This is a genomic window from Dietzia sp. NPDC055343 (assembly GCF_053645265.1).
Genome location: NZ_JBSHMJ010000002.1, coordinates 168523 through 212366, shown reverse-complemented (window position 1 = coordinate 212366; position 43844 = coordinate 168523). Strand labels below are relative to the sequence as shown.

The 43844-nt window shown below is 70.3% G+C and carries 38 protein-coding genes (1 of these 38 running past the window's edge); 11 read left to right on the top strand and 27 right to left on the bottom strand.

Annotated elements, in window-relative coordinates; all coding sequences use genetic code 11:
- Positions 1-68: 68 nt before the first annotated feature.
- The 5 genes from ACWIE7_RS02020 to ACWIE7_RS02000 form a co-directional block, all read right to left on the bottom strand.
- Positions 69-548 (bottom strand): MarR family winged helix-turn-helix transcriptional regulator, encoded by a 480-nt coding sequence (locus ACWIE7_RS02020; protein WP_452099989.1) that lies wholly within the window; start codon positions 546-548, stop codon positions 69-71.
- A gap of 75 nt (positions 549-623) precedes the next feature.
- Complete coding sequence (locus tag ACWIE7_RS02015) at positions 624-3296, bottom strand: AAA family ATPase (protein WP_454068462.1); 2673 nt, start codon at positions 3294-3296, stop codon at positions 624-626.
- Positions 3293-4480: a metallophosphoesterase family protein gene (locus ACWIE7_RS02010; protein ID WP_454057465.1), complete on the bottom strand. Its 1188-nt coding sequence runs from the start codon at positions 4478-4480 to the stop codon at positions 3293-3295. The genes ACWIE7_RS02015 and ACWIE7_RS02010 overlap by 4 nt, the downstream gene beginning before the upstream one ends.
- 50 nt (positions 4481-4530) lie before the next feature.
- Positions 4531-5289, bottom strand: coding sequence for a hypothetical protein (locus ACWIE7_RS02005; RefSeq protein WP_452099992.1), 759 nt, complete (start codon positions 5287-5289; stop codon positions 4531-4533).
- Entirely contained in the window at positions 5286-8249 is a 2964-nt protein-coding gene (locus ACWIE7_RS02000) for a DEAD/DEAH box helicase (RefSeq protein WP_454068461.1), read from the bottom strand. The genes ACWIE7_RS02005 and ACWIE7_RS02000 overlap by 4 nt, the downstream gene beginning before the upstream one ends.
- Positions 8250-8406: 157 nt before the next feature.
- On the opposite strand from ACWIE7_RS02000, the gene ACWIE7_RS01995 reads away from it, so the two are divergent.
- Complete coding sequence (locus ACWIE7_RS01995; RefSeq protein WP_454068460.1) at positions 8407-9123, top strand: HNH endonuclease family protein; 717 nt, start codon at positions 8407-8409, stop codon at positions 9121-9123.
- 53 nt (positions 9124-9176) lie between these two features.
- Here the strand turns inward: ACWIE7_RS01995 and ACWIE7_RS01990 are convergent, their stop codons facing one another.
- The 5 genes from ACWIE7_RS01990 to ACWIE7_RS01970 are packed head-to-tail and all read right to left on the bottom strand — an operon-like array spanning position 9177 to position 15694.
- Positions 9177-11249, bottom strand: a complete 2073-nt coding sequence (locus tag ACWIE7_RS01990; RefSeq protein WP_454068459.1) for a DEAD/DEAH box helicase — start codon at positions 11247-11249, stop codon at positions 9177-9179.
- A 54-nt stretch (positions 11250-11303) separates the two neighbouring features.
- Positions 11304-12539 (bottom strand): MFS transporter, encoded by a 1236-nt coding sequence (locus ACWIE7_RS01985; RefSeq protein WP_452099996.1) that lies wholly within the window; start codon positions 12537-12539, stop codon positions 11304-11306.
- A complete protein-coding gene (locus tag ACWIE7_RS01980; RefSeq protein WP_452099997.1) occupies positions 12536-13870 on the bottom strand; it encodes a M20/M25/M40 family metallo-hydrolase in 1335 nt (444 codons plus the stop codon). Before ACWIE7_RS01980 ends, ACWIE7_RS01985 begins: the two co-directional genes overlap by 4 nt.
- Positions 13867-15048, bottom strand: coding sequence for an amino acid deaminase/aldolase (locus ACWIE7_RS01975; RefSeq protein WP_454068472.1), 1182 nt, complete (start codon positions 15046-15048; stop codon positions 13867-13869). Before ACWIE7_RS01975 ends, ACWIE7_RS01980 begins: the two co-directional genes overlap by 4 nt.
- Before the next feature lie 7 nt (positions 15049-15055).
- Positions 15056-15694, bottom strand: a complete 639-nt coding sequence (locus ACWIE7_RS01970; RefSeq protein ID WP_452099998.1) for a TetR/AcrR family transcriptional regulator — start codon at positions 15692-15694, stop codon at positions 15056-15058.
- Positions 15695-15836: 142 nt separating this feature from the next.
- Here ACWIE7_RS01970 and ACWIE7_RS01965 point away from each other — a divergent pair, with 142 nt between their 5' ends.
- The 3 genes from ACWIE7_RS01965 (at position 15837) to ACWIE7_RS01955 (ending at position 21878) form a co-directional block, all read left to right on the top strand.
- Positions 15837-17171, top strand: a complete 1335-nt coding sequence (locus ACWIE7_RS01965) for a D-arabinono-1,4-lactone oxidase (protein WP_454068458.1) — start codon at positions 15837-15839, stop codon at positions 17169-17171.
- Between the two features lie 116 nt (positions 17172-17287).
- Positions 17288-17983: a hypothetical protein gene (locus ACWIE7_RS01960; protein ID WP_454068457.1), complete on the top strand. Its 696-nt coding sequence runs from the start codon at positions 17288-17290 to the stop codon at positions 17981-17983.
- A 127-nt stretch (positions 17984-18110) separates the two neighbouring features.
- Entirely contained in the window at positions 18111-21878 is a 3768-nt protein-coding gene (locus ACWIE7_RS01955; protein WP_454068471.1) for a multifunctional oxoglutarate decarboxylase/oxoglutarate dehydrogenase thiamine pyrophosphate-binding subunit/dihydrolipoyllysine-residue succinyltransferase subunit, read from the top strand.
- 115 nt (positions 21879-21993) lie between these two features.
- Here the strand turns inward: ACWIE7_RS01955 and ACWIE7_RS01950 are convergent, their stop codons facing one another.
- Complete coding sequence (locus ACWIE7_RS01950; RefSeq protein ID WP_452100001.1) at positions 21994-22842, bottom strand: glycine betaine ABC transporter substrate-binding protein; 849 nt, start codon at positions 22840-22842, stop codon at positions 21994-21996.
- A 208-nt stretch (positions 22843-23050) separates the two neighbouring features.
- Between ACWIE7_RS01950 and ACWIE7_RS01945 the strand changes: the two genes are divergently transcribed.
- A complete protein-coding gene (locus ACWIE7_RS01945) occupies positions 23051-24124 on the top strand; it encodes a magnesium and cobalt transport protein CorA (protein ID WP_454068456.1) in 1074 nt (357 codons plus the stop codon).
- 15 nt (positions 24125-24139) lie between these two features.
- Here the strand turns inward: ACWIE7_RS01945 and ACWIE7_RS01940 are convergent, their stop codons facing one another.
- Genes ACWIE7_RS01940 through ACWIE7_RS01930 form a run of 3 tightly spaced genes read right to left on the bottom strand, consistent with a single transcriptional unit; the run spans position 24140 to position 26281 of the window.
- Positions 24140-24745 (bottom strand): suppressor of fused domain protein, encoded by a 606-nt coding sequence (locus ACWIE7_RS01940; protein WP_452100003.1) that lies wholly within the window; start codon positions 24743-24745, stop codon positions 24140-24142.
- Positions 24745-25251, bottom strand: a complete 507-nt coding sequence (locus ACWIE7_RS01935) for a general stress protein (RefSeq protein ID WP_454068455.1) — start codon at positions 25249-25251, stop codon at positions 24745-24747. Before ACWIE7_RS01935 ends, ACWIE7_RS01940 begins: the two co-directional genes overlap by 1 nt.
- 19 nt (positions 25252-25270) lie before the next feature.
- Positions 25271-26281: an HpcH/HpaI aldolase/citrate lyase family protein gene (locus tag ACWIE7_RS01930; RefSeq protein ID WP_454068454.1), complete on the bottom strand. Its 1011-nt coding sequence runs from the start codon at positions 26279-26281 to the stop codon at positions 25271-25273.
- Between the two features lie 69 nt (positions 26282-26350).
- Here ACWIE7_RS01930 and ACWIE7_RS01925 point away from each other — a divergent pair, with 69 nt between their 5' ends.
- The 4 genes from ACWIE7_RS01925 (at position 26351) to ACWIE7_RS01910 (ending at position 30610) form a co-directional block, all read left to right on the top strand.
- Entirely contained in the window at positions 26351-27667 is a 1317-nt protein-coding gene (locus ACWIE7_RS01925; protein WP_344993332.1) for a magnesium transporter MgtE N-terminal domain-containing protein, read from the top strand.
- The gene (locus tag ACWIE7_RS01920) at positions 27664-28215 is read left to right on the top strand and encodes a DUF1003 domain-containing protein (protein WP_454068453.1); all 552 of its coding nucleotides are present in this window, start codon (positions 27664-27666) and stop codon (positions 28213-28215) included. The genes ACWIE7_RS01925 and ACWIE7_RS01920 overlap by 4 nt, the downstream gene beginning before the upstream one ends.
- Positions 28216-28303: 88 nt before the next feature.
- Positions 28304-29431 carry a lytic transglycosylase domain-containing protein gene (locus ACWIE7_RS01915; protein WP_454068452.1) on the top strand — a complete coding sequence of 376 codons (1128 nt, stop codon included), beginning with the start codon at positions 28304-28306 and terminating at the stop codon, positions 29429-29431.
- Positions 29432-29470: 39 nt separating this feature from the next.
- On the top strand, positions 29471-30610 hold the full coding sequence (locus tag ACWIE7_RS01910; protein WP_230930408.1) for an Mrp/NBP35 family ATP-binding protein: 1140 nt from the start codon (positions 29471-29473) through the stop codon (positions 30608-30610).
- A gap of 76 nt (positions 30611-30686) precedes the next feature.
- On the opposite strand, the gene tatB is transcribed toward ACWIE7_RS01910, so the two are convergent.
- The 4 genes from tatB to sigE all read right to left on the bottom strand — a co-directional run bounded on the left by tatB (position 30687) and on the right by sigE (position 34024).
- Entirely contained in the window at positions 30687-31181 is a 495-nt protein-coding gene (tatB, locus tag ACWIE7_RS01905; RefSeq protein WP_452100008.1) for a Sec-independent protein translocase protein TatB, read from the bottom strand.
- 66 nt (positions 31182-31247) lie between these two features.
- Positions 31248-32798 (bottom strand): S1C family serine protease, encoded by a 1551-nt coding sequence (locus tag ACWIE7_RS01900; RefSeq protein WP_454068451.1) that lies wholly within the window; start codon positions 32796-32798, stop codon positions 31248-31250.
- A gap of 10 nt (positions 32799-32808) precedes the next feature.
- Positions 32809-33279 carry an anti-sigma factor family protein gene (locus ACWIE7_RS01895; protein WP_454068450.1) on the bottom strand — a complete coding sequence of 157 codons (471 nt, stop codon included), beginning with the start codon at positions 33277-33279 and terminating at the stop codon, positions 32809-32811.
- Positions 33280-33400: 121 nt separating this feature from the next.
- Complete coding sequence (gene sigE, locus ACWIE7_RS01890; protein ID WP_344993352.1) at positions 33401-34024, bottom strand: RNA polymerase sigma factor SigE; 624 nt, start codon at positions 34022-34024, stop codon at positions 33401-33403.
- 196 nt (positions 34025-34220) lie between these two features.
- On the opposite strand from sigE, the gene ACWIE7_RS01885 reads away from it, so the two are divergent.
- Positions 34221-34826, top strand: coding sequence for an O-methyltransferase (locus tag ACWIE7_RS01885; RefSeq protein ID WP_454068449.1), 606 nt, complete (start codon positions 34221-34223; stop codon positions 34824-34826).
- A gap of 40 nt (positions 34827-34866) precedes the next feature.
- Here ACWIE7_RS01885 and glgC read toward each other — a convergent pair whose 3' ends face one another.
- A complete protein-coding gene (glgC, locus tag ACWIE7_RS01880; RefSeq protein WP_452100011.1) occupies positions 34867-36093 on the bottom strand; it encodes a glucose-1-phosphate adenylyltransferase in 1227 nt (408 codons plus the stop codon).
- 143 nt (positions 36094-36236) lie between these two features.
- Here glgC and glgA point away from each other — a divergent pair, with 143 nt between their 5' ends.
- Positions 36237-37406 (top strand): glycogen synthase, encoded by a 1170-nt coding sequence (gene glgA, locus ACWIE7_RS01875; protein ID WP_452100012.1) that lies wholly within the window; start codon positions 36237-36239, stop codon positions 37404-37406.
- Here glgA and ACWIE7_RS01870 read toward each other — a convergent pair.
- The 8 genes from ACWIE7_RS01870 to dapE form a co-directional block, all read right to left on the bottom strand.
- A complete protein-coding gene (locus ACWIE7_RS01870; RefSeq protein WP_454057478.1) occupies positions 37395-38390 on the bottom strand; it encodes a methyltransferase type 11 in 996 nt (331 codons plus the stop codon). The genes glgA and ACWIE7_RS01870 overlap by 12 nt on opposite strands.
- Positions 38387-39970: a leucyl aminopeptidase family protein gene (locus tag ACWIE7_RS01865; protein ID WP_454068448.1), complete on the bottom strand. Its 1584-nt coding sequence runs from the start codon at positions 39968-39970 to the stop codon at positions 38387-38389. The genes ACWIE7_RS01870 and ACWIE7_RS01865 overlap by 4 nt, the downstream gene beginning before the upstream one ends.
- Positions 39971-40045: 75 nt before the next feature.
- On the bottom strand, positions 40046-40213 hold the full coding sequence (locus ACWIE7_RS01860; RefSeq protein WP_230930417.1) for a DUF3117 domain-containing protein: 168 nt from the start codon (positions 40211-40213) through the stop codon (positions 40046-40048).
- 105 nt (positions 40214-40318) lie between these two features.
- Positions 40319-40654 (bottom strand): DivIVA domain-containing protein, encoded by a 336-nt coding sequence (locus tag ACWIE7_RS01855; RefSeq protein ID WP_454068447.1) that lies wholly within the window; start codon positions 40652-40654, stop codon positions 40319-40321.
- A 78-nt stretch (positions 40655-40732) separates the two neighbouring features.
- Positions 40733-41545: a dihydropteroate synthase gene (gene folP, locus ACWIE7_RS01850; RefSeq protein WP_454068470.1), complete on the bottom strand. Its 813-nt coding sequence runs from the start codon at positions 41543-41545 to the stop codon at positions 40733-40735.
- A 68-nt stretch (positions 41546-41613) separates the two neighbouring features.
- Positions 41614-42168 carry an LOG family protein gene (locus ACWIE7_RS01845; protein ID WP_452100016.1) on the bottom strand — a complete coding sequence of 185 codons (555 nt, stop codon included), beginning with the start codon at positions 42166-42168 and terminating at the stop codon, positions 41614-41616.
- On the bottom strand, positions 42168-42968 hold the full coding sequence (locus ACWIE7_RS01840; RefSeq protein WP_452100017.1) for an LOG family protein: 801 nt from the start codon (positions 42966-42968) through the stop codon (positions 42168-42170). Before ACWIE7_RS01840 ends, ACWIE7_RS01845 begins: the two co-directional genes overlap by 1 nt.
- Positions 42969-43035: 67 nt before the next feature.
- Positions 43036-43844 carry the 3' portion of a succinyl-diaminopimelate desuccinylase gene (gene dapE / locus ACWIE7_RS01835; RefSeq protein ID WP_454068446.1) on the bottom strand. 361 nt of this gene lie beyond the right edge of the window, so 809 of the gene's 1170 nt are visible here — the last part of the coding sequence; the start codon falls outside the window, past its right edge — the gene reads right to left on this strand; its stop codon occupies positions 43036-43038.

Below are 43844 nucleotides of genomic sequence, written 5' to 3'. Positions count from 1 at the left end.
GGGCCCGGGCAGATGCCCGGGCCCTTCCGCTGTCCACCGCCGGGCCCATCGGGTCCACTCGGGTGGTATCAGCCGGGCAGCGTGATCCCGTCGACCTGGTCGATACGCGCGACGACCCGCTCATAGATGTCGGTCAGCATCCGCACCTCGTCGTCGCTGATCACGTCGACGAACAGTTCCCGGACCTTCTCCACGTGCTTGGGCGCGACGGAACCGATCGCCTCGGCCCCCTGTTCGGTCAGCGTGACGATGGTTCCGCGCCCGTCCTCGGCGCACTCGTTCTTGGCGACCAGTCCGCGACCCTCCATGCGCCGGACCTGATGGGACACGCGGCTACGGTCCCAGCCGAGGGCCGCGCCCAGGTCACGGGCGCGGAGTCCACCGCGTTCGGACTCGCTGAGGCTCACCAGCACGGCGTAATCCGACTGCGACATCGCAGCATCCCGCTGTAGCTGGCGCTCGACTGCGAGGTCGAGCAGCTGATTCATGTCTCGGTACCTACGCCACATGCGCTGCTCTTCATCGTTCAACCAGCGTGTCTCGCTCATACGACCATTCAAGCACGGGCAGGGGCCGGTACCGGCGTCAGGCACCGCCGCGCGGACGGGGTCAGATAGCGGTGTTCACTCCGTAGTCTGACCGGATCGACGCATCACATGGGTACGCGCGCCACCGATCCCTGCGAACCTCGCCCGGTCACAGGTGAGCACGATGACCTGGGAGGTCGTCGCAGCCGCGGCGATAACGGCCCCCATGGTCAGCCTGCGTGTGGGGTCGGTGTAACCCATCGTGTCGTCCAGGAACACCGGAACCCCGTCCGTGCCGACGAGGCGGGCACAGGCGATCCGGACGATGACCGCCAACTGTTCCCTGGCGCCGCCGGACAGCGAGTCGTAGTTCACGGTGACGCCGCCGATCCTGCGCGAGAGGATCGTCAGATCGTCGCCGAGCCGCACGTCGAACTCCCGGCCGTACACCAGAGCACCGAGCTCTACGACCGCTCGATGAAAGGGCTCCTGGTAGGCGCGCAACGCCTCGGAACGGCGCGCGGTCAGGGTGCGGTGCAGCAGATCTGCTGCGCGGGCGCGACGCCACAGGGCGCCATTCTCCCGCTCCGCCTCGTCCAGCTCCCTCTCGGCGGCCGACACATCGCCCAGACGTCCCTGATCACCGATCGCGTTCACCCGCCCCAGCGCGGTGGCCACCGCGCCGGCGGACTCGCGCTCCTCGTTCCGCAGTGTCGCAAGCGACGCCCGGGCGTTCTCCAGCAACTCCGGAGGAGCGTCGGACAGCGCCTCATCGAGAGATGCGCGAGCCGCCCGCGCGGATTCCCGGGCCTCCTCGAGCCTGGCGCGGGTCAGCTCCTCGGCTCCGGCCAGCTCCGCGTCCGCCGTGACCGCGCGGGCCGCGTCGAGGACCCGGGCCCGTTCCTCGAGCCGCGACTCCCCCTCCTCGGCCAGCGCGGTTCGCGTGGCGTACACCGTGCGGATGGTCTCCGCCTCGGTCGCCGCTGCGCGATCCTCCGCCCGCCGCGAGGACAGGGTCTCTTCCGCCTGAGCCGCCACGACCACGGGGTCGGACTCCGGGCCTTCGTCCGCAGACGCGCCGGATCCGATGTCCGGCGACGTCCCCTCCGCCGCCCGGTCCTCCACCCCTTCGGGGTCTTCCGCGGCCTCGTCCGCGCCGAGCCGTTCTCGTAGAGCGTCCCTGCGGGCACAGAGATCGTCGAGAGTCTCCCCGCTGAGCAGGTCCGCCCGCCTCCGGCGCAGTGCCTCGACCTGGGCGCGGAGTGCGTCGGCGCGTCGAGCGCGGTCCTCCGCCTCCTCCCGATCCGCCACCCCGAGCTTCCCGAGTAGCGCGGCCAGACGCGCTCGCGCCGAGGTCTCGTCGCGGCGCACGGTGTCCGTATCGCCGGCCGGCACCACGGTCAGCGAGACATCTCCCACCTCGAACACGGTGTCCTCGACGATGCGTTGGGACCATCCGGGATCGGCGTCCCGCGCCTCGCCGGAGACGACGACCTCGCCACTGCCCGCGACTTCGACAGTCGGAGCACTTGCATTGCTGCGCACGACGGCTTCTCGCAGCGTCTCATCAGCAGACCGGATCTCGTCGACCGCGTCGGCCGAGATCTCCACCTCGGAAAGCTGCGTCCCGGTGACCGCCAGGTCGTCGCCGACGGACGTGGCGGTCTCGATGAGCTGCTCGAGTCGCGTGAGCTCGCTACGGCGGTGCTCGCGGTCCCGGGCCTCGCGGGCCTCGTCGAGGTGCGCCCGCGCTCGTGTGAGATCCGCCTCGGCCGCCTCCAATGCCGACCGTGCCGCCTCGGCACGCTCCTCGGCCGGTGCCAGGCGCTCGCCCTCGGTGTCGACGGCGGCGCGAGCATCTGCGGCCCTGCGGCGTTCCCGCTCGACATCCTCCACAAGCGTCGCTCGTTCCCGGGTGCCGCGCACGGCCGCATCGTGTTCGGCGGCCGCCCGATCGACCTCGGTGTCCGCGGCGGAACTGATCTGCCTCCGATCGGCCACCACCAGCCCGGCTGCCTCCAGCCGTGACACCTCCGCCTCCACGGTCCTCAAGGACTCGGTGTGGGCCCGGTGCACCGCCGCCTGCGCGGCATGATCGTCAACAGCGGCGTCCAGCTCGGCATGGCCGGCCCGGGCGGCGAACAGCGCTGTGCGTGCCTCAACCAGCCGGGCCTCCGACCTGGCCAGCTCGCCGGTCGGCTCGCCTCGCCGCGTGGTGAGATAGCGATTGCGTTCCTCCGCGACCCGCGAGATCAGGTTGTCGTCCCCCGTCGGGTCCTCACCACCGGCCGCCGCATCGAGAGCCCGACGCAAGGAGTCCATTCCCCTGGCCGCGTCGACCTGCCCGATCGGCTCGTCCTGGGCGATGCGCAGCGCCCGCCAGAGCGAGCGGTCGACTCGTCGTTCCAGCAGGTCACGTACGTGATCGTGCGCGTCGTCCCCGGACATCGCCTGCCGGGCCGACCCGGGGAACTCCAGGGACGTCCGCTTACCCCGGACGAACTCCTTGCGGTACAGCATCCGTTGGTCGTCGATCGTGAACTCGGCCTCGACCACCACCGGGACATCCCTGCCCACCGGACTGGACGCCTTGACGTCCGCGCGACCGGACGACGCTTTGTGCTCGAGAAGCATGTCGAGCGCATCCATGAGGCTGGTCTTGCCCGACTCGTTGGGCCCCTCGACCACGAGGACCCCACGGTGCGGGACCTCGACCTCCTCACGGGTCACGCCCCGGAAGTCCTCGAGCATCAATCGGTGCAGGATCATCGTGTCCCCCCGTCCACGAATCGGTACAGCAGACTGAGTGCATGTCCGGCGTCCTCGGCCTCCGGACCACCGGCCGAGGCCATCTCCATCAGGTCCGCCACCGCCCGCCCCGCGTACCCGTCGACGAGGTCGGTGAGATCGGTGTCGTCCGCACGCACGACCAGATGGGTGCGCGTCTCGCGCAGATAGGCGCACGCGAACAGCGCCGACCACCGGTCCACCTCCTCGTCGATCCGCGCACGCAGGGCGACCCCGACGGTTCCGGTCAGCCCCAGCTTCAACACCGTGCGGGGCTTGTCCTCGATCGCCTCGATCCGCGTGGCGAGCGCATCCAGGTCCGCGTCCGTGTCGATCTGTGCATTGAGCGCGAGGAATGACCAACGACCGGTCCGCAGGGGTGTCACCGTGGATCCCCCGCGCCGGCCACCGGGGAGCGCGCGCTCGAGCTCGACGAGCAGGGCGTGACCGGAATCCTTCTCCACATCGTCGAAGTCCGTCGTCTCGGGGCTTCCCGAGAACCAGACCCGCTCCCCCGAGCCCACGCGGGTGACCGAATGGCGATCACCGAGAGCCACATAGTCGAGCCGCCCGGAGTCGACGGCCTGCTCGAGCGCGGAGACGGCGATCGCCTCCACCGAGGGCGAGTGCCCGCCGAAGACCTCGTCGGTTCCACCGTGTGCCACCAGGACGCGCAGCGCCGCGGACGGCTCGAGGGATTCCAGCAACGTGGGCAGGCGGGAGGGGTCAGGCCGCTTGGAGGTCCACGGGATACCGACCACCTCGACTCCGGGGAGAACCTCGACCGGGCCGGATCCGTCGAGAACGACGACGGCGCCGCCCTCGACCGCCGACGAGAAGTCCCGACACCGCAGAACCGACGACACATCCAGCGGGTCGTGATTACCCGGCAGCACGAGGACGGGGACGGGGAACGACGCCAACACCTCGGCCGCGCGGAGCACCACGGACCTGGGGACCGCGTTGTCCTCGAACGCGTCACCGGCCACGACGATGAACTGCGCACCGTGCTCCGTGGCGAGATCACCGAGCGATTCCACCGCGGCCAGCCGGTCCGCGGTGTAGACGGCCTGCGACTCGTCACCCAGGAACCTCCTGGTCATGCCGAGCTGCCAGTCGGCCGAGTGGAGGAATCGAACGGTGTCGCCGTCCCGTGGGGTGGTCATGGTCGCATCGTAGGTCGCGGGTACGACAGCGGTCCCGGACGGCTCTGCCGTCAGCGCGATCGGTAGTCGCCGAACGCGTCGAGGAAGTCCTCGAGATCGGCGACCACGCGCAACTGCTCGAGCGGGTCGTTGGTCGCGGCGGCCGCCATCCTTCTGGTGACCGGGGCGTCCAGCAGATCCTCGAGCCCGGCCGGTGCGGGCGAGGGCACCGTCGGCAGTAGCGGGTCACTGCCCCACAGACTCTCCTCCACATCGACACCCACCGTGTCGCCCTCGCCGCCGGGGCCCCTCAGTACAGCGCCCAACTGGTCGGCGCCCAGGCCACGCAACTCGAACATCACCTGAGGCGAGGCATCCCACCACTCGACCATGACGTACGCCGCCGCCAGGACGTGACGACAGGGCCCGGTCTGCACAGGGCAGTGGCACGAGTAGGAGGTCGCGCCGTGGACCGCGGGCAGCAGCAGGAAACCGATCGTGTCCGAAAAATCCCCGGCCAACGCGCCGAGCACCCCGTTCTCCTCCTGCCGAAGGGCCGTGCGGAGTGCGTCCGAGTCCGTCTCGTCCAGTGGCGCGAACGTGAACTCGACCGTGAAGGGCCGGGGTCTGGTGCTCTCGACGTCGCAGCGGACCGTCCGGCCCGAGTGTCCCAGGGACAGGACCTTGTCATTGCGCGCGTCGGTCCGGGCCAGGTGCGCTGCCCCGCGGGAGACCCCGGATTCGAGATCGCTGACCCACCGCCTGGCCCACATGTGCGCGCCGAACGGCCCGGCACGGGAGCGTGCCTCGATTCCCCGTCCGCTCTTCACGGTTCTTCCACCCCCTCATCGGTCAGGGCGACCAGCGCGCCCAGCTCCGCGTCGTCCAGCTCGGTCAACGCTCCGGCCATCGGCCCCAGGGTCAGCTCCGCCAGATCCCGCTTGGCCTCCAGGAGTTCGTCGATGCGATCCTCCACCGTGCCGGGGGCGACCAACGTCCGTACCTGGACCACCCGGGACTGGCCGATGCGGTGGACCCGGTCCGTGGCCTGGTTCTCAACCGCCGGGTTCCACCACCGGTCCAGGTGCACGACGTGGTTGGCCTCGGTCAGGGTCAGACCTGTGCCGCCGGCGCGCAGGGACGCGAGCATCACCGGGGGGCCACCAGGACTCTGGAACCCGCGGACCATCTCGGTCCGGGCCGCGGCGGTGACGCCGCCGTGCAGAAACGGCACCGCCGCGGCGGCCCGACGCTCCAGCATCGGGAGGATGAGGTCCCCGAAAGCCCGGTACTGGGTGAAGAGCAGGACCTTCTCGTCGCTGGCGAGGATCTCGGTCAGCACCTCGTCGAGCGCGGCGAGTTTGCCCGACCTGTGGCGCCCTCCGCGAAGGAGGGCCGAACCGTCGCCGAGATAGTGGGCGGGGTGATTGCAGACCTGCTTGAGTGCCGTGAGCCCGGACAGGATGGCACCCTTCCGAGCGGCGCCCTCCGACTCCTTGACCTGTTCCAGCATGTCCTCGACCACCGCGCGGTACAGGGTCGCCTGCTCGCGCGTCAGAGGAGCGTCCACCCGGATGTGCTGCTTCTCCGGCAGATCGGAGACCACCCGCGGATCCGATTTGAGCCTGCGTAGGACGAACGGCCCCGCGAGCGCCCGGAGCCGGGACGCCGCGGCCTCGTCGCGATGGGACTCGATCGGCACCGCGAACCGCGCGCGGAAGGTACTCGCCGATCCCAGGGCCCCGGGGTTGGCGAACTCCAGGACCGCGCGGAGCTCATCGAGTCGGTTCTCGACCGGCGTGCCGGTGAGCGCGATCCGGTGCTCGGCGGGGATCGCCATGAGCGCCCGTGACACGCCGGTCGACGGATTCTTGATGGTCTGCGCCTCGTCCGCCACGAGTCGGCGCCACGGTACCTCGGACAGCATGTCGACATCCCGGGCAGCGGTGCCGTACGAGGTCAGCACCAGATCGGCTGCTGCGAGCCGCTCGGCCGCCCCCTCGTCACGATCCCGCTCGGGTCCGTGATGGGTCATCACCGACAACTCCGGCGCGAACGTCGACGCCTCTCTGGCCCAGGTGGACAGCAGGGTCAGTGGCGCGACGACCAGGGTCGGGCCGACCCGACCGATCGGCTCGCCGGTCGGGCCCACGGCGCCGACCTCGGAGGCGGTGAGGGCGAGCACCTGCATCGTCTTGCCCAACCCCATGTCGTCCGCGAGGACCGCGCCGGTATCGGCGCGCGAGAGCGCGGTGAGCCAGCGCAACCCCTCGAGTTGGTACGGGCGTAGAGTCGCCCGGAACCAGTCGGGAAGATCGACCACGATCGACGACGACGAGGGGATCCAGTCCAGGGTCGGGGGCGCGTTCACCTCGACGCCCTCGGCCTCCTCGGACATCAGCGCCGCCGCGAGCGCGGGGGCGGTCACCCGGCCGCCCCTGCGCGCGGCGAGGAAACGGGCCGCACGACGCAGTGCTCCGGAATCCGCCCGGACCCACTGCCCGCGAAGTCTGACCAGATCCGACGCGTTGTCCAGGAGCATCTGCACCTCGGTGGCGTCCAGCGGCTCGTCGTCGACGATCATCTCCCAGTTGACATCGCTGAGCTGGTCCACACCGAGCCGCCTACCCGAGTCGACGGTCTCCGTCCCCGGCTCCGACACCACGACACGCACCGCGGTGCGGACCCGCGTCCATGCCCGCGGGAGCAGAACCTCGACGCCCCGGCCTCGCAGGGCCTCCACCCCCTCGTCGACCAGCTCCACCACGAGCTCGGTGGGAAGGAGCAGATCCGGTCCGCCCCGCGCGGGGATCGCCCGTCCCAGCGGGGGCCACGACCGGACGGCCCTCTCGGCGACGTCGCCCACCGCATCCGTGACCACCGAGGGATCCGGCAGCTCGGCGTAGGGGCGGAGCGAATCGGTGCCGGTCCGCACGAGGACCTCGAGGCGCCACAGGACCTCACCCCCGCCCTCGCCCGTGGACGAATCGTCGGAGGTCTCCCCCGCATCGTCGCCGAACTGGGGCTCGACGATGCGGAACACCACTTCCACGTCCCAGGCCGCGGCCGCCCGACCGAACTCCGCCACGGCGCCGGCCAGCGCCTGGCCGCCGGAGGGCACATCCGCTCCGATAATCAGTGCCGTGCCCAGCGCACTGCGGCGATCCCTGGCAAGTGGCGCGAGCGCCGTGCGCGCATGCTGGTCCGTGAGCGCGTCGAGCAGACGATCCAGCTCTTCGCGGCTCGTGACCAGTCCATGACACCGGGACAGGCTCTCCGCGGCCCACGCACTCACGACCGGTGACGCCGCCAGAGACCACCCGGCCACCCAGCCCCCCTCGAAACGACTGAGTTCCGGAACGAGATGCCCCGACCGGACGAAGGCGCCGACACCGGCCGACAACGCGGCCAGGGCCCGTAGCGCCGCGCCCGCCCAGAGCGCTCCGCCCTCTCCGACCCCGGCACCACCGGGACGCCCGGCGCCCACGGGGGGTTCACCGGCCTCGAGGAGCCGACACAGATCGATGGCGGCGCCGACCGAGATGCGGATGCCCGGGACCCGCGCCTCGCGGACCCTGCCCTCGACGGGAACGCGCACGGCGAGCTTGTGGGTGAGCGAATACCGCTCGAGGAACTCGACGACCGCCGCGGGCGCCCCGGCCCGTCCCACCGCCGTCACCGATCCGGCCGGCGCAACGGACCCCGGCCGCCGCAATCCCGTCTCACACCACAGACCGACGGCCCCCGACTGCCACACGGCGTGCAGGCGCGGTTCGGGTGTCTGGGTCACGCCCACATGTAAGCACGCAGGTCCGACATCGGGTCGGCGATGACCCCGGCGACCCCTCGTAGTCCTCCTTTCCACAGGCCCGGCCACCTCCACAGGTCCCGCCCTCTCCGCCCCTCGACGCGCAGGTCGGGCGCGACCGCGCACGGATACTCATCCCGTGGCAGGAAAGCTCCCTCCGATCCCCCGACGAGCACTGGCGTTGTTCGTGCTCACGGCAGCTGTGCTCGCGCTCGTCGTGGTGCTCGGTCAGCCCCGCGGATCCGCCCCCGGGAGCCCGACGCGGGACCGTGTCGCCCCGCTCCTCGACGCGGTCTCCGTGGTCCCTGAACGACCCGCGATACCCGGGTACGAACGGGACTGTTCCGGCGACTCCGCCTGCGTGTTCGGGCCCGCCTGGAGTGACGTGACCGGGGCGCCCGGCGGCGGCAACGGGTGTCCCACCAGGCAGGACGTCCTCGCCCGTGACATCCACACCGGCGCCGGCGCCACGACGGGCGCGTGCGCGGCCCCCTCCGGGGTGTTGGTCGACCCGTACACCGGTCGCACGGTCGACGTGGGCGGGTCAGGCGTGAGGGGAATCCATATCGACCACGTCTTCCCGCTATCGGCCGCCTGGGACCTCGGCGCGTGGGAATGGACCGCACGACGCCGCGCGGAGTTCGCGAACGACATCGACCACAACCTCGTGGCCGTCACCGGGGACGTCAACACCCGCAAGAGCGACTCCACCCCCGCCGACTGGCTGCCACCCGATCCCGCGCGACATTGCTTCTACGCCGCCCGCTACCTCACGGCCGCGATCGCCTACGGGCTGCCCGTGACCGATGCAGACCATGACGCGCTCTCGCGCGCGGTCAGCAGATGCCCGGGGTAACGCCGACGCCCCGGCCCGTGAACGGGCCGGGGCGTCACCGGGGGTCGGAGCTGTCAGTAGCGGTCGCGGCTGCCACCAGAGCGGCCGCGGAATCCGCCGCCACCACCACGGCGGTCGTCGTCCCGGCGCGGACCGCCCCCGCGGCGGTCATCGCCACCCCGGTATCCACCACGGTCGTCGCGTCGGTCATCGAACCTGCCGCCACGGCTGTCACCGCCCCGGTCGTCGCGGTCCCCACGCTGGCCGCGGTATCCGCCACCACCACGCGGCTTACCGCCCCGGTCATCCCGGTACGAGCCCGGTCGGCCCGACGGCGGACCGGAGTCCGGACGGATGTCGATCTCGGCACCGCCGACGACGATCCCCTTCATCGACTCGATCTGATCGGCCGGCAGATCCGCCGGGAGTTCGACGACGGAGTGATCGAAACGGATGGAGATGCGACCGATGTCACCGCCGCGGAGTCCCGCCTCGTTCGCGAGCGCACCCATGATCGAACCGGGCTTGACGTTGTTCCGCTTGCCCACGGCGATCCGGTACTGCGCCATGTCCTTGCCCGACCGCGACGGACGCGGGCCGTCGGAGAAGTCCCGCGCCGGACGATCCCGACGATCATCGCGACGTCCGTCCCGGTGATCATCGTGACGCTCACGGCGCTGCGGCCGCTCGGGCTCACGCATGAGGAACTCGTCGGAGTTGCGGGACTGGGTGGCGAGCGCCGCCGCGATATCCGCCATCGACACCGAATGCTCGGACGCGTAGTCCTCGACGAGTCGACGGAAGAGCGCGAGATTGGAGTCGTCCAGGCTCTCGGTGATCGACTGGGCGAACTTGGCCATCCGCATCTCGTTGACGTCGTCCACGCTCGGCAGCTGGATCTCGGTCAACGGCTGGCGGGTCGCGCGCTCGATCTGCGAGAGCAGACGCCGTTCGCGCGGGGTGACGAACAGCAACGCGTGACCGCTGCGGCCCGCGCGGCCGGTCCGGCCGATCCGGTGGACGTACGACTCGGTGTCGTGCGGGATGTCGTAGTTGACGACGTGGCTGATCCGCGGCACGTCGAGGCCGCGAGCGGCGACGTCGGTGGCCACGAGGATGTCCGTGCGGCCGTCCTTGAGCGCCTCGATCGTCCGCTCACGCAGGTTCTGGGGGATGTCGCCGTTGATCGGGGCGGCGGAGAAGCCACGCGCCCGCAGTCGCTCGGCGAGCTCCTCGGTGGCGGACTTGGTGCGCACGAACATGATCATCGCGTCGAAGTCCTCGACCTCGAGGATCCGGGTCAGCGCATCGAGCTTGTCGCGGTGGTGGACCAGCACATAGCGCTGCTGGATGTTCGGCGCGGTCGAGGTCTTGGACGCGACCTTCACCTCGGCCGGGTTGGTGAGGTAGCGCTGCGAGATCCGTCGGATCGCGGCCGGCATGGTGGCGGAGAAGAGCGCGACCTGCGTCGACTCAGGCGTATCGGAGAGGATCCGCTCGACGTCCTCCTGGAAGCCCATCGCGAGCATCTCGTCCGCCTCGTCCAGGACGAGGTGACGCAGGCCCGACAGATCGAGCGTGCCCTTCTTGAGGTGATCGATGACACGGCCGGGGGTGCCGACGATGATCTGCGCGCCTCGCCGCAGCCCCGAGAGCTGGATGCCGTACGCCTGCCCACCGTAGATCGGCAGCACGTTGACCTGCGGCATGTTCGCCGAATAGGTGACACAGGCCTCGGCGACCTGCAGGGCCAGCTCACGCGTCGGGGCGAGGACGAGTGCCTGCGGGCTCTTCACCGCCGGGTCGATGAGCGAGAGGATCGGCAGCGCGAAGGCCGCGGTCTTGCCCGTGCCGGTCTGGGCCAGTCCGACGACGTCCCGCCCCTCGAGGACCAGTGGAATCGTCGCTTCCTGGATGGCCGAGGGAACCTCGTACCCCACATCCTGGACAGCCTTGGCCACGGCGGGCGCGAGGCCCATGTCGGCGAAGGTGACGCCGGGGGCGTCGTCGCCACCGGCTGGGCTTGCTTCGGTGGACTCGGCCTCGGGGGACCCGGCCGGGGCTGACTCGGAAGATTCGGGCGTGCTGGCGTCGGTGTCGACCTCGTCGCCGGCAGTGGCGGTACGGTCCTCGTCGTTGTTGTTCATGAGGCCTTCCATGCTACGGCGTCGGTGGTCCGATAAGCGAGACGACAGCGCAGGTCACTCCCCCGTCGCGGCAGTGGCCGGGGCTCGGGGCGCCCCTCTCGCGAACAGCCAGGGTATGACCGCGGCCAACAACAGGGCGCCTGATACGGCGAAACCGGTCGTGTACCCCAGAGCGTCGACCACGAGCCCCACCACGATCGGTCCGAGGATCGCTCCGGAGTCGCTGGCCATCTGGAACGTGGCCAGAACCTTGCCGCCTGCCCGGTCCGAGCCGATCACGTCGGCGACAGAGGCCTGCTGCGAGGGGTTGAGGATGCCCGCGCCGATCCCGGCGATCACCGACGCCGCCACCAGGAGGGGCACCGTGTCGCACCACCCCATCACCGCGGTCGAGCCGCCGGAGATCACCAGGCCGGCGATCACCAGCGGCCGACGGCCGTAGCGGTCCGACAGCCAGCCCGCCACGGAGATCACCGACGCGGTGCCGACGGCGAACGACGCCAGTGCGGTTCCCGCGATGCCCGGGCCCGCGTCGAAGTTCGCCGCCGCGAACAGCGGGACGATCGCGACGCGCACACCGAACGACGCCCATCCGTTCACGAAGCTCGAGATGAGCGCGGCACGGTAGCGAGCGTCCGTCAGAGCTTCCCTGACCGGCAACGGCTTCTGTTCCGGGGTCTGGTCGTCGGCGGAACGCCGCCGCCCACCCCGGAGGAAGACCGCCACCACGCCCGTGGCCACGAGCAGAGAGGCGGCGTAGACGAAGAACGGGACGCGCATGCCGAACTCCGCCAGCAGACCACCGAGGACGGGGCCGCCGATATTGCCGATCAGGAAGGCGGTGGCGTAGAGCCCCATGATCCGGCCCCGTGCGCCCGGCGGGGCGAGACGGGTCAGCAGCGCCATGGCCGAGATCGTGAACATCGTCGAACCGAGCCCGCCCAGGCCGCGGAACACCAGGAGCTGCACGTACGACTGGGCGAGCCCGGTAGCGAGGGTCGATACCGCCACGATGAGCAGGCCCGTCATGTACACGCGGCGTTCCCCCAGCCGGTCCACGAGGAGGCCGCCGGCGGGGGCGAAGACGAGACGGAAGAAGGCGAAGGCGCTCACCACGACCGACGCGGCGGTCACCGAGACGTTGAAGCTCGTCGCGAACTGCGGGAGAACCGGAGCGACGAGGCCGTATCCGAGTGCCACCGCGAACGCGGCGGCCACGAGGACCCAGACGTCCGCCGGCAGCCTCGTGCGCTGAGCCTGGTCCGAATCGCTGCCGGGAGTGCCCCTCACGCCGATCGGAGGACGGTGGCCAGCACATCCGCCCCGAAGTGCAACGCGTCGACCGGCACCCGCTCGTCGACGGCGTGGAAGTGTCCGAACACGTCGAAATCGTCCGGTACGCGCAACGGGACGAAGCCGTACCCGGAGATTCCCAGCCGCGCGAGATGCTTGTTGTCCGTACTCGCCGGCAGGAGATACGGCACCACCAGGGCCTCCGGATCCGCCCCGCGGACTGCCTCACGGATCACCTCGACGATCCCGGCGTCCGCGGGCGCGGCGATCGGCGGCTCCCAGATCCACTCGACCTCGACGTCCGGGCCGAGTTCGGTCTCGATCTCGTCGCGGAACGTGTCCTCGCCACCCGGCAACACGCGGCAGTCGATCTCCGCATACGCCTCGGTGGGGATGACGTTGGTCTTGTAGCCCGCGGACAACACCGTCGGCGACGCGGTGTGCGCGAGCGAGGCCGCGACGAGGGGACCGAAGTGCCCGAGTACGTCGAGCCGCTCCGGGAGCTCCGCGACCTCTCCGCTGCCTCCGGCCAACTGTCCGACGGCCGCGGCGAGCGCGGTATTGGCTTCGGTCGGCTCGACCGGGAACTCGCGGGAGGCGACGCGGCTCACCGCGCCGGCGACCGCGGCGACGGCGTTATCGGCCGTCGGACGGGAGGCATGTGCGGCGGTCCCGTGTGCGGTGACCCTGGCCCACGCGACGCCCTTCTCGGCGACGGCGATCGGGTACAGCCGGCGCCCCTGGACAGGAACAGACCAACCGCCGACCTCACTCAGGGCCTCGGTCATGCCGTCGAAGATCTCCGGACGTTCCCGGACGACCCATTTGGCCCCCATGATCCCGGCGGCCTCCTCGTCGGCGAAGAAGGCCAGCAGCAGCGTCCGTCGGGGGACTATGCCCTCACGACGGTAGTGCCGGATCACGGCGAGGGTCATACCGAGCATGTTCTTCATGTCGACGGTCCCCCGGCCGTAGAGCCAGCCGTCCCGGATCTCACCGGCGAACGGCGGTACGGTCCAGTCCTCGGCGACCGCGGGAACGACGTCGACGTGTCCGTGCACGACCAGGCCCCCGGCTTCCGGGTCGGAGCCCTCGACCCGTGCGAACAGACTTCCGCGGCCGGGCACGGATTCCACCAGCTCACTGGTGATCCCGACCTCGTCGAGGTATTCGGCGATCCGACGGCACACGCGCGTCTCACCGTCGCCGATCGTGGCGGGATCGCCGGTGTTCGTCGAATCGATCGAGACCAGGTCCGCGGTGATGGACACCGCCTCGGAGTACAGCCGCTCGCGGGCCTCCTCGGACATCGACTGGCCGACGCTCATCCGAAACACTTCCCTTCGCCACGGTAGGTGGGCCAGCTCTCCACCACGGCTGGCCCCTCAGCAGTGTCGTCCACGACGTGCAGTGTGTCGAACCGCTCGCACAGTTCACCCGCCTTCGCGTGCCGCCACCACGCCCGCTCGCCGATGGCCACCTCGCCCCGCATCGGGGTCTGGACCTCGCCGGCCCCCTCGCGACCGAGGAAACGGAGCCCGCTCGGCGCCGCGGGCACCGGGAGTCGATCCCACCCGGGCACCCCGGAGGCCACGTATCCGCCGTAGAGGAAGGTGGTGAGACCCCGCGCCGGGGTCCGCACCGCCGGCAGCGCGAAGAACAGCGAGGGGCGGGGCGTGAAGGTCCGGTAGTGGTCGAACAGACCCGGGACGTACAGACCGGAACCCGCCGTGACCTCGGTGACCGCGGGGGCCGCGGCGCTCTGCGCGACGGAACCGGAGCCCCCGGAGTTGATGATCTCGGGCGTCGAGCCGGTGAGTCTCTCGATCGTCTCCGCCACGGCCTCGCGGATCGCCACCAGGCGGCGCATCGACAGCCGCTTGACCGGGCCGATCCCACGAACGTTGTCCGGCACCCCGGCGACCTGCGCCTCGTAGAACATCGCGCCCACGACGCGGAAGCCCATGCCCACAGCCTGCCGGACCAATGACTCTACGTCCGTGGAGTCCCGCAACGGCGACCGGCGCACGCCGAGGTGGACGGGGCCCAGGCGGAGCGAACAGTCCACGTCAACGCACACGCGAGCACCGGTCGCGCCGGCGTCACGGGCGATATCGAGTTGTCGGACGTCGTCCACCATCAGCGTGACCGCCGCCAGCGCCCCCTCGTCGCCCGCCAACGCGGTGAGCGCCGCGCGGTCCACAGTCGGATAGCCCAGAAGGACGTCGTCACAGCCGGATTCGACCAGCCACAACGCCTCGGACAGCGAATAAGCCATGATCCCGCTCACCGCGCCGTCGCCCCGGAGGCCCTGTCCGAGCGCCTCTCGCAACACCCCCCGCGACCGCACCGACTTGCTCGCGATCCGGATTCGGGTCCCTGCGGCCCGTCGACGGAGATCCTCGAGGTTCGCCCGCAGGCTCGGCAGATGTAGTGCCGCCAGCGGCGCGTCGAGCTCCGAGGTGGCCGCCTCGAGCGCGGCCGTCACGTCCGACACCGGCGTCATCCCCGGATCACGCGGCGTCCAGGGCCTGCGCGTCGCGCACGACCAGGTCGACGGCATGGTGCAGGAGGGTGTTCGCCTCGTCGTCGTCGCGATAGATCTGCCACCTCTGACCGATACCGACGACGATCGCCAGCACCACCCGGGTGATCTCGTCCAGGCCCATCCCCCACCGCATGCCCGCGGAGGCGGCAGTGCGTTCGAGCACCGAACGGACGATCGCCTCGTTGGATTCCTGCTGATCACGCGCCAGCCCCACCTCGGGCAACCCGTAGGTACGCAGGGAATAGGACACGATCTCGTAGGTGAGGAGCTGCCGGTCCGGCGAGGCGGTGATGACCGCCCAGACCAGGTCGATGGCCTCGTACAGACGCTGCCGCAGCCCGTTCACGCCGCTGACCCCGGAATCGAAGTCCACGCTGACGAACGCGGTGGCCGCCTGGTGGACTTCGGAGTTCACCGCCCCGATCAGTTCGCGCAGAAGTTCTTCCTTATCGGTGTAGCAGTAGTGGACCACGCCGAGCGACACGCCTGCGCGCTCGGCGACGCCCCGGACGGTCACAGCCCCCAGCCCGTCGTGTTCGGCGATCTCCAGGGCGGCCCGGAGAAGTTGCGCACGGCGCTGATCGGCAGGAAGTCGTCTGGTCACCCGTTCATCGTACGACGCCGACGACGACGCTGACAGTGTTAACCGGGACGTCGGACCTTTCCGTCACCACCGTATAGCCGCGGGTCAGGTCCGACGTTCGGTATCACCTACGGCCGCCCGCCGGCGGGTAACCTCAGCATCCATGACGACCCCGGCAGCCCCTTGGACGAACTGGACCGGCAACGTGGTGGCCGACCCGATTCGGCGCACCGCCCCCACGACCGTCGCCGAGGTCACCGCCGCGGTGATCTCCGCGGCGGAATCGGGAACCCGCGTCAAGTGTGTCGGAGCCGGACACTCGTTCACCCCGGCCGCGGCGACGGACGGGGTCCTCATCTCCCTCGACGACCTCACCGGGATCGAGTCCATCGTCCCCACCCGGGGCGCCGACGGCCGGGTGAACGGCGCGGACGTCACCGTCTGGGCCGGGACGCGGCTGCATCGCCTCGGCCCGCTGCTGTGGGACCTCGGGCTCGCACAGCCCAATCTCGGAGACTTCGCCGAGCAGTCCCTCGCGGGCGCGGTCTCGACCGGGACCCACGGCACCGGGTGCCGGGCCCCCGGCCTCCCGGCCACCGTGGTGGGGCTCCAACTCGTCACCGCCGACGGGACCGTGATGTCCTGCTCGCGCGATTCCCACCCCGACGTGTTCGCGGCGGCCCGGCTCGGGATCGGCGCCCTGGGGATCATCACCAAGATGACGATCCGGTGTGTGCCGGCGTTCGCCCTGCACGCCGACGAACGTCCGTGGACGCTCTCCGCCGTCCTGCAGGACATGGAGGGGTTCGCACGCTCGGCCGACCACGCCGAGTTCTACTGGTTCCCCCACACCGACGCGATCAACGTCAAACGCAACACCCGCCTGCCGGGGGACGCGGACCTCAGACCGGTGGGCCGGCTGCAGTCGGCGATCAGCGACGAGTTCCTCTCCAACGAGGGTTTCGAGGCGGTCTGCCGGGCGGCGACGCGGCGTCCCTCGATCACCCCGCGACTGAACCGCTTCACCGCGCGCGCACTCTCCGCACGCACCTTCACGGATCGCAGCTACCGTGTGTTCGCCTCGCCGCGTCGCGTGCGCTTCCGCGAGATGGAGTACGCGGTGCCGATCGCCGCGGCCGGCGCGGTGCTCGGCGACATCCGCGACATGATCGACCGCTCGGGCGTGCTGACCCCGTTCCCGATGGAGGTGCGCTTCGCCGCCGCCGACGACGTGTGGCTCTCGACTGCCCACGGCCGCGAGGTCTGCTACATCGCGGTGCATCAGTACCACCGCATGGACCACACGGAACTGTTCCGGCTCGCCGAGGAGATCTTCCTCGCCGCGGACGGCCGCCCGCACTGGGGGAAGATGCACACCCGCGGCGCCGACGACCTCTCCTCGATGGTCGAACACTTCGACGATTTCGTCGCCGTGCGTGACCGCCTCGACCCGGACCGCGTGTTCGGCAACACCTACACCGAGCGCGTCCTGCCCTGACCACCTGCCCGCACGATTATCGTGCGGGTACGTAGCCTGGTTTCCGTAGCGGGACCCGAACCCGGGACCCGCGGCGCCACCCGCCAGCTCGTACCTCGAGGGAAGAAGGTGAGCCCGTGTCCGACGACGACACTTCCCGGCCCGACGTCTCCGGCCCCGCCGCGGGGGTGGTCACCGCAGCGCTCCGACGAGCGATCAGACTCCAGTCCGGCGCCGCACGCCGGTACGTGCACAAGCTACGCCAGGACCACCCGGACGAGAGTCCGGCACAGATCCGTTCGCGGCTCGATTCGTTGTTCCTCGGCGCCGTCACCGCCTCGGGCGCGGCCGTGGGCGGAACCGCCGCCGTCCCCGGGATCGGCACCATCATCGCCTTCGGCGCGATCGGTGCCGAATCGCTCGTCTTCCTCGAGGCGGCCGCGTTCTACACCCTTGCCGTCGCCGAGGTGCATGGCGTGGACGTCCGCGAAGGCGAGCACGAGGAACTGCTGGTCATGACCGTCATGCTCGGCGCCTCCGGCACCGCCGTCCTGGCCAACGCCGTCGGCTCCGGGGCGGGCTCGGCCTCCCGGGCGTCGCTGGCGAGCAGGGTGCTGCGCGTACCCGGCCTCAAGGAGATCAACTCGAGGATGATGCATCGTTTCGTCCGCAAGTTCGCGGTGAAGCGGGCGGGGTTGGCATTGGGCAAACTCGCCCCGGCCGGCCTGGGCGCGGCCATCGGCGGCTGGGGCAACCGCAAGCTCGGACGGACCGTGGTGGACACCGCCGACGCCACGTTCGGCACTCCCCCACTTTCCTGGTTGGCCGGGTGAACCCCGGGTGACCGAGGCGTGGCATCCCCCTGTCAGGTGAGATCGGAAGGCCCGCTGCGGGCAGAACGTCTAGCCTGAGTGTCATCGCCGTGTGAAACCCACCACAGAACCAGAGAGGCACCACAAGATCGTGAGCAACACCGTCTCACAATTCGGACAGAATCAGTGGCTCGTAGACGAGATGTACGAGCGCTTCGCCAAGGACCCCTCCTCTGTGGATGAGTCCTGGCACGAGTTCTTCAAGGCCAACCCGCAGGCCGCCTCCGCCTCCGGCAGGAACTCGTCCAACGGCACCGCCGCGGCGGGGGGTGACGCGAAGAAGGCGGCTGAGAAGAGCTCGGACCTGACAGTCGACGACGTCACCCCGACCGCCTCCGCCAAGGACGTGGCCGCCAAGCCCGATTCGGACGCCGCTCCGGCCCGCAAGGCCCGCGGCGAGGGCGTACCGGCGCCGGTACGCACCCCGGAGACACGGAACAAGCCCGACGTCCCGGCCCCCTCCAAGTCGACGACCCCCGAGTATTCGCCGCCGGAGGAGCCCGAGACCAAGGTGCTGCGCGGTCCGGCGGGCGCGATCGTCAAGAACATGAACGCCTCGCTGACGCTGCCCACGGCGACATCTGTCCGCGCCGTGCCGGCCAAGCTGATGATCGACAACCGGGTGGTCATCAACAACCACCTCAAGCGCACCCGCGGCGGCAAGATCTCGTTCACCCACCTCATCGGGTACGCCATGGTGCAGGCCATCAAGGCCTACCCGAACATGAACAACCATTTCGAGGAGATCGACGGTAAGCCGAACACCGTCACCCCGACCGGGATCAACCTCGGTCTGGCGATCGACATGAAGACCAAGAACGGCCGCAGCCTCGTCGTGGCCGCGATCAAGAACTGCGAGAAGCTCGACTTCCGTGAATTCCTCGACGCCTACGAGGACATCGTCTCGCGGGCCCGCGTCGGCAAGCTGACGATGGACGACTTCTCCGGTGTCACCATCTCGCTGACCAACCCGGGAGGCATCGGCACCGTGCACTCGGTGCCGCGTCTGACCGTCGGTCAGGGCGCCATCCTCGGCGTGGGTGCGATGGAGTACCCGGCCGAGTTCCAGGGCGCCAGCGAGGAGCAGCTCGCGAACTCCGCGATCGGCAAGATCACCACGCTCACCTCGACCTACGACCACCGCGTCATCCAGGGCGCCGAATCGGGCGAGTTCCTCCGTGAGATCCACCGCCTGCTCATCGACGACGGTTTCTACGACGAGATCTTCGGCGCCCTCGGCATCCCCTACGAGCCGGTCCGCTGGCGCAAGGACATCACCGATCCGCGCGTGGACAAGGACGCCCGCGTCCTCGAGCTGATCGCCGCCTACCGCAACCGCGGTCACCTCATGGCGGACATCGACCCGCTGGACGGCATGCACGCCCAGCGTCGTCGCACGTTCCACCCCGACCTAGACGTGAACTCGCACGAGCTCACCCTGTGGGACCTGGACCGCAAGTTCTCGGTCGGCGGGTTCGTCGGCAAGGACCGGATGCGGCTGCGCGACGTGCTGTCCGCGCTCCGGGCCGCCTACTGCCGCAAGATCGGTATCGAGTACACCCACATCCTGGAGAACGAACAGCGCGGCTGGCTCCAGGACCGCATCGAGGGTGTCGACGACAAGCCGACGGTCGCCGAGCAGAAGTACATCCTGTCCAAGGTCAACGCCGCCGAGGCGTTCGAGACCTTCCTGCAGACCAAGTACGTCGGCCAGAAGCGCTTCTCCCTCGAGGGCGCCGAGTCCGTCATCCCGATGATGGACGCGGTCATCGACGAGGCCGCCGAGTTCGGTCTGGACGAGGTCGTCATCGGCATGCCGCACCGCGGTCGTCTCAACGTGCTGGCCAACATCGTGGGCAAGCCGTACCGGCAGATCTTCACCGAGTTCGAGGGCAACATGGACCCCTCGGCCGCCCACGGCTCGGGCGACGTGAAGTACCACCTCGGCGCCGAGGGCATCCAGTACCAGATGTTCGGCGACAACGAGATCAAGGTCTCGCTGACCGCCAACCCGTCCCATCTCGAGGCCGTCGACCCGGTCCTCGAGGGCATCGTCCGCGCCAAGCACGACCTCATCGAGGACGCCGAGCGGCGTGCCGAGTACCCCGTCGTGCCGCTGATGCTGCACGGCGATGCCGCGTTCGCCGGCCAGGGTGTGGTCGCCGAGACCCTCAACCTCTCGCTCATCGAGGGGTACCGGACCGGCGGCACGATCCACATCGTGGTGAACAACCAGATCGGCTTCACGACCGCCCCCGGGGCCGGTCGCTCCAGCCAGTACTGCACCGACGTGGCCAAGATGGTCGGCGCGCCGATCTTCCACGTCAACGGTGACGATCCGGAGGCGTGTGTCCGCGTCGCCCGCCTGGCGATGGACTTCCGTCAGGAGTTCAAGAAGGACGTCGTCATCGACCTCGTCTGCTACCGCCGTCGCGGCCACAACGAGGCCGACGACCCGTCGATGACGCAGCCGCGGATGTACGAGGTGATCGACGGCAAGAAGAGCGTCCGTCAGTCGTACACCGAGGATCTCGTCGGACGTGGTGACATCACCGAGAAGGAGGCGGAGAACGCTCTCCGCGACTTCCAGGGACAGCTCGAGCGGGTCTTCAACGAGGTCCGCGAGCTCGAGAAGCACCCCGTGACGGCGTCGCAGTCCATCGAGCCCGACCAGCCGCTCCCGCGCGTGGTCACCGCGATCGACGAGTCCGTCGTGCACGCCATCGGTGACTCCTTCGGCAACCTGCCGGAGGGCTTCCACATCCACCCGCGCGTCAAGCCCGTCTACGAGGCCCGCCAGAAGATGGCCTACAACGGCAACATCGACTGGGCGTTCGCGGAGCTGCTCGCCATCGGCTCCCTCACGCTGGAGGGCCGCACGGTCCGTCTCGCCGGCCAGGACTCGCAGCGCGGTACCTTCACCCAGCGGCACGTCATGATCGTCGACAAGACGACCGCCGAGACGTACTCCCCCCTCCAGCATCTGGACGGGGCCGAGGGCCGCTTCGAGGTGTGGAACTCCGCCCTCACCGAGTACGCGGGTCTCGGATTCGAGTACGGCTACTCGGTGGGTGACCCCGAGGCGCTCGTCATGTGGGAGGCCCAGTTCGGCGACTTCGTCAACGGCGCCCAGACCATCATCGACGAGTACATCTCCTCGGGCGAGGCCAAGTGGGGCCAGAAGTCCTCGGTCACGCTGCTGCTGCCGCACGGCCACGAGGGCATGGGCCCGGACCACACGTCCGGACGCATCGAGCGGTTCCTGCAGCTGTGTGCTGAGGGCTCCATGACGGTGGCACAGCCCTCGACCCCGGCGAACTACTTCCACCTCATGCGCCGCCATGCCACCGGCATCAAGCGCCCGCAGGTCGTGTTCACGCCCAAGTCGATGCTGCGCAACAAGAAGGCCGTCAGCGCGGTCGAGGACTTCACCACGGGCAAGTTCCGCTCGGTGCTGGACGACCCCGCGTTCATCGACGGCAACGCCGACGCGAGCAAGGTCACCACGATGCTGCTGGTGTCCGGAAAGCTCTACTACGAGCTGGCCGCGCGTCGCGACAAGGACGAGCGTGACGACGTCGCGATCGTTCGCCTCGAGCAGCTCCACCCGATCCCGCACCGTCGCCTGCGGGAGGCTCTGGACCGCTACCCGAACCTCTCCGAGGTCCGGTGGGTCCAAGAGGAGCCGGCCAACCAGGGTGCCTGGAGCTTCCTCGCCCTCGAGCTGCCGGAGCGGATCGAGAACTTCCCGCGCCTCAAGCGGGTCTCGCGTCGACCCATGGCCGCCACCTCGACCGGACTGAGCAAGGTCCACGCCGTCGAGCAGAAGGCTCTGGTCGACGAAGCATTCGAGTGACCCGTCGCTGAACACCACGAAGGGCCCGTCCGGTGCGGACGGGCCCTTTGTGGTCTCGCGGGGTGAGCGGGACGGCGGAGCCGGCCCCGGCCGGCTCACCCGGAATCGACCCGGGTCAGTAGCCGTGTTCGTTCAGCCAGAAGTCGGCCAGCGCGACCGCCGAAGCCGACCCGAACTCGATCCCCAGTAGGAGTTCACGCACATCGTCTGTCGTCAGCTCACCGCTGATCCGGTTCACCAGAGCGAGTTGGTCCTCCGTGAGCGAGCCCTTGCGGAACACCGGAACCAGATGTTGCGCGGTGATGGCGTTGTCGTCGTCGTCCAACATCACCATGTCCCCCTCGTGGAGGACCGGATCCGACGAGCGCATCCCACCGACCCCGATCTGACCGGAGCGCAGGGCATCGAGCACGACCCGCGGGTTCGGACCGAGCGCCACCTGGCGGGCGAACACGCAATCGTAGATCTGCGAGATCTCCGTGAACAGCTCGCGGTCGGCGAGCATCTCCGCCCGGGCCCCCATCGTGAACTCACCGCACCGCCCCGCCAGATCCGACATCGTGCTGAGCCCGTGCGTCTCGGAGGTGTTGCGCGAGACCACCAGAGCGGGCTTGTCCTCCGCCGGCGCCGGATCGCCCGCGGTGACGCCCTCCGGGAGGGCCGCCATCATCGCCGGGTAGACCTCATCGGCCGCCACCGCCGGCGAGCCGGGGGCGAACTGACGCAGCAGACTCCCGGTGAACCCCACCGTGAACGTGGCCTCGCCGTTCGCCACGGACTCCACGACCTCAGCCCCGGTGCCGGATTGCGGGCGGGGCTGCACACGCCAGCCCTCGCGAATGAGCGCGTTGCCGTAGATGTATCCGATGACCTCGGCCTCGGCGAACGACGCGGTCTCGATCACCACCACCGGGGCGTCCTCGTGCGCCGGGACGATCGACGACTGCGCCTGGCATCCGGACACCGCGACACCCGCGACAACCGCCAGCGCAGCCGTCCGCCACCCGGCTCGTCCCCACGTCCGCCGCATCCGACCACGCCCTTCCTCGCGCCGCCCCCGCGTCGGTGCGGGGCGCCTTCGACAGTCCAGTCTCCCAGCCCAAACTCGGCCACGTCACGCCGAGTCCCCGGCGTGCCGATAATGTCGAGGTCGACCAGCAGAAGGAGGGCCGGTGCCCGCACTCCCCCGTCGTCGCCGTCGCGCGTCCGTTTCCCGCGTGGCGTCATCACAGCTCCACACTCGCACCGATCACGCCGTTGTCGACTGCGGGGTCTACGTGGACGGGGCCCGCACTCCCGGCGAGGTCACCTACCTGGATGCGATCCGCCGGGTCCGGTCCGAGGGCCGGGGGTTCGTCTGGCTCGGTCTGCTCGCGCCGGACGCCCACCAGATGGCCTCCCTGGCGAGCGAGTTCGGAATTCACGAGCTCATCACCGAAGACGCCACCAACGGTGCGCAACGCCCGAAACTGGAGGCCTACGAGGACACTCTCGTCCTCAATCTCGCGGCTGTGAAGTACCTGGCGCACGACACGCTGAACGACGTCAGTGCCATCGTCTCCACCGGCGAGGCGATGGTGATCCTGGGCCGCGATTTCGTGGTGACCGTCCGACACGGCGAGTTCGCGGAGCTGGCCGGGATCCGGAGCGAACTGGAGAAGTCGCCGGACAGGCTCGCCCAGGGACCCGCGAGCGTCATGCATGCCGTCGCCGACCGGATGATCGACAGCTACCTCGAGGTCGCGGACGAGATCCGACAGGATGTCGACGAGCTCGAGACCGCGCTCTTCCAACCCCGGGCCGACGTCGACATCGAACAGATCTATCTACTCAAACGCGAGCTACTGGAGCTCAAGCACAACATCTCCCCGCTGACGCGCCCGCTGCAGAGGCTCTCGCTGGATCATCTGGACCTCGTCCCGCGGGACATCCGGCACTACTTCCGCGATGCGCAGGACCACCACGCGCGGGCGGTGGCCGAGGTGGCGGTCCTCGACGAGCAGATGACCTCGCTGGTGGGTGCCGCGGTGGCCATGGTCGGGGTACGCCAGAACACCGATATGCGCCGGATCTCGGCGTGGGTGGCGATCGCCGCCGTGCCAACCATGATCGCCGGCGTCTATGGCATGAACTTCGAGAACATGCCGGAGCTGAACATCAGCTACGCCTATTTCCTGGTCCTGGCGATCATGGCCGGGATCTGCGTCGGACTGTTCTGGATATTCCGGAAGAACGACTGGCTCTGATCCCGCGCCGGAGGGTCAGCGGGACATCCCCGGGTTCACCGCCGCGCGTGCCGGATCGGTGACGTCGATCCCGGCCTCCGCCCAGGCCTCCTCCAGTTCGGCCGCGCCCTTCATCCGGACCCAGGCAGCCTCCGTATGGGTGACGGGGACCGCGCGGAACACGGAGACCGACGCCGTCTCACCGGGCAACTCGACGTCCGGGATCTCGGGGGCACGGAGGATCACCGCCGTGAATGCGGCTCCCGGCCAGAGGGGCTCCCCGAGATCGATGAGCGCGCCCTCCGACAGCACCAGCCCCTCGACCGCGGGCGCCGCTGCGAGCACGGACAGCGCCCGGACCAGCCCGTCGACTCCGCCCTGCAGGACCAGACTCAGTTCCGCGCGGGGCGCGGTCGGGTCCGGCACCAGCGCCGAGGGGTCACCCATCGGCTCGGCGGAGCACCCGAGCGAGACGTAGCGGACCAGCCCTGTCTCCACCTCCACGAACCGCAGGACGCGGATCGGGGGCGCGCCGAGGAACGTCACCGACGCCTCCTGCGGCTGTGGGCCGTAGTGCTTCTCGAGATGCGCGCGGACCGACTCCAGTACGCCCGGGGAACCGGGCGGGAAACCACCCGTCATCACTTCATCCCGAACCGCGCGAGTTCATCGCGCACCCGCTCTGCGTTGGCGGGCTCGCACAGAACGTCGTACCGGCCGGCGACCAGTTGCTGCGTCGACGCGAAATCCCGCTTACCCCTGGTCGCCGCATACGACAGGGAGGCCGAGACGATACCGAACACCGACCCGCCCACGAGACCGGTCAGCACGACCCCCCACATCGGCTGGGTGAATATCCCGAGCAGCAGGCCCACGAAGAGTCCGAGCCATGCACCGGTGGCCAGGCCGCCCAGCAGGACCTTGGGCCACGTCAGACGACCGGTCACCCGCTCGACCTGCATCAGATCGACACCGACGATGGTGACCTCGTGGACCGGGAACTCCTCGTCCGCCAGATGGTCGACGGCAGCCTGGGCCTGCTCGTAGGTCGAGTACGAGCCGACCACCCAGCCGGTCGGCGGGGTGGGCAGCCCCGGGGTCCGCCCGCCCCGCGTACCGCCGGTCGTCATGTTCACGCGAGAGGTCATCAATCTCTCCTTCCGGGGGTCACCCGTTCGAGGTGGCCTCGTCCGAGACGGTCATCCCGGCCGCGCGGCCGCGCGCGGAGACCACCAGTGCCATCTTACGGCTGGCCTCATCGAGCATCTCGTCGCCGAACATCACCGCGCCGCGGGCGCCCCCCTCTTCGGACGTCGAATGCGCATAGGCCGCGAGGATCCCCTCGGCCTTGTCGAACTCCGCCTGGCGCGGGCTGAAGACCTCGTTGCCCGCGTCCACCTGTGCCGGGTGGAGCACCCACTTGCCGTCGAAACCCAGGGCCGCGGTCCGGGCGGCCGCGCGACGGAATCCCTCCTCGTCGCGCACCTTGAGGAACGGGCCGTCGATCGCCTGCAGCCCGTGTGCCCGCGCCGCGACGAGAATCGACATCAATACATGGTGGTAGGCGTCGCCCGGGGCATAGCCGTCCGGCTGCTCGCCGACCGTCAGGGTCCGCATCCCGACCGACGCCATGAAGTCCGCCGGGCCGAACACCAACGTCAGCACCCGAGGGCTGGCCGTGGCGATCTCGTTGATGTTGGTCAGACCCAGTGCGTCCTCGATCTGGGGCTCGATCCCGATGTGACCGACCGGCAGGCCCGCCGCCTTCTCCACCTGCGAGAGCACCAGGTCGAGGGCGACCACCTCTGACGCGGTACGGACCTTCGGCAGCAGGAGCGCATCGACGTGCGCGCCGGCCCGCCCCACCACCTCGGTGACATCGCGCACCGTGTACTCGGTGTCCCAGGCGTTCACCCGGACCACGACGGTGGGTGCCGCGAACCCTCCCGCCAGCAGCGCCTCCACGACGTTGCCGCGGGCCTCCTCCTTGGCTGGCCCGGCGACGGCGTCCTCGAGATCCAAGAACACCTCGTCCACCTGCAGACCCCTGGCCTTGCCGATCATCTTGACGCTGCTACCCGGGACGGCCAGGACGGTCCGTCGCGGCCGCGAGCGGAGGTCGGCGATCGCGGCCGCCGGATCAGAGGGAACTGGCGTCCTGTGCGAGGCGTCTCTCATCGTGGGTGGCTCTCCCTCAGGTCAGGTTCGGCGTACGGCTGCCGCCGTTCGATGACTAGCCTGGTCCGCATGGCGAACCTCAACAAGGCCTTCGTCGCCAGGCTAGCCGGGCTTCCGGTGATCGGACCTGACGGGGATGACATCGGACGCATTCGTGACGTCGTGGTGACGATGCGATCCGGGCCCAGACCTCCCAGGGTCATCGGACTCGTGGTCGAGCTGCCGACCCGGCGCAGGATCTTCGTCCCCATGCTCCGGGTCGCCTCCATCGATCCCCGGTCCGTGTCGCTGGTGTCCGGAACCATCAACCTGCACCGCTTCCAGTCCCGCCCGGGCGAGAACGTCGTACTGGGTTCCCTCGTCGACTCGATCATCAACGTGGAGACCGACCAGGCGGGTCCGGGGTCGGCCGACGGTTCCGCAGGGTCCGTACGGCACCAGGTCGTCGATGTGGAGATCGAGCGTCAACGCTCGAGGGACTGGCTGGTCTCCCGGGTGGCCGCCCGGGTCCGCCGAGGTCGCACACCACTGAGCCGTCGGGGCCCCGTGTCGATCTATCCGTGGAACCGGATCAGCGGGATGGACGACACGGCAATCGGTGCTCCCGGCCATGGCGCCGAGAGCCTGGTCGAGCAGTTCGCCGACATGCGTCCGGCCGACGTGGCCAACGCACTACGCGAACTGCCGGAGGTCCGACGGCTCGAGGTCGCCCGCACACTCGATGACGAGCGGCTGGCCGACATCCTCCAGGAGCTGCCCCACGACGAGCAGACCGAGATCGTGACCCGTCTCGAACTCGAGCGCGCGGCGGACGTTCTCGAGGCCATGGATCCGGAGGACGCCGCGGACCTCCTCGGCGAGCTCCCCGAGAAGGACGCGGAATCCTTCCTCGAACGGATGAACCCCGAGGACTCCGCACCGGTCCGGATGCTGTTGACGTACGACGCCGACACGGCCGGTGGCCTGATGACGCCGGAGCCGATCGTCCTCACGCCGCAAACGACCGTGGCCGAGGCACTCGCACACTGCCGCAATCCCGATCTCAGTCCGGCGGTGGCCAGTCTCGTCTTTGTCGTCCGACCACCCACCGCCACGCCGACGGGAAAGTACCTGGGCTGTGTGCACATCCAGGCGCTGCTGCGGGAACTGCCGTCGACGATGGTCGCGGAAACCGTCGACACGAGCCTGTCCTCGCTGCGCCCCACGGATTCGGTGGACGCGGTGACCCGCTTCTTCGCCACCTACAACCTCGTGTGCGGGCCCGTCGTGGACGACGAGGGGCATCTCCTCGGCGCCGTGGCAGTGGACGACCTGCTGGATCACCTCCTGCCCGAGGACTGGCGCGATATGGACCTCCACGACGACGGGGAGAAGGATCAGAAGTGACCGAACCATCATCGCGCTCTCCGCTGTCCACGCCGGTCACCTCCCGCCGCCCCCGCATCAGCTTCGATTCCGATGCGGTGGGGCGTTACAGCGAGGCCGTCGCCCGGTTCTTCGGCACCGGCACGTACCTGCTCATCCAGACCGTGGTGGTGATCGTGTGGATCATCATCAACGTCGCCGTGGTGGCGCTTCGTTTCGACCCCTACCCGTTCATCCTGCTCAACCTGGCGTTCTCGACGCAGGCCGCGTACGCCGCCCCGCTCATCCTGCTCGCGCAGAACCGTCAGGAGGACCGGGACAAGTCGGCACTCAAGGAGGACCGGCTCCGGGCCACCCAGACCAAAGCCGACACCGAATTCCTCGCCCGCGAGCTGGCGTCGGTCCGATTGTCGGTCGGCGAGAACGTGACCCGTGACTATCTCCGCCGTGAAATCGACGATCTGCGCGATTCGGTCGAGAGGATCGAGACTCTGCTCGCCGGACTAAACAGTGGCGCAGGTAACACTGTTGACGGTAAAAACGATCCTGATACCAGGGGCCGGGAGTAACGTCGGCCCGGCCGGATGCGCCCGAGGGGGCGAGCATCGTGGGGCGTACAAGTCGCTTGCCGCATCCGCTGAGCAGTAGGGGGAAGTCTTGCGCAAAGTCGCGCAGAACGCTGATCGCAAGGTGCTGACCAGTGCCGCGGTGACCGCGACGGCGATCGCGGTCCTGGCCTCCGTCGGACTGTCGATGGACAACAGCCCACCGGAGGCCCCGGACATCACCCCCCTCGCGGAGTCCGCCCCGCACTCCCCCGTCGTCACGGAGAGCCCGGTCACCTCGGAGAACGAGCCGGCCCCCTCCGATGAGCCCGCTCCCGCCCCGGACGACCCCGGCGCCGCACACATCCAGCCGGCGACGATCCCGGACGGCCCCCTCGGCATCCCGGGGATCGCGCTCGACGCCTACCACCGCGCGACCGACCGGTTGAGCGCCGAGCAGCCCGCGTGCGAGATGGATTGGACGGTCCTCGCCGGCATCGGCCAGGTCGAATCCAACCAGGGCCGCGGAAAGTTCGACGTCCACGGGAACACGATCGGCCGCATCGTCGGACCCCGCCTCGACGGTTCCATTCCGGGCACAGCCGTCATCACGGACACCGACGGCGGCCGTTTCGACGGTGACGCCGACTTCGATCGGGCTGTCGGCCCGGTGCAGTTCATCCCGTCGACCTGGGCGCTCCTGGGCCGCGATGGGAACGACGACGGGGTGGCCGACCCCAACAACATCTATGACGGGGCCCTGGCCGCGGCCACCCTGCTGTGCAATCAGGGCGGCTCCATGGCGGACCCGGCAGCACGGACCCGGGCCATCCTGGCCTACAACAACTCGCTGGCCTACGTCGCCAACGTCAACGCCTGGGCCCACGGTTACGCCGTCAACGCGTTCCCGCTCCCGTCCGACCTACCGCCGATCCACCAGCCCAAGCCGACGCACGAGGAGCCAAAACCCCCGGAGAAGTGCCCCGAGGGCTGGGAAGGCACCCCGACCGCAGCCCCCGAGCCGGCCGAGCCGGGCCAGCCGGAGGGTCCGGTCCCCGGATGCACCGAGGTGCCGGAGTCGTCCACTCCTCCGCCGCCGGAGCCGCCGCCGTCGACCCCGGAGCCGTCTGCTCCGCCCGTCGTCGAGGTGCCGGCTCCTCCGGCACCGCCCGCGCCGTTCGCACTTCCCGAGATCGAGTTGCCCTGTATCGCACCGTTCTGCCCTCCTCCCCCGGCCTGAATCGTCACGGCGTGCCATGACGCCTAGACTCGGGTCATCATGAGTGCACCCAGCGAAGAATCGATCCGCGCCGCGCTGGCCAAGGTCGATGATCCGGAGATCCGTAAGCCGCTCACCGAGCTCGGCATGGTCAAGGGCGTGGAGGTGGATCCCGCCACCGGCAGAGTCGACGTCGGGATCTACCTGACCGTCGCGACGTGTCCCATGCGGGACACCATCACCGACCGCGTCCGGGCCGCGGTGTCCGACGTCCCCGGTGTGGGCGAAGTGGGCGTCGAGCTCGACGTGATGAGCGACGAACAGCGAACGGAGCTGCGTAAGCACCTTCGCGGTGACGCCGCCGAGCCCGTCATCCCGTTCGCCCAGCCCGGCAACCTCACCCGCGTCTACGCGGTCGCCTCCGGCAAGGGCGGCGTGGGCAAGTCCACCGCGACGGTCAACCTCGCCACGGCCCTCGCCGAGCGTGGACTGTCGGTCGGCGTCCTCGACGCGGACATCTACGGCCACTCGATCCCCCGGATGCTGGGGACGGACGCCCGCCCGACCCAGGTCGAGCAGATGATCCTGCCGCCGGTCGCGCACGACGTGAAGGTGATCTCGATCGCCCAGTTCACCAAGGGCAACACCCCGGTGGTCTGGCGCGGCCCCATGCTCCACCGCGCGCTCCAGCAGTTCCTGGCCGACGTCTACTGGGGAGACCTGGACGTCCTGCTCATGGACCTGCCGCCCGGCACCGGTGACGTGGCGATCTCCATCGCGCAGCTCATCCCGTCCGCGGAGATCCTCGTCGTGACGACCCCGCAGCAGGCGGCCGCCGAGGTCGCCGAGCGGGCCGGGTCGATCGCGCTGCAGACCCGTCAGCGAATCGCCGGCGTCATCGAGAACATGTCCTGGCTCGAACTCCCGGACGGGACCCGGATGGACGTCTTCGGCAGTGGTGGCGGAGCGGAGGTGGCGGCCAATCTGTCCCGCTCCGTCGGCGCGACGGTCAAGCTGCTCGGCCAGGTCCCCCTGGAACAGGCCGTGCGCGAGCACGGCGACGAGGGCACCCCGATCGTTCTCGCCGCGCCGGACTCCCCCGCCGGCAAGGCCTACCTGGAGATCGCCGACGGCCTCGCGGTGCGCCCCCGCGGCCTCGCCGGCATGAACCTCGGGATCGACACCACCCGCCACCTCTGACATCCGAGGCCGGGGCGGGCCGCCGAGAGCGGCCCGCCCCGGGCGGACCGCAGCAGAGTCAGTGCGACACCTGGGTTCAGGTCGCGTCGTCCCAGTTCGTCGCGCCGCTCGGCGATGACGGAGCGGGTGCCGCCGTGGAACTCGTACCGGAAGCCGACTGCGGCTTGGTGGGCCGCGGCGCGGTTCCCGAGGTCGAGCCGGTGGCCGAAGGGCCGGTGGTGGCCGGGCCGGTGACCGCGGGGCCGGCCGCCACCGCGCCCCCGGCGGGCGCCGCGGCGTCGAAGTTGCCGGAGAACAACGAATCGTCGCCATCGAGCAGATGCTTGGTGACCATCGCCCGCGGGCTCAGTCCACGCAGTTCGTTGAGCTGCTGGAGTGGCTCCTTGAACTCATCGAAATCCGCTCCGTAGTCGTCCTTGAGCTGCTGCTGGGCGTTGCCCGCGAACTCCTTGACCTTGCGGATCGCGGAGGCGAGCCACCGGGCGGCCTCCGGCAACCGTTCAGGCCCCAGGACCACCAGCGCGACAACGCCGAGCACCAGTAGCTCGGACCACCCCACGTTCGTGAACATATCGCTGTCGAGGATACGTCGTCCGGCGCGTCCACGGGAGTGAGACGTCGCCCACGGGGGCGGCGGTCAGCCCAGCACCGGACGAACGGTCAGTTCGACGCGGCTCCCGTCACGGACGACCTCGACCGGGACGTCGTCGTCCGCCCCGGCGCGCCGCACCGCGACCACCAGCTCGTCGGACGATCGCACCGGGCGGTCACCGACCTTGGTCACCACGTCGCCCTCCCTGAGTCCGCCCTCCTGGGCGGCCGAGCCGTCGCGGACGTTCACGATCTCGGCGCCCTCGACCGATCCGTTGTCGGCCTTACGCGCGTTGACCCCGATCGTGGCGTGCTGGACGGCGCCCTCCGTCATCAAGGAGGTCGCGATGTCACGGACGTCGTTGACGGGAATGGCGAAGCCGAGCCCGATGGATCCGCCCGATTGCGTGAAGATCGAGGTGTTGATGCCGATGACGGCGCCGGTGCCGTCGATGAGCGGACCGCCGGAGTTGCCCGGGTTGATGGCCGCGTCGGTCTGGATGGCGTCGATCACCACGTCGCCGTCCGAGGTGGACTCGCCGAGAGCGATCGGTCGCTGGGTGGCCGAGACGATGCCCTCGGTGACCGTCCGCACCAATCCGAGCGGGGAGCCGATCGCGATCACCTGTTCGCCCACCTCGACGCTGTCCGAATCGCCCAGTGCCGCGACGGTGAGGTTCTCCACCCCCTCGACCTTGAGGACGGCCAGGTCGGTGGCGGGGTCGCGTCCCACCATCTCGGCGGGGGCGCGGGAGCCGTCGGAGAACACGACGTCGATGTCCGCGCGGTCGGTCGCCCCGTCCATGGTCACGACGTGGTTGTTGGTGACGATGTAGCCCTGAGGGTCGATCACGATGCCGGATCCCTCGCCGCGCGCGGACGGGGAGGAGACCTGGATGTTCACCACCGCGGGCTGAACCCGCTGGGCCACCTCGCCGACGGTGTTACCGGGCCCGGCCACGGTGTCCGGGGCGTCGGCGATGCGCACCGTCGAGGTGGTGAGGACGCGCGCGGAATCCGCGACGACGGCGCCGATGGCACCGCCGACAAGGGCGACGACGGCGACGAGGGCAGCCGCTCCGGCCAGTGCCTGCCGGCTCAGTCGACGCTGGAAAAGCGCCTCGGACAGGGTGAGACGGGGAGCCGGGGCGGTGTCCGTACGGGTGAGGTCCACGGGCGCGGGGTCCCGTTCCTCCTGCACGGCCGGCGCGCCGAAGCCCACCGGTGCGTTCGGATCCCTCCACGGGTCCGGCTGCGGGGGCGGCGGCGAGGCGACCTCGTCCTGCCAGGACGGGTGACGTTCGATGCCCCGCCCGGCCCCGGGCCTCGGGCCGAAAGCCTGGGCCAGTGCCGGATCCTCCACGCGCTGTGCGGCGGCCTCTGTCGGCACCTCCGGGCCGGACCCGGCGCCGGATCCGGCCGCCCCGCTGCTCGGACGCCCGGGGGCGAACCCTCCGGTGACGCCGGCGGGGCGGGAAAAACGCGCGGCGACGTCGTCGTCGACTCTCGGACGATCGATAGGGGCGGGCTCGCGCAGGGGACGGTCGGGGTCCTCGCCTCGTCCCGCGCTCCCGGGCACGCCAGTCAGATCCTCCACCCGGCCCACCCTAGTGGCCGGGGCGGCGGAGTCGGCGCAGCAGCCTCGCCCACGGCCCGCCGCGATCGGGCTCGACTGACGCCGCCTCCGGGTGCCCCGGCGCCCGCTGCGGTGTCATCTCGCCCCGGCGGTCGGCCTCCGCCCGGCGGCCCGCCTCCTCCAGGGACCTGAGGCGGTCACGGAGGTCGCTGGGCATGCGGATGGGCCCGGATCCGCGCAGGGCGCGACGGGCCTCACGCTGATCGTCGACCTCGCGCCGGCACTGGTCGCACAGCGCGAGATGGGCGTCGGCACGGTTCTGGCCGGCCTGCGGCAGCCGGCCGTCGACGTACGCGGCGGCGGCCTCCGTGGACAGATGGTCGGTGGACAGGAAGGTCCGGCGGGGCCGCGGCGGGCCGGTGCGGTCGGCCACCCGCCGGGCTGCCTCCTGGGAGAGCGTGAACTCGGGAGCGGGCTTGCGTCCGGAATGCCGTTCGTCCACCGGTCACCCTCCTGCCACGTGGTCACTCCGGGGCCGCCGTGACCCCGTCGGAGAGACCAACGTCCGGGGTCCTCTCGGGGTTCCCCGGACAGCCCGCTTCGCCGGCGTCCCGGCCGCGACCTCAGTCGATCCGGCTGTGTACTCCGGTGACCCCGGCCGCCTCGAGTTCGGCGCGGAGCGCGGCTCGACCACGGTGGATCCGGCTGCGCACGGTCCCCATCTTCACGCCGAGGATCCTGCCGACCTCCTCGTAGCTGAGATCCTCGATGTCGCTGAGGACGACCGCGGCGCGGAACTCGGGCGACAGATTCGCCAACGCCGTCTGCAGGACCGGATCGAACGACTCCTCCGACAGGACCTGCTCCGGACTGCGTTCCCGGCCCGGCACCCGCTCCGCGTCCTCGGGCAGCGCCTCGAAACGGATCCGACCGCGCCGCCGCGCGAGGTCCAGGAACAGGTTGGTGACGATCCGGTGCATCCAGCCCTCGAACGTGCCGGGCTTGTACTTGTCCAGCGACCGGAAGACCCGGATGAACGCCTCCTGGGTGATGTCCTCGGCGTCGTGCGCGTTGCCACACAGACGGAAGGCGAGGCGGTACACGCGGTCACCGTGCTGCGCCACGAGCTCGGACCAGGACGGCATATCTGCCGCGTCGCCGGTGCTGTCGAACCGTGCCGTACCCACGATCGCGTCTCGATCCGCCTCGGGGGCGATCGCTGTCCCGTGGACGGTTCGTGAGTACATTCGGCCACCTTCCGGCGCAGACCCGGTGCATCCTGCGCGGTGTTCGACGCACCCTCGTGGTGCGACGGTGCCCACCCTCCCTCATAGAGCTGTCCTGACGGTATACCCGCACTGAGATGTGGCTGAGAGTCTCATACCGATCCGATCACCGCGCGTTGCACGCCGTTCGTCACTGCTCGCCGGATACGCTGCTCGAGTGTCCGATTCAGCTGATGTCCCCGCCGACCGTTCCGGACTCGACGGAATCGCGCGCCGCGGCGCCGATCTCGTCGACGACTCCCTCTACGCCCCCGCCCGTGCCGAGGCGGACGAACTGGGAGCTGCGTCACCGGACGCGTTGACGGCCGAGGCCATCCGGCTCGTGGCCCGTCTGACCGGCGCCCGTGCCGCGGTGTGCCTCTCCCCCGCGCCCGGCGTACCCGCACTGGCGATCCTCGCCGCGGCGGGCCCCCGCGGCGGCACGGTGGTCACGTGCATCACCGACGACCCCCATCACCTAGACGCCGCCCGGTCGGCGGTCCGTTCGGCGGGCCACCCGTCGTCCGCGGCGAGGTATATCGCGGCCCGCCCGCTCGAGGTCGCCGACAAACTGGCCGACGGCGCCTACGACCTGGTCGTCGCGGATGTCCCCCAGCACTCGGTGTCGCGTGTGGTCTCGCGCTCCCATCAGCTCCTACGCGCGGGCGGCGCGCTGGTGTTGATCGGTGAGCACGCGCCACTCCCCGAGGACGCCGAGCTGCCGGAGCACGCCCACGTCACGGTCCTGCCGGTGGGCACCGGGCTGACTGTCGTCACGCTCTGATCGGACCCGCGGGGCGACACAGCGCCTATCGTCGGTACAGCTAGTCCTCCAGCGACGTGGTGGTGTTCTTGGCGACGCTCACGACGCCGCCCGCGCTGACCGGGAAGCGGCGACGATCGCGCTCGCGGTCCACACCGATGAGGTCGCCGTCACCGATGTGACAGTTCTTGTCGACGATCGCCTTGCGGACCACGGCGCCGCGGCCGATCCTCGCCCCCGGCAGCAGGACGCTCCCCTCGACCACCGCGCCGTCCTCGACGATGACGTTGTTCGACACCACCGAGTTCCGCACCGTCGCGGCCGAGATGATGGTGCCCGAACCCACCATCGATTCCTGGGACATCCCCCCGTTGACGAACTTCGCCGGCGGGAGATTGTCCTGCTGGGTACGGATTGGCCACAGGTAGTTGTAGAGATTGAAGACCGGATGGACGGACACCAGGTCCCTGTGCGCGTCGTAGAACGCGTCGATCGTTCCCACGTCCCGCCAGTAGCCGCGGTCCCTGTCGGTCTCCCCCGGGACCCGGTTCCTGGCGAAGTCGTACACGTAGGCCCGCTCCTGCTCGACGAGCGCGGGGATGATGTCGCCGCCCATGTCGTGCGAGGAATCCGGCTTCTCCGCGTCCGCCCTGAGCGCCTCGATGAGCGCCTCGGTGGTGAAGATGTAGTTGCCCATCGACGCGAACGTCGCGTCCGGGTCGTCCGGGGTCCCCGGCGGATCGGCGGGCTTCTCCACCCAGCCCCGGATCAGGTCGTCCTCGCCCGCGTCGATGCAGCCGAACGCGAAGGCCTCGCTGCGCGGTACCCGGATCCCCGCCACGGTCACCGCGGCGCCGGTGGCGACGTGCTGATCGAGCATCTGGCGTGGGTCCATCCGGTACACGTGATCGGCGCCGAAAACCATGATGTGATCCGGCCGCTCGTCATACACGAGGTTCAGGGACTGCAGGATCGCGTCGGCCGAGCCCGTGTACCACCGGGGCCCGAGTCGCTGCTGCGCGGGGACCGGGGTGATGTACTCGCCACCCATACCGCTCATGTGCCACACCTGCGAGATGTGGCGATCGAGTGAATGCGACTTGTACTGGGTCAGCACGCAGATCCGCATGAATCCGGCGTTGACGAGGTTGCTCAGCACGAAATCGATCAGTCGGTACGACCCACCGAACGGCACGGCTGGCTTCGCCCGGTCCGCGGTGAGCGGGAAGAGGCGCTTGCCCTCGCCGCCGGCGAGGACGATTGCTAGGACGTGCGGCTGGTTCCTCACGCCTCTACCGTAACCGTGTCGGGCGGATCAACGCGGGGCATCGAGGGCATTGCCCCCTCCTCGCAACGGCTGGCCACCGCGGTGTCGGACGGTGTTCACCGGGGCCGGGACGGGAAGGCTCCCCAGCGGCTAGGTTGGCGTCTGTGCGAGTAGCGATGATGACGAGGGAATATCCGCCGGAGGTCTACGGTGGAGCCGGCGTCCATGTGACCGAGCTGGTGTCCACGCTGCGGCCTCTCTGCGAGGTCGACGTGCTGTGCATGGGCGCGGACCGGGCCACGGCGCGCGCGTTCCGGCCGGACCCCGAGCTCGGTCCGGACGCCAACCCCGCGATCCGGACCCTGTCCGCGGGACTGCGGATGTGCGTCGGCGCCGAGGGCGCGGACATCGTGCACTCCCACACGTGGTACACCGGCCTGGCCGGGCACCTGGCCGGTGAGCTGTACGGGATCCCCCACGTGGTCTCGGCACATTCGCTCGAGCCCAGCCGCCCCTGGAAGGCGGAGCAGCTGGGTGGCGGATACCGGGTGTCGTCGTGGTCCGAGCGCACCGCCTTCGCAGGCGCGGACGCGGTGGTGGCCGTGAGCGCCCGGATGAAGGACGAGATCCTCCGCGTCTACCCGGAGATCGACCCGGATCGTATCCACGTGATCCTCAACGGCATCGACACCACGGAATGGGCCCCGGTCGAGCCCTTCACCGGCCCCGATTCGGTGCTGCGCCGCCATGGGGTGGACCCGGACCGCCCGATCGTCGCGTTCGTCGGCCGCATCACCCGCCAGAAGGGCGTGCCCCACCTGGTGCGGGCCGCCCGGGACTTCCACCCGGATGCCCAGTTGGTGCTGTGCGCCGGCGCGCCGGACACCCCGGAGATCGCCGCCGAGATGGAAAGTCTGGTCGCCGAGCTCCAGTCCGGCCGCGACGGGATCTTCTGGCTGCGGGACATGCTGCCGCGGAACGAGGTGATCGAGATCCTCTCGGCGGCGACGGTCTTCGCCTGCCCGTCCGTGTACGAACCGCTGGGCATCGTCAACCTGGAGGCGATGGCCTGCCGGGCCGCGGTCGTGGCGTCCGACGTCGGCGGGATCCCCGAGGTCGTGGTGGACGGTGAGACCGGCACCCTCGTGCACTACGACGACACCGAGCCCGAGGCGTTCGAAGCCGGGTTCGCCGCAGCCGTCAACGACCTGATAGCGGACCGGGACAAGGCGACCCGCTTCGGACTGGCGGGGCAGGAGCGCGCCCGCACCAGATTCTCCTGGCAGGCGATCGCGGAACAGACGCACCAGCTCTACGCGTCTCTACTGCGCTGATCGCACCGGGTGGAAGGTCCTGACCTCGACGTGCACACGCACCTCGCGGTCGCCGCCGCCGAGGCGTTGCTCGAGTCCGCCGCGGTCCAGGTGCACGCCGCTGGGCCCCATGAGCGCGAGATCCACGGCCACGGAGCCGGGCACCTGCGCGGTGAAGTCCACGACATGAGCCGCACCGGGTGCGAAATAGCCGGCCAGTCCGGCTTCGAGCCGGTCCGCCTTGCCCGCCTCCGGCGTGAGCATCCCGGCGTGCGAACGAAGCGGCTCCAGGTGCCCCGGGCCGGGGCCCGCCACGACCAGGACCCCGCCGGGGGCGAGCACCCGCGCGAACTCCGCGGCGTTCCTCGGCGCGAACACGACCTGCACCACGTCCACGGAATCGTCGGCCACGGGCAGCCCGTCCCATGTGTCCGCGACCAGGGCGGCGATGTCCGCGTCGGCTCTGGCGAGCCGTCGCGCGGCGGCGACGGAGATCTCGGTGCCGATGCCCAATGGTGCGGCGGCGTCGCCCTCCCCGCCACGGCCAGCGCCACCGCTGTGATCGCCCCCGCTGTCATCGCCACCGCGATCGCCGCGGAGCGTCGACAGGACCTGCTCGAGGTAGAAGCCGGTCCCCGCGCCGGCCTCGAGGACCACGGGCCCGGCGCCGCGGTCCTCTCGATCCGCCCGGCCGATCGCCTCGCCTGCGACCCGGCCGAGCAGCGTGGCCAGCGGATCGAGGACACCGGAAACCAGCACCCGCTCCCGGGACAGGACCTGATCGGCGGTGTCCCCGACGAACCGTCTTCCGCGGAGGCCGAAGAGCGTGAGCTGGCCCTGGCGGGCCCGATCGAACGCATGCCCGGAATCGCAGCGCACCCCGGTGACCGGGCCGGGCGTCCCGGGACCGGCCGACTCAACCTCGACCGCCGTGAGCGGCTCCCCGCACAGCGGGCACCGCAACAGCGGGATCGCTCGCCGGAGCGCCCGAGACGCCGGGCTCACGCGCGTGGCCGGTCCGCGAGATCCCGCAGGAAGCCGATCAACGTCCGGGTGGCGAACCCCGTCGCGACCGGCCCGACCTCGTCGATCTCCTCCGGGGACCGCGCGGGGCCGGCGATGTCCAGGTGCACCCAGGGTCGCCCGTCCACGAATCCCTCGAGGAACAGCGCCGCGGTGATCGCGCCCGGCCCCCTGGGCGCCTGGCGACGGTCGGCGATCTCCGAGCGGACCGCCGGGCGCAGATCGTCCGGCAGCGGCAGCCGCCACCACCGCTCCCCCGCCCCCGCGCCGGCGTCGGCGATGCGCTCGGCGAGGTCGTCATCCGTTGCCATCACGGCTCCCGTGCGCATTCCCAGCGCGACCTTCATCGCCCCGGTCAGCGTGGCGACATCCACCACGACATCCGGATCGGATTCCGAGATCCCGTAGGCGAGGCCGTCGGCGAGGACCATGCGGCCCTCGGCGTCGGTGTTGGTGACCTCGGAGGTGATCCCCCCGACGTGGGTGACCACATCGCCGGGCCGGTATGCCGACCCCGAGAGCATGTTCTCCGCGGACGGCACCACCACGGTCAGGTCCAGATCCGCGCGCACGGGGTCGGAGCCGGCCGCGCAGAACGCCTCGGCGGCCGCGACGACCGCCGCTGATCCGGCCATATCGGTGCGCATGAGATGCATGCCCTCGGCGGGTTTGACCGAGATCCCGCCGGTGTCGAAGGTGATGCCCTTGCCCACGAGCAGGACCCTGGGCCCGGGGCCGGGGCGACGTGCGACGAGCACCCGAGGCGCCGCGTCGGATCCGCCACCTACCGCGAGTACTCCCCCGAAGCCGCCGGCCTCGAGGGCCGCGCCCTCGAGGACCCTGGTCTGCATCCCCGCCGCCTCGAGCAACTCCGACATCCGGGTCACGAGCCACTCGGGGGTCTTCAGGTCCGAGGGTGCGCCGGCGAGATCTCGGGCCAGCGCGGTGGCGCGGGCCGCCTCGCGAGCAGCCGCGACGGCCCGGTGGACGTGGTTGGCGGTGGCGGCGGTGTCGTCGTCGTGGCCACTACCGGCCCCACGGTCTGATCGGCCGGCCGCCACCCGGGCGGTGTCCACCCGCACCACCAACTCCGGCGCCACCGGCGCCGGATCCGCGGCGAAGGTGTCCTGACCGCGCGCGCCGAGCAGATACCCCAGGACCAGGTCGCCGACACGATCGGGCGACACCTCGTCCGGCACGTCCACCACCACCGGGGCCGCGGCCCGCGCATCCCGCAGATGTCGCGCCACCGCCGCACCGGCACGGCGGTGGCCGAGCCCGTGATCGACCGTGCCGGCCCAGCCCGCCCGCGGCGGCTCGTCGGCGAGCTCGACCGCGATCACCGCGCGCCCCTCGCGCACCTCCACACGAACCTCGTCCGTGCGCCCGCGCGGCGCGCGGCCCCGATCAGCGAAACGGGTGATCACAGGCGTGGCGCCCTCGGGCGCGGCGCCGGAGACCACGCGTACCGCGGGCAGCCGGCGGCCCGGGACAGGACGGTCGATCGCGCCTCGGCCGGACGCGGGGCGGCCGGGGTGGCAGCGACTGGGATCAGCGGACATCAGGGAACCCTCCGGACATATGAGTCGGCGCATCCGCCACGAGGGTCGGATGCGCCGGGATCGGTGGACGTGCGATTACGAGGTGGCCTCCGCCAGCTCCACGCTCAGCGACTTGGCCTCATCGGGGGTCAGCTCGACGACAAGTCGTCCGCCGCCCTCGAGCGGGACGCGCATGATGATCGCACGGCCCTCCTTGGCCGCCTCGATCGGTCCGTCACCCGTCCTGGGCTTCATAGCCGCCATCAGGTCGATTCCCTTCGTCCTTGTCCGCGAGGCGACACTGCGAGGCAGTGCCTGACCCACGATCGGTACCGCTAGTGGATACCGACGATTCTAGCGTGTTCCGCGTTACCCGGATGCCGGAGTCGGTCGACCGTCCGACCGCCGGGACGCGGCGTCGGTCACGCCGGCCTGCCCGAGACGGACCCGCAGCTCATCGATCTCACGCGCCGCCTGTTCAAGAGCCCAGTCGACTTCCGCCATCGTGTAGCCCCGGGCGGACATCCCGAAACGCACCGAGCGCAGATCGTCACCGGCGATCGGTCCTTCGGGCAACGAGGTGATCGTGTGCCCCTTCTCCACCGCCGGGAGCACCTCGGATCGGCCGAACAACACCACGGACAACGCGAACAGGGCCGCCGCGATGATGAGGGTGACCACCACGTAGATGACGACGGTGAGCATGGTCTGAGTTCCCCTTCTCCGGCGGGCGCGCCTCGTCAGGTGGCGGGCCCGGTTCGACTGCGAGTCTGGCACACCGGCTCAGGCCAGCCCGCGCACCGTCCGGGCCGGTGGGCGGGTGCCGACGATCGAGGCGACCATCTCGAGCGTGCGCAGGGTGCCGGGCACGTCGTGGGTGCGGAACACCCGGGCACCGCCGTACGCCGCCACCGCCGTGGCCGCGAGGGTACCCTCGCCGCGGTTGTCGACGTCCGTGTCGAGGGTCTCGCCGATGAAATCCTTGTTGCTCAGCGCCATCAGCACGGGGTGGCCCACGGCGACGATCTCGTCGAGGCGACGCAGCAGTTCGAGACCGTGGAAGGTGTTCTTCCCGAAGTCGTGCGTGGGGTCGATGAGCACCCCGTCCGCGGGGACCCCGGCCGCGAGCGCCCGATCGGCGGCCGCGGTGAGCTCCCCCACCACGTCCCGGACCACATCCTCGTACCCGACCCGGAACGGACGCGTCCGCGGCAGCGCCCCGCCGGTGTGCGAGCACACGAATCCCGCCCCCGCCTCGCCCGCGGCGGTGAGGACACCGGGATCGTGCCCGGCCCAGGTGTCGTTCACCAGATCCGCGCCCGACGCGACCGCACGACGGGCGACCGCACCGCGCCACGTGTCGACCGAGATGAGCACGTCCGGATGCCGCCGCCGCACCTGTTCGAGGAACGGGACGACCCTGCGGGTCTCCTCCTCGGCGTCGACCATGTCGCCGGGCCCGGCTTTGACCCCACCGATGTCGAGGATGTCCGCCCCGGCGGCCACCACCTCGTCGACCCGCCGCATCGCCGCCGTGTCGGTGAACGTGGCGCCGCGGTCGTAGAACGAGTCGGGTGTGCGGTTGACGATCGCCATCACCAGCGGGCGCTCGATCGGCACCGCGCGACCGCAGAGGGTCGGTAGCGGAGCCGGGACGGGACGCGTCACCGACGACCCCCGCAGGCGTCGAGGGCGGCGTCCAGGTCGTCGCGGACCACGAGACAGTCGAAGGCCTCCTCGTGGACCAGACCCTGCTCGGCCAGGTTTGCGACCCAGTCCAGCAGCGGTGTGTAGAAGCCGATCGGGTCGTAGAGGACCACCGGCTTGTAGTGGAAGCCGAGGGAGGCCGAGGTCCACATCTCGAACATCTCCTCCATGGTGCCGATGCCGCCGGGGAGGGTGAGGAACGCGTCGGAGCGCTCCTCCATCTCGCGCTTGCGTTCCCGCATGGAAGTGACGACGACGAGCTCGTCGGCCGACGTGTCCGCCACCTCGCGGACCCGCAGCCCCTCGGGGATCACCCCGACCGTGCGCGCGCCGCCGGCGCGGGCCGCCTCGGCGAGCGCACCCATCATCGAGACGTTGCCGCCGCCGGAGACCAGCGACCAGCCACGGCGGGCGATCGCGTCGCCCACGTCGGTGGCGATCTCCAGGAGCTTCGGATCGTAGGACGACGAGGCGCAGTAGACGCAGACCCTCCGGCCCGGGACGGGTGACATCAGCGCTCGGTCCCCCGGTGCTCCTCGCCGTACAGGTCCTCCCGCTGTTCCGCGGTCACCGCCGCGCGCTCGTGCGCGTCCCGGATGTACTCGACGGTCTCGGACACCGAGTCTGTCACCAGGAACAGGTCCGCGTCCGGGGCGGAGATCATGCCGTGCTCGACGAGCGTGCCCCGGATCCAGTCGACTAGTGGGGTCCAGAAGTCCACGCCCAGCAACACGATCGGGAACCGGGTGATCTTGTCGGTCTGGACCAGCGTGATGGCCTCGAAGAACTCATCGAGGGTCCCGAAGCCCCCGGGGGTGCAGACGAACGCCTGCGTGTACTTGACGAACATCGTCTTGCGGATGAAGAAATACCGGAAGTGCAGGCCGAGGTCCACCCACCTGTTGAGTCCCTGCTCCATCGGTAGCTCGATCCCCAGGCCCACGGACCGGCCGTTGGCCTCCCAGGCGCCCTTGTTCGCGGCCTCCATCTGCCCGGGACCGCCGCCGGTGACCACGGCGTACCCGGCCTCGGTGAGCGCCCTGCCCAGCTCGACCGCCTGCTCGTACACGGGATCGCCCGGGCGGGTACGGGCCGAGCCGAACACGCTGACGGCGTCCGGCAGCTCGGCCAGCGCGCCGAATCCGTTGACGAACTCACTCTGGATCCGCAACACCCGCCACGGGTCCGTATGCAGCCAGTCGGTGTCCTGGTTCTGGTCGAGCAGGCGCTGATCCGTGGTCGTCCGCTCGTCACCCTTCTGGCGGCGGACGAGCACGGGGCCGCGCAGGTGCACGGGGTCGGTGGGGGCCATGAGTCTTGAAACTCCTTCAGGTGTGTGGGGCGCGCCCGGCGTCCCGGTGTGCAGGGTGGGCGCGGGTTCAGCCGGTCATGGTGAGGTAGGCGCGGAGAGTGGCGGCCACCTCGGTGATCTGCTCGGCAGGACAGTGTTCGTCCCGTGTGTGGGCCAGGCCCGGATCGCCCGGACCGAGGTTGACGGCGGGGATGCCCAGGGCTGCGAAGCGGGACACGTCCGTCCAGCCGTACTTGGCGCGCACCCTACCGCCCGCCGCCTTCACGAGATCCGCGGCCGCGGGCGCGGACAGTCCCGGCAGCGCACCCGGCGAGAGGTCGGTCAGCTCCCAGGACAGGCCGGGCCCGGTGAGCGGCTCCTGCCCGTCCGGCACCCGGGGAAGGCCGGTGAGGCCGAGCGCGTCGAGAGCATGGGCCAGGGCGGCGTCCGCGCCGCGATCGGGGGCCGAACGGAAATTGACGTCGAGCCACGCCTCGTCCGGCACGGTGTTCCCGGCGACGCCCGCCGACATCCGAACCGCCTGGAGCCCCTCCCGGTAGACGCAGCCGTCGATGTCCACCGAGCGCGCCGCGTAGCTCGACACCGCGTCGAGCACGGGCGCCAGACGGTGCACGGCGTTGTCCCCCAACCAACTACGGGCGGAATGCGCCCGCACCCCGCGGGCGTGGACCCGGATCCGTAGCGTGCCCTGACAGCCGGCCTCGATCAGGCCACCCGTCGGTTCCCCGAGGATCGCCACGTCGCCGGCCAGCCACTCGCGGTGAGTGCGTTCGAGGAACCCCAGCCCGTTGGCCGTGGCCTCGATCTCCTCGCAGTCGTACATCACCAGCGTGAGGTCGTGCGCGAGTGCGGGTGAATCGGCGAGCGTGGCGAACA

What these genes read in the sequence shown, in the direction of transcription:
- ACWIE7_RS01965 (WP_454068458.1), top strand. Translation starts at nt 15,837, where the DNA reads ATGACGACCCCGGCAGCCCCTTGGACGAACTGGACCGGCAACGTGGTG.
- ACWIE7_RS01940 (WP_452100003.1), bottom strand. Translation starts at nt 24,745, where the DNA reads ATGACGGGTGGTTTCCCGCCCGGTTCCCCGGGCGTACTGGAGTCGGTC.
- ACWIE7_RS02010 (WP_454057465.1), bottom strand. Translation starts at nt 4,480, where the DNA reads ATGACCACCCCACGGGACGGCGACACCGTTCGATTCCTCCACTCGGCC.
- ACWIE7_RS01925 (WP_344993332.1), top strand. Translation starts at nt 26,351, where the DNA reads ATGGCGAACCTCAACAAGGCCTTCGTCGCCAGGCTAGCCGGGCTTCCG.
- ACWIE7_RS01840 (WP_452100017.1), bottom strand. Translation starts at nt 42,968, where the DNA reads ATGGCCCCCACCGACCCCGTGCACCTGCGCGGCCCCGTGCTCGTCCGC.
- tatB (WP_452100008.1), bottom strand. Translation starts at nt 31,181, where the DNA reads ATGTTCACGAACGTGGGGTGGTCCGAGCTACTGGTGCTCGGCGTTGTC.
- ACWIE7_RS01935 (WP_454068455.1), bottom strand. Translation starts at nt 25,251, where the DNA reads ATGACCTCTCGCGTGAACATGACGACCGGCGGTACGCGGGGCGGGCGG.
- ACWIE7_RS01910 (WP_230930408.1), top strand. Translation starts at nt 29,471, where the DNA reads ATGAGTGCACCCAGCGAAGAATCGATCCGCGCCGCGCTGGCCAAGGTC.
- ACWIE7_RS01980 (WP_452099997.1), bottom strand. Translation starts at nt 13,870, where the DNA reads ATGAGCGTCGGCCAGTCGATGTCCGAGGAGGCCCGCGAGCGGCTGTAC.
- ACWIE7_RS01855 (WP_454068447.1), bottom strand. Translation starts at nt 40,654, where the DNA reads ATGCTCACCGTCGTCATCTACGTGGTGGTCACCCTCATCATCGCGGCG.
- ACWIE7_RS01845 (WP_452100016.1), bottom strand. Translation starts at nt 42,168, where the DNA reads ATGTCACCCGTCCCGGGCCGGAGGGTCTGCGTCTACTGCGCCTCGTCG.
- ACWIE7_RS02015 (WP_454068462.1), bottom strand. Translation starts at nt 3,296, where the DNA reads ATGATCCTGCACCGATTGATGCTCGAGGACTTCCGGGGCGTGACCCGT.
- folP (WP_454068470.1), bottom strand. Translation starts at nt 41,545, where the DNA reads ATGGCGATCGTCAACCGCACACCCGACTCGTTCTACGACCGCGGCGCC.
- ACWIE7_RS01975 (WP_454068472.1), bottom strand. Translation starts at nt 15,048, where the DNA reads ATGACGCCGGTGTCGGACGTGACGGCCGCGCTCGAGGCGGCCACCTCG.
- ACWIE7_RS02020 (WP_452099989.1), bottom strand. Translation starts at nt 548, where the DNA reads ATGAGCGAGACACGCTGGTTGAACGATGAAGAGCAGCGCATGTGGCGT.
- ACWIE7_RS01990 (WP_454068459.1), bottom strand. Translation starts at nt 11,249, where the DNA reads ATGAACAACAACGACGAGGACCGTACCGCCACTGCCGGCGACGAGGTC.
- ACWIE7_RS01865 (WP_454068448.1), bottom strand. Translation starts at nt 39,970, where the DNA reads ATGTCCGCTGATCCCAGTCGCTGCCACCCCGGCCGCCCCGCGTCCGGC.
- ACWIE7_RS01860 (WP_230930417.1), bottom strand. Translation starts at nt 40,213, where the DNA reads ATGGCGGCTATGAAGCCCAGGACGGGTGACGGACCGATCGAGGCGGCC.
- sigE (WP_344993352.1), bottom strand. Translation starts at nt 34,024, where the DNA reads ATGTACTCACGAACCGTCCACGGGACAGCGATCGCCCCCGAGGCGGAT.
- ACWIE7_RS01930 (WP_454068454.1), bottom strand. Translation starts at nt 26,281, where the DNA reads ATGAGAGACGCCTCGCACAGGACGCCAGTTCCCTCTGATCCGGCGGCC.